Genomic DNA, 57,671 nt, shown 5'->3' with positions numbered 1-57,671 from the left:
CGCCTTGCAAGCGGCATATACTTTGTTGCGCAATCAGGGAAAACTTTTGATTTTAGATTTGAAACAGCATCATTACGAAGCGGCTCGTAAATTGTATTCCGACACCTGGCTTGGCTTTCGAGAAAATGATTTAACTCGCTGGCTCAAACGCTGCGGTTTCACCCAGGTCTTCTGCCGCTTGTTGGAGCGAGAAGAGAAAAAACCTCATTTTCAACCATTACTCGCAAGCGCAATAAAATAAAAGGTTTAAGCTATTAGCAATTGGCTGTTAGCTAACCACTAAAAGCTAATCGCTCAATAAAATTAAGCTCGACAACTTAAAAAAATAAGCCACATTTCAGAGAGTAATTTGAGCGCAAAAAAATCGATTCTTATTATTGAAAATGACAGCCGCCTTTCGCGCGGCTTGCGAGATCACTTGGAAAAAACATTTCACGAAACCCGTGTGGAAATTGCAGGCTCAGCCGCTAAGGCAAAGCATATCTGCCAAATGTTTCCGCCTAATTTCATTCTTTGGGATGGCACGCCTAACGAACACGGATCGCAAGAGGAATATGAACAATGTATTCCTGAAAATCTCTGGTCACGCGTGATTCCGATTTCCGAAAACGAAACTCACTTAACTTTTGCTAAAGACAAAGGCTCCCACACACCTATCCCGAAACAAAATCATGCAATTCACGCTTGGATTGATCAAGTCACGCATTATTTGAATCCTTTGGTCAACCATTCCAAAGGCAAATCTAAATCTTAAAGCCCTAACAACTCGCCACCACCTTTTAAGGCATTCTGGTCGACTCGATCTAAAAAATTGCCAGTCTCTTTCTCTACTTGTTTAAACGCTTTATCCAATTTCCTGCCATCTTCATAAATGGCTTTTGCACTAAGCTCACCCCAGACATTTAATCCTCTATTTACGCGATCACCAACATTCGTGACAACATCAATTTGACCTCCTGTTACTAGCGAGGCCGCGCCTGTGACAACGGTGCCGCCAATATTAAGAGCTGTCGTTTCGACCCAATCGACTGCCTCTAACCCTTTAACAACTCCTTCACCCACCGCTTCGCCAGCCGGTGCAAAGGGATGAGGCGGAAGTTCAGGTCTATAGTCATTGCGAGCCTCGCCTAAAGTTATCAGAAGTAAAGCATCGGGATCTAAAAGTTGTTGCGTCGCATTAACTGCCAATTCTGTATATTGAATCGCTAAGTTACCAGTAGCTTCAGCCACTACTACTTTTTCTTGTGCGCTCTCCAATACATTTCTTATACGTTCAAGATTAGGGCTTCCTGAAGAAACCTCACTCGAAACAATAGCAAGCGCGTCATCAACCGCTTTTTCTGCTTTCTGAGCCGCTTGAAAATGAGCCTCTGCTCGCTCAACGGCCCATTGAACTCTTTCCTTCACTTCAGACGGCACCCGTTTTCCAGCGCTAACCATAGCCTTAAGTTGATCGCGTGCTTTTAATTGAGCGAGTTCCGCATCTACTCGAACACGCCTACTTGCTTGGGACCACTCTCCCATTTTTATCATGAACTCATCACTACTTACACCCACTCTTCTAAATGCAGGCATTACTTCATGATTTACTAATCTCACTGCCTGAGAAGCGGCCTCATGAGAGATATTCAGTTCATAAGCCAAACTTCGAGCACCTCGATAAAGCCCTTGAACAGCATGATCGGTTCCTAAAACTGAACGTAAAACACGGCCCCATTGACGAAATTTACCCATAATAATTTTTCCTTTTAGATTTAACCAACAAAAATATCTTTTAATTACATCGGGAAAAAGCAATTAAACATGAGCAAGGAACTCTGTCAAATTTAAGTTAGCAAGTTAGATTAGATATCTTGTCACACAAACTAGAATCCCAACCACGCTTTTCCGCCACTCAAAGCATCACGATCCATCTGATCCAAAAAGCCTGCAGTTTGTTTTTCGGCTTGTTGAAAAGCAGCATCTAACCTTTTCCCATCTTCACGAACCACTTTAGCAGCAACTGCACCAAATGCTTCTTCTGCCCGATCCAAGCGATCGCCCGAATCAGTAATGATAGGCACATGGCCTCCACTCACTAAAGACAATGCACCCGTAACTACAGTGCCACCAAAATTCAGCGCTTGGGTTTCTACCCAATCAATCGCCTCTAACCCCGAAATAGCCTTCTCACCCGCAGCTTTCCCAACCTCTATCATAGGATGCGGCTGGAGTTCGGGACGATAATCACCATGATCCACCCCGCCAGCAACTGCCAAAATAGTCCCATTGACTAGTTGCGGCGGCAATTCACGATAAAGATTCTTGCCAGCATCAATAGTCGTTTGCCCTGCTTTAGCCATCTGTTCATTAACCGCATAAACTGCGTCGACTTTTCTTTTCGCTACATCCCATGCCTCTTGAATAGCACCTAAATTGGGAGGCGTTTCTTTTAGCAAATCTTCAACTTGCGCAACCGCCTGTGCTGCGTCATCCGTTAATCCCTTTTGTTGCCTGGCTAATTTCCAAACATCTTCTGCACCATTATAGAGCTGATCGGCAAAAGCTGCTTGAGCATCAGAAAATCCCTGTCCATAAACACCTTTAGCAGAATTGGATAGTTCGCGCGCTTCACCGCTCATAGCGCCTAAATTCTTATTAGCTTCAGCTAGCCCGCCCTTTAAATTTTTAACTTTTTCCGCAAATTTAGCTTGTGCTGTTAAAGTAGCTTCTGCTCCTTGTCCTGATTTAGAAATCCAGCTATTTAACCATCTGTCTGACAAATCACTGTTTAACTTGGCCAAATTAATCCCATGGCGCGACCGTTCCACACTGCGAAACAATGCCCCTGCTCGAGAACAACTTTCACCCACCTTTAAAACATTGTTAATAGCTAAAGTTAATTCAGCAGCCAATCGACGCTGCCCAGCTATAATACGCGCACTATTTCCTCCTAATAATCTACGAACGATACGACCGCCAATTCCAAGCTTACCCATACAACTTTTATTTCTAAAACATTAATTTTACAAATTACTTCAGATAAAGAGCAATAAAACACCAGAAGTGAAGTTTGTCAAATTTCAGCAAAAGCTATTGCTAATCTTCTAGATAATTTCAGTTAAAAACCGCTTATTTGCGGACATAGGAACATATGTCTAATTTCACAACCCAAGCCCTGCCTGCAAAGAACCGTTCCGAATCGAGTTATCCATTTCGCCTAATCCTAAAGCTGCTTGTTTTCTCAATACTGCAAAAACATCATCCAGTCTTCCAGCACCAGAAGCCACTCCAGCAACTGCATCTGCTTCTGCTTGATCAATAGCGTCACCCAAGTCTCTTTTGTAACCTAGTGTTCCCACAGTTCCAGCCACATTGAGCGCACCAATCTGCAGATCACCCACAAATTTAGCCACGGTTAGCCCTCCTTTTCCAGCAACTGTTATAACTTCTCCCACAGGGTGCGGAGGAAGTTCTGTGTTAATAGTGCCAGGAATTATCGTCACAGCTAAAACTTCGGATTTTCCTTGTCCCAAAGCAGCTTCTACTGCTAGAATATCAGCTTCGGCTTGTTCTGCTTTTTGTGCTAAAAAATCGGCTTTGCGTTGCGCTTCTTTAGCGCTGGCTGATGCCTGATTTACCTCTATAGCGATGTCATCTGCGATGCTTTGAGCTTCACGAATTTCACGATTTATAGAATTGATCTGCGCATGAATAGCACCTTCATTTCTAGCAGCCTGCCTATTCAGAGGCACTACATTGGACTGATCGGCTGACCAATTCGAAACAGAAACTCTACCCTCTCTAATCTTAATAAGCCCATCTCGTTTTAATTGAAGACTTTTAATATTATTTACTTTAGCAGTAACTCTACTAGCCAATTGATCCGCATGCCTTGTAAGACGACTAGCCGTGTCAGCCGCGGCATCTGCAGCACGTCTGGCAATAGAGGCGATTTCTTTCACTTTCGCAAGGTTTCCACTGCGAGCTACGATTTTGATAACTCTAGCCACGTGCTCTGAAGCTACAAGATCAGCCTTAATCGCTCTTAATTTAATTCTTTCATGTTTTAAGTATGCATCGCTAAAAGCTTCACGAGCCGCATTCACCTCTTCTTGGACGCTATTGACACGTGGCGTCCAATTAGCTGCCTTTCGCAAATGATCCAATTCATCAGTTTTTGTTTTAAGTAGATGCCTAGAAACGTCCAACCCCCTTTCTGCCTCCATCAAAGCACGTTGCAAGCGAAGTGCTGCATCAACCCGATTAACATACCTACCTGTACGATTTCCTGCTCTGAAAAAACTAAGTAAAACTTTTGGATTGGGCATAATACAACTTACTTCATGATTCCGTGGAATCATTTCCCGGCAATAAATCACAGAAATTGAATCTGTCAAATTTCAGCAAGCTATTTTCTTGCTTTTTAGAAACTAATTTACTCCGATTCTATACAAGAGGAAGCAACGATCACCTTTAAAGCCCAAGCCCTGCCTGAAAAGAGCCGTCTTTAATTGAATTTTCCATTCTACCTAAACCTGCTGCGGTTTGCTGTTCAAACTGCTCAAAAATCTTACCCAATTTTTTACCACCAACGGAGGCAGCGCCCTCTATCACATTTTCCTCTAATCGATTAATGGTATCACCCAAATCTCTTTTGTAGCCTAGCGTTCCAACAGCTCCAGCCACATTGATTGCACCAGTCTTCGCATCACTCACAAATTCTACCGCTGTGAGCCCTGCTTCTGCTACACCTTTGATAGCTTCTCCCACAGGATGAGGTGGCAGTTCATGATTTATCGTTCCAGGAATCGCAACTAATGCCAAAGAGCCAACGCCACCTTTACCCAAAGTGGCTTCAGCGATTGCAACTTCGGCTTCAGCATCAGTGGCTTTTTGCGCTAAAAAATCGGCTTTACGTTGAGCCTCAGAAACACGAGCTTCTGCTTGAGCCAAATCTCGAGCGCCATAATCTGCAACACGTTGAGCTTCGCCAAGCTCAATATTTATTGTTCTAATAGCATGATCCTCTTTCGCCCTAGCCATGTCCCAGAAACGTCTTTCTGGAGAACCAGGTGGCAAGTCTGGAGGAGACACTCTGGCATCCCGAAGTGCAATTAAATCATCTCGCTCTGACTTAAGGCTAGCGATGCGTATGCGATCCCTCTGCACTGTATTAGTACAGGCTTCGGCACGCTCGGTCGCATAGCGAAGGCGATTTGATGCTTCATCCGCAGCACGCCTGGCTATGCCAGCGATTTCTTTTACTTTCGCAAGACTCCCTGTCTTAGTCACACGTTTTATCACATTAGCCGCATGCTTCGCGGCAATAACATCTACAACCTCAGCCTGGGAGCGAAGATCGGCGTATCTATTAGAAATCCTGGATAAAGCATGACGAGCATCGTCCATCTCTTCCCGAGCTTTGTCCAATCCCGGCAAAGCATTTTCCTTCCATCGAGGTGGCAATTTATGGTATTCAGCTAATAAACGCTCGTGTGTGGCGGTTTTCTCCTGGAAAAGATCTGAAGCCGACTGATACTCCTTTTGTAATCTGCTTAAGGTACGGCGCAAACGAAGAGCTTCATCAACACGGCCAGCTGGCGTTCGAGCATAACGCGCTCTTCTAGCAAGATTAATCAGTGTTTTGGGAGCGGCCATAAATTATGAAGCTTCTTACAGTTTATCCATTAATTTCTTCAAACTAAATCACAAAAATAAAATCTGTCAAATTAAGTAACAAAAACCGTGAAAATATTGACTTCTCCAAGTTCGCGCGCTATGCCGAGTCGGCTATGAATTCGATTGCGACTTTAGTGATTAACACCATCAAAACTTTAACCATTGATGCCATTCAAAAAGCGGAAAGCGGACATCCTGGGCTTCCGATGGGTTGCGCAGATTTTTCTTATGTGTTGTGGACGAAATTCTTGCAATTCAATCCCGCTAATCCCCATTGGCACAATCGCGACCGTTTTGTGCTATCAGCCGGTCATGGATCGATGCTGCTTTATTCTTTACTGCATCTCACCGGTTTTGAAAAAATGACGATGGAACAACTTAAAAGCTTTCGACAACTTCACAGCTTAACCCCAGGTCATCCTGAACAATTTATCACCGAAGGAGTCGAAGCCACCACTGGGCCTTTGGGACAAGGCACTGGCAATTCAGTAGGCATGGCAATTGGCCAGAAGTTTTTTGCTGCCACGTTTAATACAAATGAATTTACCATTAGCAACCATCGGGTTTATGCAATCGTTTCAGATGGCGATTTGGAAGAAGGCGTGTCACATGAAGCGGCTAGTTATGCTGGCCACCTCGGGCTGGATAATTTGGTTTGGTTTTATGATGACAATGAAATTTCAATCGAAGGCAAAACTGATTTGACTTACAGCGACGATGTTGAGTCGCGTTTTAAGGGTTATCATTGGCATGTGATCCGTGTAGATGGTCACAATCACGAGCAAATTGAAGCGGCTCTCAATGAAGCCCAATCGGTAAAAGGTAAGCCCACGATTATTATCGGCAAAACGATCATTGGCAAAGGATCGCCCAAACTTCAAGGCACACCTAAAGCGCATTCGGACGCCTTTGGCGAAGAAGAAGTCGCTGCGACAAAACGCAATTTAGGTTGGCCCGAAGATCAATTTTTCTACGTGCCGCAAGAGGTCAAAGATTTTTTTGCTCAACTTCGCAAACAATGGGCACAACAAGAAGCGGATTGGAATGAAATGTTTCAAGCTTACGCCCAAAAACATCCGGACAAAGCAAAGTTGTGGCAACAATTTCTTAAGTGTGAATTGCCAAAAAATTTAGAATCGTTAATCACTACTTTTTCGCCTGATAAAGCTCAAGCCACACGCAATGCTTCGGGCGAAATTTTGAAAGTGCTAATGGCTCAAGTCCCTAATTTATTGGGAGGTTCAGCAGATTTAGCGCCTTCGACTAAAACGTGGATTAAAGAAGCTGGCTCGTTTCAAAAAAACACACCACAAGGACGCACTTTGCATTTCGGAATCCGCGAGCATGGGATGGGTTCCGTGTGTAACGGATTAGCTTATTACGGAGGCTTAATTCCTTTCGGTTCTACCTTTTTAACTTTCACCGATTACATGCGTCCTGCGTTACGATTGGCCGCGTTGAGTCGCTTGCAAACGATTTATGTAATGACGCACGATTCCATTTTCTTGGGTGAAGACGGGCCGACGCATCAACCCGTGGAGCATATCGCTTCATTGCGTGCTATTCCGAATCTTTGCGTGATTCGCCCAGGCGACGCGAATGAAACTATTCACGCTTGGTTGGTCGCTTTGGAAAATAAAGAGAAACCGACGGTGCTGGCTTTGACTCGTCAAAATGTTCCGGTTTTTGATCAATCGGTTTGCGCGCCCGCGAGTGGCTTAAGAAAAGGCGCTTATATTTTGTGGGAGTCGCATCCTAAAAATACGCCCGATCTTATTCTGATTGGCACGGGTTCGGAAACCTCACTCTGTTTGGAAGCAGGAAAAATTTTGTCACAAGACAAAGAAGGACGAAAAGTGCGTGTGGTTTCAATGCCGTCCTGGGATTTATTCGAAGCACAATCAGAAAGCTATCGTGAGACAATTTTACCTTCTCAGGTTACTCGACGTTTAGCAGTCGAAGCGGGCGTTTCTTTTGGTTGGGAACGTTATGTGGGCGCTAAAGGTAAAATGATTATGCAAAATGATTTTGGCGCTAGTGCACCTTATCAAGATTTAGCGAAGGAATTTGGGTTCACCGTTGAAAATGTGGTGAAAGTGGCGAGGAGTTTTTAAAAGAGCGACTGTGTTAGCTAACGGCTAAAAGCTTATTGCTTTTTTGTTAAATGAATCCCTGTTTTTCCAATTCCTCCAACCTCTTTTCATCTGAATCGGGAATAATGGTTTTTAAATTGGGAAGTTCCGTTAATAAATTTAGGCAAAGACTCACGTCGTCGCCATGAGGTTGACCGGTAGTTTCAATGATGAATTTGTTTTGGGTAAGATAAACCCAGGAAAATTCATCGCCATTTAATATGCGGAATTGCAGATTTTCATCCCAAATTATGTCTTTTAATGTTTGAATGGAGAAAGTCGCGACATCGTGTGAAGCGACTTGCTCTACTTTTTCAAAACGATTCAGCCATGACGCAAGAATGGCTTCAAGGCGCGGTCGATCGAGCGCTTGTTCAAAAACTGCTACAAAACCCAGTGCAAATTCATTGCTCATTCTCTTATTTGACGATAATTCCTTTAGCGCGTCAATCTTGACTAATATCGAAATCCGAGCCACCGTGTTTGGCCTATGGCAAAATCGAATATCTTAGCAGGAAAAACGGGCGTGGTGTTTGGCGTCGCAAATAAACGTAGTATTGCTTGGGCCATTGCTCAAGCCTGGGCAGAAGCGGGCGCGAAATTAATTTTTAATTATCAGGGAGAGCGCTTAAAAGAAAATGTTCAAGAATTGATTACGGTTTTTGGTCATAACACACCTATGGCGCCTTGTGATGTGACAAAGGATTGGGAAATTGATGAGTTTTTTGATTTTGTAAGAAAACAGACGACACAAGTTGATTTGATGCTTCATTCATTGGCTTTCGCGCCTAAAGAAGCGTTGGAAAACCGTTTTCTTAACACTTCTCGGGAAGCCTTTACGATGGCTCACGACATTAGCTCTTATTCTTTAGTCGCTCTGACGCGTGCGGCGGAACCTTTGATGAGCCAAGGCGGCAGCATTATTGCCATGACTTATTATGGCGCGGAAAAAGTGGTGCCTCATTATAATGTGATGGGGGTTGCGAAAGCTTCTCTGGAAGCGTCGGTGCGTTATTTGGCTTATGACTTGGGCCCACAAGCTATTCGTGTGAATGCTATTAGCGCTGGTCCAATGAATACTTTAGCAGCGCGTGGCATTTCAGGTTTTACCGAAACGTTAAAACATTATGAAGAACACGCCCCTCTTAAACGGAATGTGCTCCCTGCTGAATTAGGACAAACGGGTGTGTTTTTGGCCAGTGATGGGGCGGCTTCCATTACCGGTCAAACGATTTATGTCGATAGTGGTTATTCGGTTATGGGGATGTAGCGCATGGGGTACTCGGTTGAGAGAAAAGTTCACGTATGATGTCTTCAATCGGCACTTCCTGAATGTTGACGTCTTGAATAGAGTATTGGCCTAAAATTTCTCGATTCAGACGTGTTAGGTGCTGACGTTTAACTTTTAATTTTACGGTCAATTCATTCTGCTCTAGAATTTCGCCGTAATTCTCCCATTTTAATTCTATAGGTAAAGTTTCAAAAGTTAACGTAACGATTTTATCGGTGGAGAAACGATCTAAAATATCCCGTAACGCGCCATCGAACTGAATACAGCCATGATCGATAATAATTACGCGCTCGCAAAGCATTTCTATGTCTTGCATGTAATGGCTCGTCAGCAAGGTAGTAATTTTTCGTTGCGCGGTATAATCCTTTAAAAATTCTCTCACCTTTTTTTGCGACACAACATCCAATCCGATGGTGGGTTCGTCGAGAAATAAAATTTTAGGTCGATGCAAAAGCGCTGCGATTAATTCCATTTTCATACGCTCGCCCAAGGATAATTCACGCACCATAACATGAAGTTTTTGTCGAACATCTAACCATTCAGTAAGCTCATCAATGGTGCGCTGGGACTCTGTTTTATCGAGGCCATAAATCACGCGATTGAGCGCTAGCGATTCAGCCGCAGGCAAATCCCACCATAACTGATTTTTTTGTCCCATAACGAGGGCAAATTGTCGTTTAAATTCCGGTTTTCGCTGCCACGGCACGTAACCTAAAACTTGAGCTTTGCCACTACTGGGATAAAGCAATCCGCTCAACATTTTTAAAGTCGTAGTTTTTCCTGCCCCGTTCGGCCCCAGAAAACCCACCAACTCGCCTTCTCGAATTTTAAAGCTAACTTGATTGGCTGCAACGGTTTCGGTGTGAGTACGCACCACAAGGTCACGAACCGCCCCTGTAAAACCCGATCGCTTCAGATAGGTTTTGTAAACTTTAGTTAATTGATCAGCTTCAATGGTAATGGGTGTCACGCGTAATGGATCATGATTATTTATGAAACGATCTCTAAAGATCAAGTGGCGATTTTGCTATTTTTACTTTCCTCAACTTAGATTAACTTAATAATAGGGCTCTCTCATGAAATTTAAATTTGAAAGCATTCCTATTTTTGCCGGTTTGAACGAAAAGTCGCTCGCATTTTTAGAACAAATGGCAAAATGCAAAAAATTTAAAAAGGGAGAATTTTTGATTCGTCAAGATACCGAAGGAAACACTTTCTTTCTTTTAGCTTCAGGTCATGTGGAAATAGTGATTTTGCGCAAGGGACGCAAGAAAACAGTTTTATCCGTGCTGGGTCCTAATAGTTGTTTTGGGGAAATGGCCCTCATCGAATGCATGAAACGTTCCGCTTCAGTGCGCGCTTTGACTTCAGGCAAAGTTTATATTTTAAGCAATGCGGATTTGTATCATCTCTATCAGCAATTCCCCGCACAATATGCCATTGTGATTCTTAATATCGCACGCGATTTATGTCGAAGAATTCGTGAGTTAAACAATACTTTTGCTTCTATAACACGGTAGTGATGCAGAGAGGGTTGTAAGTAAGTGCACATACAATACGCTCTCCCTGAAACAACTCAGCTTTTTATGTTAAGGGAAATTTTTTGAGAAATTTAAAAAAGTTGCTATGTTTTCTTGGAAATGAAACCCGGCTTAGGAGTGGCTTATCCTCTTGGCGCTAATTGGAATGGAAAAGGAACCAATTTTGCACTTTTTTCCAGCACTGCCAAAACGGTTGATCTCTGTTTATTTGATCATATTGACGCAGAACATGAATCCATGACAATGCGCATGACAGAGTACACCGATCAAGTCTGGCATATTTTTTTACCAGGAGTGGGGCCGGGTCAGCTTTATGGCTTTCGTATAGATGGAGATTATAATCCTTCAGCGGGCCTTCGCTTTAATCACAATAAAGTTTTATTGGATCCTTACGCCAAAGCGATTTCAGGCAAAACGGTATGGAGCCGAGAAATGTTTGCCTTCCCTTTAGGCAGCAAAAATACGGATTTGGATTTTGATAACGAAGACAATGCGCGTTATGTGCCGAAAAGCGCAGTGATTGATCCTTCATTTAATTGGGAGGGTGATCATCCTTTAGGCCATCCTTTACACAGTTCTATTATTTATGAAGTACATGTGCAGGGTTTTACGAAATTGTGTCCTCACATTCCCGAGGAAATTCGAGGCACTTATTCAGGCATGAGTCATCCTTTCATCATCGATTATCTTAAAAAATTGGGAGTAACAACTGTGGAATTACTACCCGTCCATGAACATGTGGATGATTGGCATTTGTTAAATAAAAATCTATCGAATTATTGGGGCTATAATACGATCGGATTTTTTTCGCCGGAAGCTTCTTATGCATGTCGATCGGATCGCGCGCAACAGGTCAATGAATTTAAACAAATGATTAAAACTCTGCATCAAGCCGGCATCGAGGTAATTTTGGATGTGGTCTATAATCACACCGCTGAGGGCAATCACTTAGGACCAACACTCTGTTTTAAGGGAATTGATAATCCTGCTTATTACCGCCTAGTGGAAAATGATTTGAGACATTATTTCGACTACACGGGCGCGGGTAACACTTTTAATGTCATGCATCCACGCGTTCTGCAATTAATCATGGATAGTTTGCGTTACTGGGTTTTGGAAATGCACGTTGACGGATTTCGTTTTGATCTGGCTTCAACTTTGGCTCGGGAATTGCATGCTGTGAATAAATTGTCTGCCTTTTTTGATATCATCCATCAAGACCCTGTGCTTTCTATCGTGAAATTGATTGCAGAACCCTGGGATATTGGCGAAGGCGGTTATCAGATCGGCAACTTTCCCGTTTTATGGGCGGAATGGAATGGAAAATATCGCGACTGCGTTCGTAAATATTGGAAGGGCGATGATCATTCAATGGGTGAATTTGCTTATCGTATCACAGGCAGTTCTGATCTTTATCAAACCACAGGCAAACGCCCTTATGCCAGTATCAATTTTGTCACCGCTCACGATGGATTTACGCTTAATGATCTAGTCAGTTACAATGGTAAGCACAATGAAGCCAATTTGGAAAATAATCAAGATGGCGAAAATAATAATAATTCATGGAATTGCGGAGCTGAAGGACCAACTCAAGATGAGGTAGTTTTAAAATTACGCCGTAAGCAACGACGAAATTTTTTAATGACACTTTTTTTGTCGCAGGGCGTTCCCATGCTCTGTAGTGGGGATGAGTTGGCCCGCACGCAACAGGGCAATAATAATTCTTATTGTCAGGATAATGAGTTAAATTGGTTCAATTGGGATTGGTCCGAGGAATCAAAAACGTTACTCGAAATGACTCAGCGCTTGATTCAATTTCGTCGAGATCACCCTGTTTTCCGTCGACCAAAATTTTTCCAAGGTCGCCCTATCCGTGGCACTCAAATCAAAGACATTATGTGGTTTAACGTCGATGGCACCGAAATGACCGAAGAACAATGGCAGGTGGGTTATGCCAAATGTTTTGGATTGTTATTGAGCGGTTCGACTATGGACGTCCGAAATAGCGATGGTGATCCTATTCAAGATGGCACTTTTTTGCTGCTATTTAATTCGCACCATGAATCCATTCCTTTTCAATTACCCGGAGAATCTGTCCATCGATGGAACTTGCTTATTAATACAGAAGAAGAAAAAGCATTTTTAGATCATCCCACTTTGCATCCACCTAATCAACCCATCCAACTGGAAGCTCGCTCTTTAATGGTTTTGCAATTACAAGATCCCCACAAAAAGCCTACAATCGAGGAAACAAAAAAAAATGTTTAGTCACTTCGGCGCTCATTTCGATGAAAAAGAAGTACACTATCAAACTTGGGCTCCCTCTCAACCTCAACTTAATATCGTGATTCAAAATGAGCAAGGAAAAATCCTGCGCTCATTACCTATGCAAAAAGATAGAGAGGGATTTCATTCGATAAAAGACACCAACGGAAAAGCTGGAGATTTTTATCAACTGCAACTCAGCGACGGTCGATTAATTCCCGATCCTTCTTCTCATTACCAGCCATTTGGCATCCATGGCTCTTCCCAAGTTATAGATCATGGGAGTTACATCTGGAAAAACTCCGTCACAAAGCCTATCGACATGCGAGATTTGATCATTTATGAGCTGCATATTGGCACTTTCACACACCAAGGCACTTATCAAGCCGCGATTCCCAAATTGCCACATTTGAAAAATCTTGGAGTCACTGCGATTGAACTCATGCCTCTTTCAGATTTTTCCGGTCGATGGAATTGGGGCTATGACGGCGTCATGCTATTTGCTCCGGCTCGCTGTTATGGAACAACGGAAGATTTAAAACATTTTGTCGATGCCGCCCATGAGCAAGAGCTTCATGTCATTTTGGATGTCGTCTATAATCACTTTGGTCCTATAGGAAATTATTGGCATGTGCTAACGCCCGAACTCTTCGACACTTCGAAACACACAGTCTGGGGCGCAGCCATTTCATACGATATCAAAAAAACAAAAGCTGTGCGCCAACTCTACCTTGAAAATTTGAAATATTGGAAAAATTGTTATCAGATCGATGGCCTGCGTTTGGATGCCACGCATGCTATTTATGACGATAGCGATCCTCACATTTTTGCTGAACTGACTCGCCAAGCGCACCAGCTCGACATGATTCTCATTGCAGAAGATGAAAGAAACGAACGGCTCTTGTTATTGGAACGAGAAAAAAAAGGCTACGGATTTAACGCAGTTTGGGCGGATGACTTTCATCACTCAGTTCGGGTTCATCTCACCAACGAACACATGGGCTGTCTTAAAGATTTTACTGGCAACCCGGAAGAAATTACTAAAATCCTTAATGAAGGGTGGCTCTATAGTGGGCAAGAATCACGCCATCTCAAAGCCTGTCGCGGCACAGCTTGTCGCGATCTAAAAAGCTATCAATTTATCTGGTGCATTTCTAATCATGACCAAGTTGGCAACCGTCCTTTAGGGCAAGCCTTGCATCATTATATTAATTGGGAAAGTTACGCTGCAGCGGTGGGTCTGCTCTGTTTTTCACCCTTCACCCCTCTGCTTTTTATGGGACAGGAATGGGCAAGCGATAGTCCTTTTCTTTATTTTACCGATCATCCCGGAGAACTAGGGAAATTGATTACTGAAGGTAGAAAAAAAGATTTTAAAGAATTTTACGAAGGTTGTCATCCCGAACAATTAAAAAACATTCCCGATCCTCAAGATGAAAAAACCTTTTTTTCTTCTAAATTAGATTGGGAAAACCTATCAAAACCCAATCATCAACACATTTTCAAACTTCATCAAAAATTCATTCATTATCGCCGCCAATGGCTCGAACTTTCCCTCCGTGAACGCAACCAATGGGAGGCGGTTCATTTTTGCGATATCCTGCGCATTTTTTATCAAGGCGATCATTACGATCTGATGGTGATTAGTGCATTGCGAAAAGAAAATCTTCGACCCATCAATATTTATCAACAACTCAAATCATCGGCTTTGAATTGGGAAATTTTACTTTCTTCCAATCCCGAAAATGAAAAAGAAAAAAATCGTATTAATTTAAAAACAGGAGAACTGGACTTTAAAAAGCCCGAAACGTTAGTATTAATTGGAAATAAAAAAGCCAATGAAAACCAGCGTCTTTAATCGCATTCCCGGAGCTACATACCGATTACAACTGAATCACGCTTTCACCTTTAAACAAGCCCAAGCCATTATTCCTTATCTGAAATCTTTGGGAATCACTGATATTTATTGCTCCCCGATTTTCAAAGCCCGCCCCGGAAGCAATCATGGCTACGACGTTTGCGATCATAATGAGCTTAATCCGGAAATTGGAACGCCAGCTGACTTCGAGTCTTTTTCCAAAGAACTACAAAAAAATAAAATGGGCATCATCATCGACATTGTGCCCAATCACATGGGCATTACCCAACCTGAAAACAAATGGTGGATGGATGTTCTGGAGCAGGGTCAGGCCTCTCAATACGCCCATTATTTCGACATCGACTGGTTTCCTATTAAAACCCGTCTTAAAGGAAAAGTTTTATTGCCCATTTTAGGCAATCAATACGGCATTGTTTTAGAACAAGGCCATCTTCAACTTTTTGCCAATCGAAAAGGATTATTCATTCAATATTACGATATGATGCTTCCTATCAATCCAAAAAGTTACCGTCTAATTTTAGAACCCATGACAGACCTGTTGGAAAAAACAAATTTATCAGCATTCAAAATTCTTCCGCACCTTATCAAAATTTCCCAAGCATTAAACGAGTCTACTTCGCTCGACGTAAAAACGCTGGAAAAAAACCGCGCCCTCCACGCAACATTAAAAGAAAAATGGCGCTTGCTTTACACTGAAAATCAAGCTTTCAAAAACGCTTTAAAAACCGTCCTCAAAAAAATTAATGGAAATCCTGACAAACCCAGCTCGTTCAATGCGCTAGATGGCATCTTAGAAAAACAATATTATCGTTTGAGCTATTGGAAAGTTGCCGGCGAAGAAATTAATTATCGTCGCTTTTTTGACGTGAATGAGCTAGCAGCCATCTCAGTTCAAGAAAGAGAAGTTTTTAACCAAATTCATAAGCTGGTTGCAAAAATGATTACTAAAGGCCAAGTCACCGGCCTACGTGTCGACCATGTCGACGGCCTCTGGAATCCGGAAGATTATTTGGAACGTGTGCAACAATTATGGCGTCAGAAAACCGCTGCTTTTGCTAAACGAACTGCGCCCCACATTTATCTGCTCGTAGAAAAAATTCTTTGCGGCAACGAAGTTTTATCTACGTCATGGCCTGTGGCCGGAACTACTGGCTACGAGTATGCCAATCGCATAACGGGAGTGCTTATCGCGCGTTCCACCCAAGCCAGTTTCGACCAACTCTATGAAAAATGGAGTGAAACTTCTGACCCTTATCCTGAAATCGCTTACCAATGCAAAATTAACGTCATGCACTCCAGCCTGGCTAGTGAAACTAATACTCTAGGCTCTTACTTGCAAAAAATTGTTCAAAAAAAACGTCGCACTCGCGATTTTACCTTAAACGATTTAATCGACGTCATCCGCGAAACCATCGCTTGCTTTGAAGTTTATCGCACTTACATCATTCCGGGTAGCCCCATTTTACAACAAGACGAAATGATCATTCGACGAGCTCTGGCTCAGGCTAAAAACAGAAATCGCGGACTCGATCTCGAACTCAGCGCCTTTGAACTTTTAGAAAAATTACTGCTTGGCCAAGGCGAATTTTCTCATGCCAACCCCGATCATGCCAACTTTGTCAGGAAATTTCAACAAGTCACCGGCCCCATCATGGCAAAAGCCATCGAAGACACTGCCTTTTACGTTTACAATCGTCTCGTCGCCTTTAATGAAGTCGGTTCAGAACCCAATAAATTCGGCTGTGCTCTATCAGAATTTCATCGTTTTAATCGCGAAAAACAATATTCTCATCCTCATAACTTAGTCGCCACTTCTACTCATGACACAAAACGAAGTGAGGATGTTCGCGCTCAACTCGCCGCCCTCAGCGAATTTCCTAAAGAATGGCGAACCAAAGTGCTTCGTTGGAATATCATAAATCGGAAATTTAAAAAAATTATCGGCGAAAAATTCGCTCCCTCTCTAAATGAAGAATATCTTCTTTACCAAACTTTAATTGCTACGCTCCCTCTCAATTTATCAGATCGTTTAACATGGAACAGTTGGACAAAACGCATCCAAACTTACCTCGCAAAAGCCCTTAAAGAAGCCAAAGTCAACACCAGTTGGGTGAATCCGAATACCGAATGGGATGCTGCAACAAAAACCTATGTTAAAGCCATTTTAGATCGAGATCACAATCCCCGTTTTTTAAAAAGCTTGCTTAAGTTTACTCACGAAATTCGCGTGCATGGTTATCTCAAAGCCATCACTCAAACTTTGTTAAAACTAACACTTCCTGGCGTTCCCGATTTTTATCAAGGCACTGAAATTTGGAACAATAGCCTAGTCGATCCCGATAACCGACGACCGGTTAACTTTCTCACGCGTCAAAATATGTTAAAATCGTCACGAACTCAATCCTGGTCAAAACTTTTAAACCAATGGAAAAGCGGTCACGTAAAAATCGCTCTCATCGATCGCCTCTTGACCTTGCGTAATCGTTATCCTGCCTTATTTGCTTTCGGCTCCTACGAAGCTCTTCAAATCAAAGGCCATGGAAAAGAATCCGTTATCGCTTACTGTCGACGTTGGGAGTCATTAACCTTAATTGTCATTTGCCTAAGACTTTCGAGAAATCATTGCGATATCAAATGGAATACCGACTGGCACGAACTCACTCTGCCAATTCCCAAACCCTGGCTCAACCAATCTTGGCACAGCGTTTTAAGCAAAAACCCACTTTCCTTTACCACGCCCACCCTATCTTTAGCGCAGCACTTAAGAAAAAAACCATTTGATGTGTGGCTCAACACTGAAAAAATGCCCACCTCGTCCCTCTCTTAAAACTAAGCATTTTAAATCAAAATTTCGCTGAAGATTTTCTCTTTATTTTTTTCGATAAATTTCGGAATCCAGAGGTTTTCCTGTTTCCAGAAACGATTTCAAACTAGAAAGAACACGCGGCCAACCCCAAGAAACTTTACTGGCCATTTTCGAATTGGCTTTAAATTGATCATGTCTAACGGTTAGACAAACACTCGCTTTAATCGATTCAATTTCAAACATAACGCGGGATTGGTCTTACCTAGGCCTTCGCGTAAACCTCTGAACCCTTCTTAACGAACTCCTTCGACTTTTCTTCCATTCCTTTTTGCAGAGCTTCTTGTTCAGAAACACCTTGTTCCGCGGCATATTTACGAACGTCTTCGGTAATTTTCATGGAGCAAAAATGCGGACCACACATGGAACAGAAGTGAGCGGTTTTCGCGCCTTCTTGAGGTAAAGTTTCGTCATGAAATTCGCGAGCGGTGACGGGGTCGAGTGATAGATTAAATTGATCTTCCCAACGGAACTCGAAGCGCGCTTTGCTTAATGCGTTGTCGCGATATTGGGCGCCCGGATGACCTTTTGCCAAATCGGCGGCATGCGCAGCGATTTTGTAAGCGATCACTCCATCCTTTACATCTTTTTTATTGGGCAAACCGAGATGTTCTTTTGGCGTTACATAACAGAGCATCGCGCAGCCATACCAACCTATCATTGCTGCACCGATGCCGCTCGTGATGTGATCGTAACCTGGAGCAATGTCTGTAGTCAGAGGTCCAAGCGTATAAAAAGGCGCTTCGTGACACCATTCGAGTTGTTTGGCCATGTTTTCTTCGATCATATGCATCGGCACGTGACCTGGACCTTCGTTCATCACTTGCACGCCTTTGGCCCAAGCGCGTTCAGTGAGTTCCCCTTGGGTTTTCAATTCACCAAATTGCGCTTCGTCATTCGCATCCGCAATCGAGCCGGGACGCAAACCATCGCCAATCGAAAATGAAACATCGTAAGCCACCATAATATCACAAATGTCGTCCCAATGAGTGTAGAGAAAATTTTCTTTATGATGCGCGAGACACCATTTCGCCATAATGCTACCACCGCGTGAAACAATGCCGGTCATGCGTTTCGCCGTCATTGGAATAAAACGCAATAAAACTCCCGCATGAATGGTAAAATAGTCAACTCCTTGCTCAGCTTGTTCAATGAGTGTGTCTCGGAAAAGTTCCCAAGTCAGTTCTTCCGCTTTTCCACCTACTTTTTCTAAGGCTTGATAGATGGGCACCGTTCCAATTGGAACGGGTGAGTTTCTTAAAATCCATTCTCTTGTAGCATGAATATTTTTCCCAGTGGAAAGGTCCATCACGGTGTCAGCTCCCCATTTGGTTGCCCATCGCATTTTTTCAACTTCTTCTTCGATGCTCGATGCGACGGCGCTATTGCCAATGTTAGCATTAATTTTCACGAGAAAGTTGCGACCAATAATCATTGGTTCACTTTCAGGATGGTTAATGTTGGCAGGAATAATGGCGCGGCCTGCCGCAACTTCATCACGAACAAATTCGGGGGTGATAAATTTTAAGTTTGAAATCTTAGATTTGAATTTTGAAATTGGTTCAGAACCGGAATGTTGATGAAAAAGATCATTAGATAATTTGAGATTGGAAATTTGAGACTTAAAATTTTCTAGCCCTTGATTTTCGCGAATAGCGATAAATTCCATTTCGGGCGTGACGATTCCTTGTCGTGCGTAATGGAGCTGAGTCACCACCTTAACCGATTTGGCGCGAAGAGGTTTACGTTTGAGACCTGGAAATTCGAGTAAACGATTGCGTTCAGCTTGACTGGCATATTCGGCATGTTTTTCGGTTAAGTAACCATTATCGTTAGGCTGCACTTTTCGACCTTTGTGTTCTTCGACATCGTTGCGTGCGCGAATCCATTTTTCGCGTAAGGCCGGTAAACCTTTTTCCACGTTGCCTTGAAATTGTTCATCTCCCCAAGAACCGCTCGTATCGTAAACACGAATCGGTTCATTTACTTCAATTTTATCACCCAATGTTTTGGTCGGCGCGAGTTGAATTTCGCGCATGGGCACTTGGATTTCAGGATAAAGTTTTCCTTTTAAATAAATTTTTTTAGAATTGGGCAGTTTATCTTGGCTTTGCGGTTCAAAAGAATTTTTCGATGCTATCATATCAGTTTCCTACGCTGGCATTATCCAGATCAGGTTAAAGAATCTATCTCATAAATAGACTCAAGGGTCTCCCTTTCGCTGAACGAAAAATCAGGACTCTCAGGCCTTTCGACCTCCCCTTTTCTTTTTTAAAATTGTGATGGAAGATACAAAGTGTCAAGTGCTCAAGCAAAGTTATTCAGTATCCAAGAATTCATTCACAAATTGATTTGCAGGATTCTGGATCACTTCATCTGGAGAGCCTTGCTGTTGAATAACACCATCACTTAAAATGACAACCCGATCGGCCACTTCAAATGCCTCTTCTTGATCGTGAGTCACAAAAAGAGTAGTCAAATGAGTTTCTTCATGAAATTGCCGAAGCCAACGACGCAGTTCTTTACGCACTTTTGCATCCAGAGCACCAAAGGGTTCATCGAGCAAAAGCACTTGTGGCTCGATGGCTAAAGCTCGGGCTAACGCCACGCGCTGGCATTGTCCTCCAGATAGTTGAGCCGGGTAACGATTGGCGTAATCTTCTAATTGAACACGTTGCAGTAACGCTTCTACGCGTTTTTTAATTTCTGCTCGAGAGGGACGTTCCGAACGTTTTCTGACTTTTAATCCAAACGCAATATTTTGAAATACGGTCATGTGATTGAATAAAGCATAATGTTGAAATACAAAACCAGCTTTACGCTGGTAGGCACTTTGTGAACTGACATCCTGATCGCGAAAAGAAATTTGTCCTTCATCAGCAAATTCCAATCCGGCAATAATGCGCAATAAAGTCGTTTTCCCCGAGCCACTCGGCCCTAATAAAGCGACTAATTCTCCGGTTTCAATTTTCAGAGAAATAGATCTTAACACAGGATTGCTCCCGAATTGTTTGGATATGTGATTTATTTCGACACTCATGCAATCAATATTAAGTGGTGGATACTTTCAAGTTCTGCGCTGCGCGCCATTCGGTATAGGATTTTAAGATTAAAGTCAATAAAGCGAGTAAAGAAAGTAGTGAGGCTACAGCAAAAGCGGCTGCAAATTGATATTCATTATAAAGAATTTCGATGTGTAACGGAACGGTATTCGTTTTTCCTCGGATATGTCCTGAGACGACAGAAACCGCACCGAATTCACCCATAGCTCGCGCATTGCAAAGGATCATGCCATACAGCAAACCCCATTTAATTTTCGGCAAAGTGATACGGGAAAAAACCTGCCAACCATTAGCGCCCAACGTCAATGCCGCTTCTTCTTCTGCCTTGCCTTGCGCTTGCATTAAAGGAATCAAACCACGCGCGACAAAAGGAAAGGTGACAAAGGTAGTTGCAATAACAATGCCAGGTACGGCAAAAATAATGTGAATATTATGTTCTTGTAGCCATAATCCCAAACGACTATGCGCGCCAAACATTAACGCATAGATTAACCCTCCGATGACTGGCGAGACCCATAATGGCAAATCAATTAAACTGGCTAACAAACGCTTTCCTTTAAATTCAAATCGAACAATGGCCCAAGCTGCAGCAATGCCAAAAATCGTATTAAGTGGAACCACAATGGCTGCAGTTAATAACGTAAGAAAAATAGCATGTCGCGAAGCGCTGTCTTGAAAAATTGAAAAATAAGTCATCACGCCTTTAGAAAAAGCCTCTTTAAAAACTAAGAGCAAAGGCAACAATAAAAAAAGAATCACAAAAACAGTCACCAATCCAATTAAAATGGCTCGCAACCACGGCGCCTCAGTTGTGACGCAAGGTGGCCTTACTTTTTCTTTTGCTTTAGTCGTGATAGTGTTAACGATGCCTGCCATAAGTTTAATGACGTCCTCGACGCCGTTCCTCCCAACCTTGAAGACCATTCACCGCAAACAAAATAATAAAAGAAGCCACCAACATGACAAAACCTAGCGCTGCCGCACCCTCATAATCGTTTTGCTCCAATTTAGTAACAATCAAAAGAGGAGTGATTTCGGTTTTAAAAGGAAGATTGCCCGAAATAAAAACCACGGATCCATATTCGCTCACAGCACGGCCAAAAGCCAATACAATACCCGTCAACAAAGCTGGCATCAGCGTGGGTAAAATCACGCGCCACAAAATTTGCCATCGATTCGCGCCCAAACAAGCTGCTGCTTCCTCCATATCAGTTTGTAAATCTTGAATCACGGGTTGAACCGTGCGCACTACAAAAGGCAGTCCAATAAAAGTCAGCGCCACCAAAACTCCCCACGGCGTAAAAGAAATCGCAACACCGAAATAAGCAAAAAACTGGCCTAACAACCCATTCGGCACATAAAGCGTGGTTAATGCAATACCCGCCACAGCTGTTGGCAAAGCAAAAGGTAAATCTACTATAGCATCCATTAAGCGACGCCCTGGAAAACGATAACGTGCGAGTACCCACGCCAACAACGTCCCCAAAAAGCCATTTAACAAAGCTGCAAGCAACGAAATACCAAAACTCAATCGATAAGAAGCGATCACACGCGGATCACTGATCGCCTCCCAAAACTTAGGCCAAGACGCAGAAAAAGTTTTGGAAATCAATCCGCTTAAAGGGATCAAAACAATCAAACTTAAATAAAATAGCGTAAAACCGAGAGTCAGTTTGAATCCCGGCAAAATCTGGCGACGCGACTTAACTGTGTTGCTCTGACCCATGATTTTTCCTTTTTTCTCCTTTTTTAAATATTTGGCTGAATCGCAAGGAAAGCTCGATATTTTTCTAAAATAGTCTTTAAAGCTGCAACAGTCGCTTGCACTTGTAAAGCTCTCGCTGCACGTTGTGGCGTTTCAAAAATAATTTCAAAGGGTGTGGGCGTAAGTTGCGAAGGCCCCGTTAATACCCCATCGTAACATTGATAAATAATGCCATCTTTTGCCGGAAATCCATCAATCATTGAAGTTCGCGCACGAGGCAAAAAAATTTCTGCCGCTTCCAGTGCTGGATTGAGCAATTCTTCGGTCAACAAACTTCCCTTCACAAATCCATAAACTCCATCCGTTGTATCATCAGCATGCAAGGATATCAATCCATGCCATTTTCCTTCACGCAATTCTTTTTCCAAATATTGCACTTCAGGCTCTGAAGAGTTTTTCCAAAATTCTCGGTTCAAATCTTTTCCGCTGACCGACAAACGCGTGCCTGCCTCAAAGCCAGTAGGATTACAAATCGGATAAACATAAATTTGAAACCCACGCGCCAATTCAGGATTTTCTTCCAAATGTTGCAAAAATTGCGCGACAGCTTCTACTCCCTCCGATTCATCTCCATGAATGCCAGCAAAAATACCAATCCGAATCGGTTCGCCACCGCCTGTGGGGCCGAGAAAAATAAATCGAGGAATATGATGATGACGCGCTTGCGAGGAAAAAGCGCCTAAGGTTTTTGCAAATAAATAATCCGACACCCGCGCCAAACGATAAAGCGGTGCAAGCAGCTGATTGCAACGCGGTCGTTTGAGTCGAGAAACTGACCGAAAAGAAGAAGGTGAAGAAAATATGACAGACATAAAAGTTAATACTTTAATTGATAGATTTGATCAAAGACACCTTTATCCGCAAAATGCTTTTTCTGCGCCTCTTTCCAACCGCCAAATACTTCATCAATCGTAACCAATTCAACTTTCGGAAATTGCTGGCTATATTTTTGCATCGCTGCTTCTGAGCGAGGGCGATAAAAATGTTTTCCTGCTAAATCTTGGCCTGTGGGAGAATAAAGAAATTCCAAATAAGCTTTTGCAATTTCTTGAGTGCCTTTGCGTTTCACCACTTTATCCACAACTGTAACGGGTGGCTCCGCTAAAATACTGATCGAAGGCATAACGATTTCAAATTGTCCCTTTTCAAATTCTTCCAAAGCTAAATGCGCTTCATTTTCCCACGTCAACAAAACATCGCCAATACCTCGTTGCGCGAAGGTAGTTGTAGCCCCGCGCGCGCCAGAATCCAAAACCGGCACATTATGATAAAGTTTCTGAATGAAATCTTTTACCTTTTCTTCATCCTTACCGAATTTTTTTTCTGCAAACGCCCAAGCCGCTAAATAATTCCAACGCGCTCCTCCCGAAGTTTGGGGATTCGGCGTAATAACCGCGATATTCGGCTTCACCAAATCGTCCCAATCTTTGATTTGTTTGGGATTTCCCTTTCTCACCAAAAAAACAATCGTAGATGTATAAGGAGCGCTATTATTAGACAATCGACTTTGCCAATTAGCTGCTACTAATCCTTTTTCAGCCAACATATCAACATCATATGCCAATGCCAAAGTGGCCACATCCGCTTCTAATCCATCGACAATCGAACGAGATTGTTTACCCGATCCACCATGCGATTGATTGATCTTAACTTTTTGTCCCATTTTAGTCTGCCAATATTTTTGAAAAGCCACATTGAAATCCGAATAAAATTCCCGCGTCGGATCGTAAGAAACATTCAACAACTCAATACTTTTCCCATAAACATTTGCAACCAATCCTAAAATGGTCGCTAATCCCAAAAGTTTTTTTATTACTGTTTTCATATATTTTCCAATTCTTTTTTAAAATTTTACCGTACTATCAATTTGAATCGTTCTGGCCTGATTTTGTGTATTTAAGTTCAATTCCTGATTAATGTCAGGATCCAAAAAATCATAGTTGTGAAAATTAACTGCTACATTCCACCAATCACGAATGGCATATACTGCTTTCACACTAAATCCACGATGATTGGTAAATCCATTGGCATAGGTCGCGTCATTAAACGTGTCAGGCACCGCATCCGAACCAACCTCTTCATACCAACCATTGATTTCCCATTGCCCTTGTTTTTTGGCCTCGCCAATTTTTAGCCCTACGCGCCATGCCAAATCATTAGAAAGATCCACCCATTTTCCTCGAGCATCAGCACTATCTCCTATATCATCAGGATTGAGTTGTGCATCTAAAGTCGAATCATGACCTATCCGACGCACTCCCAAATCAGGAGCAGGCGCCATATTGTAAACCAAATGAGCATAAGGTTGGATAGGAATATTTTTCAAAAAACCATCACTCGGCGTATAAGTTAATTGAAATAGAGCATCTAATAATTGAAATTCATTACCTAAATTATTTCCGCTACCCGGATTGGGATAAATCACTCCGTTAGACAAAGTTTTTTGCGAGTTATCCAAATCCTCCGAATTAGCAAAATAATAAAATCCCACCGCCGCCTGAGCCTCCAAGGTTTTATCAATGATCGGATAATTCACCCCAGCCTGGGTCGCCCAAATCCAACCATCATCGTTACTGACACGGTTATAGCCATCACCTCGCACGGTTTTATCTTCATCGGCTTCATTGACATCGCCAAAAGCCCATTGTCCTAAATTCACAAAAAACTTAGCTTTGCCGAGATCGAATTTAAACTGCTCCGTGGCGCCTTCAATCGTGATATCGTTATCCCAGAGCATATCAGTCGTCCAAAACTGTTGCTCATGTTTTCCTACCCAAATCGTCGACCAATCAAAAGGCGAATATTTCAAATAAGCCAAATCAATATAAATACCATCCTTTGCAAAAGCATCGCCTAACGTTTCATGAGTCGAAGTAATTTCTTCATCATTATTACCGCTGGCCAAACGTAAGCCCAATTCAAAATTATCCGCCAATTGCGTCTTCAAGCCAAATCGCAATCGGTAACGCGTGCGACTCCGATCATCCCGCATGGCACTGCTATCAGGAAATGCTCCCTCGCGATCATCGTCAAAAGCGTTTTGCGAATCGGTATATTCATAACGCAGTTGCAAATCACCAAATAAACTGATCTTTTTCGTGAATTTACTCGCATCATACTTTGAAGCACCCATTCCCTCCCATTCTTCCTGTAACTTCGTTCGAACCTCTTCCCCCTCAGTAGTGGTTAACACACCTTTTTCCACCAATTTATCAATCAAAGCATCCGCCTGTTGAGCCTCGCTCCATACCAATCCTAATCCCAACAAAAATGCTACACTGTAGCTTAAAAAACCTATCCTATTTTTCATTTTTTTAAATTTCTGGCGAAAAAATTCTGGTTTTCCAGTCATAACTTTTCACGTTTTATTCCTTCGCCTCCGCTTTTACGGTCGACTCATTTAAATTCTGCAACTTATTAAAACGAATTTTTTCAGTTCGCTCTACTTGTACTACCTCCCCATCATGAACAACAACTTGCACTATTCCAAATCGAATAGAATTAACATGGTGACTCACCAAATCAGACCATGACAAGGAAGTATTTTTTTTCTGTATCATAAATGATAATTCTATATACTACTATTTTGGTAGATATTGCAAGCAAAAAAATTTTAAATTCCTCCACCCTCTACAAAACCAACCTCCATTACCTCTTCTTTCCCTACAGGTTTACCTCGGAAAACTTCTGCCAAAGTTGCTTTCTCCATCAAAGCCGCCACATAATTTCGCGCATCCAACAAAACCCGACGAAAACGACAAACCGGCTCTTGACTACAACGACGATATTGCCCCACCGATACACAATGAATCGGTGCTAAAATCCCATCAAAATAGCGCACAATTTCTCCCATCGTGATTGCCTCAGGCGATTTTGCTAAATAATATCCCCCTTCTTTTCCCGAAATGCTATCCACCCACTTTTGCTCCTTCATACTTAACAAAATCTGCTCCAAAAATTTTTTAGGAATCTCATTGCGACGCGCTAATTCGCGCGTAGGAATAGGACCACGACCATAATGCTCGACTAAAGTAAAAATCGCGCGCAAGGCATAATCTGTCTTCATCGAAAGACGCATATTAGACTAAACTAGTAGATTTTATTAATTATTCAACCTATTTTACTTCTTAAACTTACCACGCTCAGTTGACTCTCAGCAAAAAAATTTCTATTTTTTTATGTGCGCGTTACTTACTCGAATGCAATCCATTTACCCGATTCAGATTGGTGGTTAGACCCTCTTTTTCCTGTCAATTTTGGATTTGTCTCACACGCCCATTTTGATCACATGCGAATTCATCGCGAAATCTTATGCTCCCTCACTACCGCTCAACTCATTCAAGCTCGATTGCATCAAGTGGAAACTCACTTTATCACTCCTAAATACGGCAACCAACAAAAACGTGACGGGTTAACCTATCAACTTTTACCAGCCGGCCATGTTTTTGGTTCCGCTATGCTGTGGGCAACCGATGAACGAGAAAGTTTACTTTATACGGGTGATTTTAAACTCAGAAAAAGTCAATCATCAGAAACCTGTCAGCCAATTCATGCTGACACTCTCGTCATGGAAACCACGTTTGGCCTCCCTTATTACCAATTTCCCTCGACTCAGGAAACGTTGCAACAAATCATTCAATTCTGTCGAGACACCCTAAGTGATGGCGAAACTCCTATCCTTTTAGGTTATTCCTTAGGCAAAAGTCAGGAAATTTTAGCCTGCCTGCACGAAGCCAAACTACCCATTACTCTACATCCTAGTATTTATGAAATCACTCAAGCCTATGAAAAATTGGGAATTTCCTTTCCTGCTTACGAAAAATATGATCCACAAAAGAAACCATTAAAAGATCGCGTTTTTCTTTGCCCTCCCCATTTGAACCATTCTCGTTTCATAGAAAATATTCCTCATAAACGCACCGCAATGATGAGCGGATGGGCATTAGATCCTAACGCCATCTACCGCTACCAGTGTGACTATGCCTTTCCACTTTCTGACCACGCTGATTACTCTGAATTGCTTACCATGGTGGAAAGGGTAAAACCTAAACGCATCCTCACCGTCCACGGTTACGCCGAACAATTTGCTGCCGATTTACGAGCACGAGGTTGGGAAGCGTGGGCGCTTTCTCAAGAAAATCAACTGGAATGGGATATTTTTCATTCCTCATCTTCCTCTTCTATAGCAGTCACAACTTTCCCAACACCTGAGGGAATTGGAACTTTTTATCAATTTGCGCAATGCGGTGAAAAGGTAAAACAGACGGCTTCCAAAAAAGAAAAAGTGCGATTAATTGCGGAGCTACTTCAACAGCTTCCTCCTGATGAAATGCCGCTCGCCACTCTTTTTTTTACAGGACGCGTTTTTGCTCAAACCTTCTCTAAAAAACTTCAAATCGGCAGTGCTCTCATCAAACAAGCAGTGTTGCACATCACTCACTTAACCCCAGGTGATTATCGCCAAGCTTATAGCCGTTTTAGCGATACCAGCGAAACGGTAAATGCTTTATTGCAAGGTCGCACTCAACCTCAACCTACCACTTTGGTTGAAATTCAGCAGTTTTTACAGCGATTGGAAACCTCGCGTGGATTAGATTTTAAAATTTTTCAACTCAGTGAACGTCTTCATTCTCTAACCAGCTTGGAAGCAAAATACTTAATTAAAATCATCACGGGCGATTTACGCATAGGCTTGAAAGAAGGGCTAGTTGAAGAAGCTATTGCCTCCGCATTTCAAACAGAATTACACACAGTGCGTCAAGGTAATATGCTCACCGGCGATATCGCACACGTCGCTCAATTAACTCAACAAAAACGATTGCATGAAGTGGAAATCACGCCGTTTCGGCCCGTGCAAGTCATGCTCGCCTCACCTGAGCCTACCTCAGAAGCCATTTTCGAAAGACTCGGTGCAAACGGCTTGGTAGAATATAAATTCGATGGCATTCGTTGCCAACTCCACAAAGTTGATACGCGCGTGGAACTTTATTCTCGAGACATGAAACCGCTTAATGCTACATTCCCAGACGTCGTCACAGTCGCTCAAACTTTGACACAGGATTTTATCTTAGATGGAGAAATTTTAGCCTTTGAAAAAGGCCGCCCACTTCCCTTTCAACGATTACAAATGCGTTTGGGTCGTAAAGAGCCTGATCTTTTTATATCCCATGAAGTGCCAGTTATCTACTTCGCTTTTGACATGCTTTGGCATAACAACCGTTCTCTACTTCATCTTCCTTTAAAAGAAAGACGCGCACATCTTGACACACAACTTGACAAAAATAATCCTGGCATTCAAGTAGCAGAAATTTTTCGTGCGAAAAATCCCGAAGCTTTGGAAACTTTATTTCGCGCTGCACGTCGCGCCGGCAATGAGGGTCTCCTTATCAAAGACCCAGAAAGTCCTTACACTCCAGGACGTCGTGGATTGGCCTGGTTAAAATTAAAAAAAGAATTAGCTACCTTGGATGTAGTCGTGGTAGGAGCTGAACAAGGCCACGGTAAACGACGCGACGTTTTAAGTGACGTCACTTTTGCCGTGCAAGATGACAGTGGTAAATTGCGCATACTTGGCAAAGCTTATTCGGGTCTAACCGATCTTGAAATTGAAGAGCTCACGGAACATTTTCTCAAAACAACTCTAGAAATTCGCGGACGCTACCGTGTACTGAAACCCACTATTATTTTAGAAATTGCCTTTGACGCTATCGCTCCCAGTTCACGCCACGATTCCGGTTATGCACTTCGTTTTCCACGAATTAAACGCATTCGCGACGATAAAACGATTCGAGAAATTGATACCTTAGCCCATTGTAAACGCTTAGCTACGAGCTAATTTTTGCCCAGAGATGGCGCGCTAAAAAGTAAATCTCTTTTACCGGTTTATTCGCGCGATCCGCTACTAATTTGCACGATTCATACTCAGGTGCGCACTGCACCAATTTATCCCCTAAATAACCCAACTTAACTTGAATATCGCCCCATTCCGTATTCAAAGCTTGCCATTCACGCCGCAAAATCTTTCGAATCGCCGTTGTTTTACGAACTCCAAAAGCACTAGTCTCTGTTAACATCAAATCCATCAATACTTCACTTTTTTGAGGTTCCGACAACACCGTCAACAACACACCTAACCGCCCTTTTTTCATCAATACTGGCATCGAAAAAACATCCAAAGCGCCATTCACCAACAACCGCTCTTTAACACCCGCTACAATTTCAGGCGAAATATCGTCCAAGTTCGTTTCTAATACATCAATCATTTCCCAATTTTTTTCTGCTTCGGAAACCAGCATGGCACGCAACACATTCGGTCGTGAATCCAAATCGCGCGTACCCGCGCCATAACCCACCTTTTCAATTTTAAAATGGTGAACTCGATCAAAATGAGTAACCAACTCTGCGAGCAAAGCCGCACCCGTTGGAGTCACTAACTCATGTGGTTCATCGGTTTGTTCAAAAGGAATGTTTTTTAAAATCTCCAAAGTTGCCGGCGTCGGAACCGGAAATTGACCATGTTCACACTCCACAAAACCTTTTCCTTCACAAAGTCGAGAAATCGAAACGCGCTCAATCTTCATAAGATCCAATGCAATGCAAGCCCCCACAATATCCACAATCGAATCAATCGCCCCCACTTCATGAAAATGAATTTTTTCTAAACTCACTCCATGAATTTTGGCTTCCGCCTCACCCATTCTTTGAAAAATATGAATCGCACGATGTCGCACCGATTCTTTTAAACCAGAAGTTTCGATCAATTCACAAATTTCAGAAAAATGACGACCGTGATGAGAATGGTGATGATGTTTTTTCTCGACCACCTTCACTTCAAATTTAGCTGCATCTATCCCTTTTCGTTGAACTCGACCTAAACTGACACGAAACTCTTTATTGCAAGGAAGCTTCGCCAACTCTTTTTGAAATAATTCAAAATCAAGCCCCAAATCACAGAGTGCGCCCAAAAACATATCGCCGCTGATCCCCGAAAAACAATCGAGATAAAGATGCATAAGATTAATCTATCTTAACACAATTTACATGAGAAGAAATGGATTTTATAGCGTGGCAACCAATTTCAGATTCGGATCAATTTCTTCCACCATGGAAGATGTTTCACCCCGCTCCAACCTTAGACAGGCAGCAGCTCCGATCATCGCGGCATTGTCTGTACATAAAGTCGGAGGCGCAACCCAAAGAGAAATTTTTCTTCTTGCGCACATTATCTCCATCACCTCTCGCAATCTTTGATTGCAAGCCACGCCACCTGCCAACGTGAGATGTTGGCATTGCGTTTTTTCCAAAGCCGCTTCAGTTTTTATCGCAAGCGCTTCCACAATCGCCTTTTGATAAGAAGCGCAGAGGTGAAATAAATCCTGCTCACAAGGTGATGATGAAAATTTTTTCTCCAACACAATTTTCAACGCAGTTTTTAAGCCGGAAAAACTAAAATTAAGATCTCCGGAGTGCTGCATGCCTCGCGGAAAATCATAAGTGCTTTCATCACCACTTCTTGCCATTTTTTCTAATTCAGGTCCACCCGGATAACCTAACCCTAGCAGCTTTGCACCTTTATCAAAGGCTTCGCCAGCCGCATCATCACGAGTCGCACCCAAAATTTCATACGCTTTTCCTAGTTCCGCCATCACTAAAAGGGTGTGACCGCCACTGACTAAAAGTGTTACCCATCGCTTCATTTTCTCCAGACTTGGCACCTGTTCATTTAAAAATGGTGAAATCAGATGACCTTCTAAATGATTCATTCCTAAAAATGGCAAGCCCGTTGCCAATGCTAAACCCTTAGCAAAACTATGTCCCATCAAAAGCGCACTTGCTAAACCCGGTCCACGCGTCGCTGCAATACCATCCAACTGTTCCCAAGAAAGATGCGCTTGATCGAGCGCCAATTGCGCAACTTTTTCCAAGGCGTTAAGATGTTCTCGAGTCGCCAATTCGGGAACAACCCCTCCAAACAAAGCATGCTTAGCCGCTTGTGATGCCACTACATTGGATAAAACCGTAAAACGATGATCGCGCCATTGCACAAGAGCCACAGCCGTTTCATCACACGACGTTTCAATGGCCAACACTTTCATGAAATAGAATGGTTTAAAAATTAATATTAGTCGTCGAAGCCAACTGTTTCACAGTGTAATCCGAATAAATTAAAATGCCTTTTAATAAATTAACTGCGCGCGACAAAATTTCGGAATCTTCCACCACTGTGATATCGGGAGTCACGCCACGCTCCTGAATCAACTCATGACGCGGTGTATAATAATAAGCCGTCGTCAAACGCAACGCCGAACCATCCGGTAAAGGAAAAAGACTTTGTACACTCCCTTTCCCGAAAGTAGTCTCACCAACTAAAATTGCTTGATGCCAATCGCGTAAAGCCGCTGCAACAATTTCTCCACCACTGGCCGTTCCCGTATTCACTAAAACAGCAATGGGATAACCACGATGTTTTTCTTCTTGTGAACTTCGTAAAATGACCTCGCTTTGATCACTTCGCCCTTCTGTAGAAACAATCACTTGATCGGGAGCAATAAATTTTCCTGCCACTTCAACTGCTGTTTCGAGCAACCCACCGGGATTATTTCTCAAATCCAAAATAAGAGCTTTCATTTTTCGCGATTCCAAATTTTTTAACGCACTTTCAAAATCATCCCCAGTCGATTCACTAAACTGCGCCACACGAATGTAACCAATTGCTTGCCCATCCGCCAATTCATTGGAAAGCAAACGAGCTTCTCGAACACTTTGCACTCTAATAACAGCGCGTCGCAATGTGTAATCTTCAATCTGTTGAGTTTTTTTTCGTAAAACTCGTAACGTTATCAAACTCCCCTCTTTACCACGCAATCGACTTGCCACTTCAGTCAAACTCATGGCTTCTGTAGATTTTCCATCGACTTGCAATAACTTATCCCCAGCCATCAAACCTGCTTTAGCGCCTGGCGAATCATCTGCAGGAGTAATAATCGTGGTCTCACCGTCTTTTAAACCTAACGTTAAACCAATACCAACAAACTGACCTTCCGTTTCGCGCTGTAAAGCGCGATAAAGTTCAGGAGTTAAAAATTGACTGTGAGGATCCAAAGAATCCAACAGCCCCTGGAGAGCGCCATAAGTCAAAGTTCGAGAATCAGTCTTTTGCGGATCAACATAATGTTGTCGCACCATTTCCATCACTCGGGAAAACGTTGCCATATCATTGCGATCCTCTTGAGACCACAACGAGACTGGACTCTTCACAAAAAGAATCCCTACAACAATCCAAGCTAACCCGTAACATTTCACAAAATCACCCTAAAAGAAGGTCTCAAAAAGTAAAGTGAAGCGAAACTTGATTAATCAAAAAGCTTCGGCATCCTCACCCTCGTTAAGCGGGTGTAGTTAAGTGGTATAATATGGGCTTCCCAAGCCTGGGTTGAGGGTTCGATTCCCTCCACCCGCACCATTGATAATCAACAACTTATATCATACTGCAGCAAAAATGCAGCAAATATTTTTAAGTTTTTCAATTTTGGGGCTGATACTGGCCAGCATTTTAAAAAGATAATTTTAAAAAAAATCACACCAGATTCTCGAATAGTACAACAAATTCGAGGCAATGATTGGAGGTCATTATGAGATTCATTAATCCTCATCGTTTGTTTCACGGAACTTGGATTCCTGAATGGTTAGATAATCGACGTGAAATCTCTGATGGCGCTAAACGACTCTATGCCCAACTCTGCCGCTTTGCCGGCAACAAAGGCGAAGCCTTCCCTTCTTACCAAACTTTAGCGGGACGCTTACAAAAGTCTCGTAGACAAATTATCCGCTTAATTGAAGAACTATGTCGCTACGAACTTATCAGCATTACTCACGTCAAAGACGAAGTCCGCGGCAACCGTGCTAATATCTATCGCTTCTTATGGCACCCTTGGATACAACTGAAAGAAGACGAAAACTATTTCTTAGTTAAAACTGATTTTGGTAGACCCCCTAGTGACATAAATGTCACCACCCCTGGTGACACGCGTGTCACTAGCCCTAGTGTCAAAAATGTCACCCAGAAGAGAGTCATATATAAAGAGAGGGGGAAGGAAGAAGCCAATCAAACATTTCCTGTCGATCAGTTGTCCCCACCCCAACAAGTTTTAAAACCAGAAAAGGCAATTCCTAAAAGGCTTTCCAAAGTTTCAAACGATGAAAACAACACTGATCCTTGGAAATCAGCCAAAGATGCCGTAGAAAGCTTTAAACGACGTAAGCTATACCCTCGTGAATGGGACAACATCATTTCAGAAATCCATAAACTGAGTCTTTGTGCTATTGGCGAAGAAGCTTGGGCTTTAAAATGGTATAGCAAAGCGGCTAAAGCCGCTTCCCTTGGCTTACCCTTACCGCCTCAGCAACGACAGCCTCTTAATGCCTTACCGTCTCAAGAAAGGGCAACAGCAGCTTTAGCCGAACAACCCAAGATCAAAAAACCATCTTCCAATTTTCAAGCTGAAGAAAAATGGCTAGATATAGCTAACCTACTTCAATCTCAAATCTCAGAAGAGGCTTACCAAAGATGGTTCAATGACATTGTGCCAATAAAACTTAACGGAGATCGATTATTTTTAGCGACGCCTAACCGAGTTTACCAAAGCTGGATTGAAAATAACTATCGCAAAGAAATCCGTGAAGCTTCTGAAAAATCAAAAATAGCCATCTTTTATCAAACCTATGAAAACATTGAATAAAAGCCTTAAGCGAGGTCAAGGATGGATCAACCGGTTCGCTCAGTCCGCGCTTTGTCTTCGAAGCTGTAAGAGGCTCTTTGCAAAGTGCTCCTTCGCAAGGGTGGTTCCTGTCTTTAACCAACAGTTACAAACCTCTCGCTTGGTTTTTGGAAAAGGATCGCTTTGCATTGGCAAAGCTCTCCTTCGACATGCGGTTAGGAAACCCTTCGACCCACTTCTCATAAAACCATCTTCCACGTGGAATGTGTCATGGTTTGTGAGTACGCAGGATAGCAAAATTATAGACAATTTTGCGCCCTCTCACTTTTTGCTTCAACTTTTTCGCAAGACCGGGCGGCTTTTCCGCTCGTCAAGCGAGCTACAAAGAAAGGAAATATATGCCAATATTTAGAGTCAGAACCACTGAACAAACCATCAAAAGGTTTGAACAACTTCATGAAAAGTTAGGGTTAAAAACCAAAGGTCAAACCTTTGAAACTTTGGTTTTTAGTGAAGGAAAAGAAGACACACCTATATCCCAAAAACTCAAATCTCTTGAAACTAAACTTAACAACTTACTGGAATTAACGGAGGAACATTTATGAAAAATGCCATGATTTTTGCCAAGAAAAGCACTTGGAAAGCTCGTCTGGATATTGATTATTTGGATGAAACTTCTCAGCTAAAACAAAGAAATAGACCCAAAGAATTTATCACCGGTCAAAAGTTAAGACAATTTAGTGATTACGCTTCCAAAGAAACAGTTGGACAGGTTTATCCCGGCGGTTTTTTTCATTTTAAAGTCGGTCAAAACAATGACGGAACTTTTACGTCTCCTTCTTTGCTTTCCAATGAAGAAAGGAAGAAAAGAATAACCCAAAGCTGGCATGAACATCTCAAAAGAACTTCTGGAAAAGGTAAAGTGATTCAACATCGGATGGTCTTTTCTATGTCAAAAGAAATGCACGATGCTTTGGTGAAAGCCAGTCTGAATCCGGACAGTGTTTTGCATCGGAGCATGAAGCAAGTGATGAGACAATTTCAGGAAAAGTTTCATCCCGGAGACTCAATTGGTTATGCTTATGGCATTCATCATGACACCGATAATCTTCATGTTCATGTGGCTTTATGTCCTAGAACTAAGGAAGGCCGCTATGTTGGTTGCAGCACGCCTAAGAACCTAAAACATTCAAAGCATCGGGATCAGATGGGTTATATTAGGAAATGTTTTGAAGTTCAGAATAGAAAATGGGAAGAAATCTTAAAGAATCCGGAAAAGTTAGTTGTCTCAGAGAAGAAAAGCATGTTCTTAAGAACCGATAAGCTTTTCTTTAGTCCTCGACTCGGTTCTCAAGAACTAATCCAACTGCAAAACTCTCAAAACATTCAGGCCTTTCAACTACAGCAGACTTATAAAAGGCTCCAACTGTTAAGAGCCTATATTGAGGAAGACAGACGCCGAAGAACCCAAAGAGCTAACTTAAATTTCATGCAAAGGCTAACTGGCATTAAGAAACCGATCGCACTTAAAGTCATTGAAAAGATGTCAAAAGCAGTGAAAGGGAGACAGTCTAAGAAAATGTATGAACAGCTTCATCAATTGAGAAAATATTATCTTTCCCAATATCGTAATTATCAAAAATTATATGGAGAACACTATGCCTCTAAAAATGCCTACTATTACCCGCGACAAGCTCAATACCAAGCCCGACATCCAAGCAGAAAAATTAGTTGAAGACGGATTTATATGCTGTCAGGAATTTAATTTTAGGCTTTGTGATGTTGACGGCTTCTTATCTCATGAAGCTGACCAATCTAACCAAACTATTGTTTACTTTAAGGGTTACACGGCCTTTGTCCCAGATAGCGAAAAGAAGTTGTATGAATTACTGTCCAACAACTTAACGCGACATAAAGTTGAATGAAAATATTTTGTCTAAACATTGTGGGGATGGTCAATCACTATAAACTATTTTAATCCAATAGGTCTTTTTTATATATGTAGTTTCCTCAACGGTGATTGAATTATCTTTAAGAAAATGACTCCTCTTTTTCTTTTTAAACAACTCTCGCACTATTAAACAAGCGAGCATTACCAAACAAAAACATATTAAGTCATTGTGATCTGAGTTTATTAATACCTGTATTTTATCCCAGACCCCGATCCAAAATTCTTTTGCAGAAAGTAAGCTAAGGAGATTTATTAACTTCTCGGCCTCAATTATTATTAGAATGTTAACAATATTAAGAATTCGACTCCTTTTTATAAACCTATCGCTTCTAGCTAATCGAGTAAGAAGCTTAAAAATTTTCTTATAGTCCTTTGAATGCATAATACCCCTTCTGTTAAATTTTAAATCCTGGCTACCTGCCAGTTAGGAATATTCACAATCAAATCGTTGAAACAGACTCTTGAGAAGATAGGTTAAAAATGGTAAGGTGCAAAGAAAATTTGGTAGCGGTATAGTTTGAAATTGCCCAATCTTGTTAGATAAATTAGTATCTTTGAACATTAATAGGTTAACTCTGAAGCCTCCTTGGATTTACTTAGAATTTCCTCAAAATCTCGCACGGCCTCTTTAACAAAATTTTCAGCGTCTGAAATTAAATTCATATTAAAACTACTTGTGGTACTTGTTCCTGTAATATTAGAACTTCCTAAGACAGCTTTCTTTTTATCAAAAATAACTAATTTTTTGTGCATGATTTTACCACTTTGAGTAAATCGCACTTTAATGCCGCTTTTACTTAATAGATTTGCAGAATCTATATTGGCTCGTCTTACCATTTCCATTGTTCCAGCATCAAAAGGACAAAGGATTACTACTTCGACACCTAGTTTTGCTTTTTGTTTGAGCACTTGAGTAAAAGGAAGATCGTCTATTAAGTAGTAAGTTAATACATAAATAGATCGAGTCGCTGACTCAGCCTCTTTTAAAATGGCATCTCCGAATGCAGTTGAGGTTAGTAATTCGGCATTAGCTTGTCGGGTTGAACAACGATTGCGCCAAACATCTAACCCTAGCTTTTGTCGATTTTCATTTACATCAGCATAAAGAACATAGGCAACTGTTAGCCGAGGTATGTTTTCTGTGGTAGAACTAGTGTCGGACTCAGCGACTTTGGTAAAGCGATAGGCCTCTTCTGTTTCGGAAACAATATAACCTTGTAATTGCTCGCCTGTTCGTAAAACGATGATGTCAAACTTTGGATTAGAATTTACGGTCGCACTTATATTTATGGGTATGATGCACCCGATTGTGGTTAAAATGAAGATGAACCTTTTTAAAAGTATCATAAGGTCGCACTAGGGTTTTAATGGTTCAATTTTAAAAAGGTTTGTGTACATATTTGATAAAGGGTCAGAAGTGTTTGTTGAAATTGATGAAGTCGCAGAAAGCGAGTTCGTTCGCTTACTTAAAAAATCCTTTTGCTGTGTTGGTGTAAGGCTACGAAAATAACGTAAGGTAGCTATTTCATCATCCCAATTTTTGCGACCTCTCATGTCCTGGATTACAGGAATTTTTTCTATATAATTAACCAGTTTAGGTAATTGCTCTTCTAAAACCATCAGAGCGCTGCATTCATGAACGCGTTTTCCTGAAAGGGCACCTTCAGACCAATTATGGGAACCCAGCAAGATTTTTGATAAATCTACTATAAGCATTTTATTATGCAAAAAATGGGCCGGTAAACCCAATCGAACATCAACTCCTTTCGCACGAAGTAATTCCGCCATTTTAGAATGGGCTTCTGCCAATTCGCTATTGCGATTTTCTGGAGTATCTAAAATTAGATAAATGTAAACCCCACGTTTAACAGCTTCTTCTAAAGCAGTAATCACCTTGGGCAATTCAACGGCTTGCACACCCGGCGTAGAAAATTGATATAAAACACCGTAAATAGATTGATGCGCTGTGTTAATTAAATCTAACAAGATCGGCAAATATTCTTCATCATCAAGATATTCTAATGATCCTCTTAATGGCAAAGGTGGCATTTCAGAAAAAGTATTAAATTGAGTAAAATCAGTTCTCACCTTCGAAGGTGGCAGACCTAATGCTGCATCATTTTGGTTTGTCGGACTTCCTTCGAAATTTTTCTCATTGTTAAATGGCGTAATTCGATTTTGGTCGACATATTTGTAGCTTTTAGATGCGGCCTGTATTATATCAAATAATTGTAAATGATGGGCAGCTAATTCAGAAGATTCTAGCAATACCATATCTTCAATATTCTTCTCTTGAGCACTGGTTGTCCAATTAGCGGAACCCGTCCAAACTTGCCGTGAATCAATAATCAACGTCTTCAAATGCTGGCTAGCTTGAGCTTTATCTAAATAATAAATTTCTACTCCTGCATCAGCTAATCGCTGTGTAATACTTAAGTATTTCCCATTCATCATGGTGCTATCGGTTAATAATCGAACTTTTACTCTTCTTTCTCGGGTAATTTTTATGAAAGCTTCGATCATTTCAGGATCAGTTATGGCATACATCGCAATATCAATTCGTGACATAGCGCGTTTTGCTTCAGCTAAAAGAGCGTCAAAACCTTCTCGATTTAAACTAAAATAAGCTTCAATTCTAGAAGGCAATTGAAAACCCTGCGGTAAAGGCACTTCGTTGTCTTTGCGTTGGTCTTTTGCTAATTCATTTAATTCAGGAAATTTTTTTACCTTTTCTATTTCTTGAACTGAGGTACTAAGCTGTTTACTTTTGCCAGTAAGAGCTTCTAACATAGAGGTATATTTTGAAGCTAAAAGTGGTGAGCGTACCACTACAAGATTTTCAAAGTTTTCATTTAATCCATTAGGCGTCCAGTTACAAGATCCAGTAATTACCGTTTCTCTATCAATGACAGCGCATTTTAAATGTAATTTCCCATTATTAGGAAGTGTCTCGGCATAAACTGTAACACCATGAGCCATTAACCGATCCATTAATGGTCGATACGAAGGTTCCCCCATTCGCTCGTCTGCCCAAACTCTAACTCTCACCATTCTTTTAGATGAAATAAAACAAAGAGCATCGAGAAGCTTATCTTCGGTTAAGAAAAAAATACCTACATCAACAGTTTTTTTAGCCGATTCTAATTCTTCTAAGAGTGTTGTTAATATATCATCTCCTGGAGAAAATGCCACATAGCAAGGAAACCGTCGCGACTCCGCCACTAAAGAATCATTTATAAAAAAATAATTCAATAATAAGCAAACTAGCAAAAGTAATTTATGGGAAAATTTCATTTTAATTTCACTAAACGTTAGTGAAGGATCTATTACTGAATTTATTTTCGTATTACCTTTTTTAAATATTATTAGCCAAGATAAAAGTTAATAAAGCTGCCACAATCAAAACAATTATATTAAGGCCTATACCGACTTTATAAATTGATATCTCCTTGAGATTTCGTTTTTTGCTTAAAATTAAAAGCGTTGCTATCAAAATAATAATTTGACCTAGAACTAAAGCTATTCCAAAGATCTGATTCATTTCATACCAAATTGTTTCGTTAGCCAAAGTTGATCGAGTTCTAAAACCGTATATGGAGTTTTGAGGTACCACACTCAATGCAAGAGGGATGCCTGCCAAAATTTGGATAATTGCTACACCATAAAAAATTGCAGGCAAAATTTTTTCTGGAGTTGGGCCTTTTAATTTCACTCGAATTAATCTTAAAATTTTCTCGTATAAATTAAAGTTAAAATGATAGGAATTAGAGGCATAAAAGGCCCTCCATATATAACAGCTTTATTAAATGAAAGATTAGCAGAAAGTTTCCAAACAATTAGAAGAAAAATCAGATGGACTATACTCCAAACTATCATTTGCTTGCCCGCATACTCATTAATAGCATACCAGTTTGTTTCAGATTTTAGACTTTTTGATATCCGAATCCCATATAAAGAATTGGGTGAAATCTTCTTTAAAGCTAATGGAATAGCTATTAACAGGATAAGAACGGCTAGAAAAAAATTGTAAACAAGAAGCGCATTCATGTTGCTCATATTTTAAAATTTAAAGAAACCAATCGCCCATATAGTGATTTGAAAAGTCGATAATTTGAGTTTCCTCAAAATTTTCTTTTTTAGAACATGAAGCAAAAAAGAAATAAAGTTCATTTCTTTTTAAGTTAGCAAAATGATCTAAAAATATTCTTTCAAGTTCTATAACAGGCTTATTTAAAAATAGAGCGGTTGTTTGAACTAAACAATCGAAAAGTAATGAACCTGAAATCAATTTTCTTCGTGCTAGCAAAAAGAATCGGCTCTGTATTTTGTTTAATTTCATTAAGGAAGAAAGCTCTGAAACAAACAAAGGCTGACCTTCATAACCTAAACCGGTTCCAACAAACTCAAACCTACCATTATTATTTAATTTTTTAGAGTAAGTAGTTAAAATATTTTTAGTAATTTTTAATCCATCATTCCCACCATTGCCAACAAAGGGATATTCCAATTCATCAGGAATAGGCAATAAGGGTGGGTTAAAAGTAATTAAATCAAAATTCTGATAATCCGTTTTTAAAAACTCTTCATTGCTGCAATGATGTAATATGATTTTATTTTCTAACGAATTTAATTCTATATTAACTTTAGCAACTTTATGCACTTTTTCATTAATTTCAACACTGTGAGATTCTCGACTGTGAAGAGAAGCCACCATAGCTTGAATGCCAGGGCCACTGCATAAATCCAAAGTCCTCCCATTAATTGAAGGGGTTTGATAAGTGGCTAATGCAATACTGTCAGCTCCAAAATAAGATTGAGGAGCAACACCTATTTGATGGAAAATTAAAAAACCTCTAAAAGAGATTAAAACATAATTTTTAGACTGAATTTGATTTCCATTTCGCTCAAGAATTTCGTTGTTACAAATTCTTTCTACGGCTTCAATTCCTATTAAAGAAGAAAGGGTCGATACATCTTCTGTTTCATTAAGTAAAAATACATTGATAAGCGTACGCAATGAACCTTGTGCAACAGTAGCCGCTTCATGCCACTCTTTTTGTCTTAAATTTCCATCTCCAAAAGCTAAATAAAATTGAAGATAGCCATATTCTTGGATAGCTTTTCGTAAATTTTGCACACTTTAAATCTCTAGTTGCACAACTAACTTAAGTGAGTTGTTCTTCTAGAATGGAATGGAACACGCTATTTGCGACAATGGCTCTGGACATAGCAAAGTCGTCTTGAGATTGTATAAAATTAAATCGATTGTCGTATTGAGACCAAAAATTAGCAAAGTTAATATTGTGATCTACAATTCTCTGCTGAATATCTTGACTTTTTTCATTGATTTTAGGCGAAAAAAGAAGGGCTAACCATATTGACCCTTTGGAGTATTTTCCGTCTAAGTTTTTAGATAACTCTTTATAAGCATCAACAACCTGCTCAGTTTTCAATTTCAATTCTGTTTCAATACTAAAACTTACTATAGGTGAATTAACATATTGTAAAAAAGCATCTTCAGATAAATATTTGGTCAAAATAGATATATGGTTAATAAAAGTGGAAATAACATTTTTTGATAAATTGGGGGGCAGAGAAGATTTTTTTAGGATTTGATCTTTATAATCGATAAATTCAGAACTCGGAGCTAACCGATAATAGCATATGTCTAGCTCACCTTGGATTAAATCTCTAAATCCATGAGACAAATTACTTTTAATCTGAATTAAATTTAGCGATTGATGATTTTTGTTTTGAATATCAATTGCTTTAAGAGGATCCCATAATTTGTGTTTAATTGGATCGTATAGTAATGCTTGATGAGCATAGCTAATATCTTGAACCGTAGAATGGTCTAAAACACGATAAGAAAAGACCTCTGGTGGTAAGTTTTCCAGTGTAAAATAAGTTTCTCCATAGTAAAAATTAATTATGTTAGCTCTACTGTAGACATTAGAGAGAGGAACAACACCCTTCTTAAACAAGAAATTTTTAAGTGAGGAAAAATCATTAATTTTACTCAGGATATAAGTCGATTTAACACCGCTTTTTAATAATTTTCCCAAGATACATCCCCCTTGAAGGTAAAATTCCTCACAAAATTGAGTTACATAGTTGAAAATTGTTTGATCTGTTTTATCAAATTCAATTCCTAAATTTTGAGTTTTGAGGTGGCTTGATGCAAATGGCGCTATTCCTTTTGCCTCAACTGTGGTAAGTGTGGGAAAGATCAATCCTACAGAAGTAACAATACCACCTTTCTTAAGAAAATTTCTTCTACTTAAGCTCATATTTTCCCCTTTATTATTTTATACCAACCAAGTGCCATAATATTCATTTGCTAGATTAACAAGTGTCAATGGCTCTTTGTTTTTTTGTTTTTCACCGTGAAATCTAACAAAATAAGCAGTATCGATTTCGTTATCTAAATAATGTTTAGAATAAATAGCCTCCACCTCTTCTAAAGAAAGTTTGTTCAATGTTGAGGCTTCTTTAATAGTGTAATTGAAAGCGGGTGTTCCAACTGAATATTGTATTTTAGACCAAATAGACAAAACTTGCTTTAGGGGCAATTGTTCTAGAAAGTCTAAGTTACTTTGAGATGAAATAAACTTTGATTCATTACCCATCGTCATAAAAACCATCTCAACTGTCCCCTTTTCATTTAGCAGTTCAGTTGCTTGAGTTAGAGTCCATTTCCAAAATTCACTTCCATCAATATTTCCCCTATTAGTGGAGGACAGTAAAATATTCTCCGGGCAAGGCAAACAAGGTGGTGTAGATGTAATGACATCAAACTTGCCAGCCTCATGTAAGGAATTAATGGGCAAAAGCTCAATATCCAAATAACCATTCAAAGCAAAGTTAATTTCAAAAAGTAATTTCTCTTTCTCGCTACTAAAACAAGCAGCTGTTTTATAACCCATCCTTCTGCAAATAACATTTTCCAATCCACAAAGAGAAAAACAACTTAAATGCCTTCCCAACTTGGTTGTTGGCAATTGGCAAAGAATAGCTTGAGTTAAATCAGTGAAGCCAAATTTTTGTCGAGCTTCATTATCAGTAAAAGCGATTGCTCCATGATAAGTGATTAAGTAATGATCTTTTAATTGAATTTGCTCATTATCTGATTTTGCTAATCCAAGAGTTTCTAATAAATCAACGGCGGCCAAAGATACTTCCTTGCTCAATGCAGTTTTTTCAACTGGCTCGTGACAGAAAAAAAACTTCCATAATAGTTGATCAGAAGATTGCTGCAATTTTTCAGAAATAGTTTTCCAATCCCACGTTCTTAAATTAGCCACTCCCAGACTTTCATAAAAATAAATTAAGCCTCTTTCTTCTAATTTAATTTTAATTTTTTTAAGTGCTTCTAACATAAATCATGCCGTTAACGCTAATTTCCTAATCTCTCTTGCGCTCTTTAAGGAGCAGGATGCTTTATAAAATTCAACATCACACTCAATTGCTGCTTCTGTTTTAATAAACATAAGCGATTGTAAATATTTGTTAATGATACGATCCATATGTTTTGGAGGACTCTTTTTAACAATTTCGATAACCCGTTTATCATGATACATAGCACGACATTTATCACAGACGTGTGCTTTTTCATGTTGTTTGGGTATTGTGGAATCAAATTGGCGCGCATAATCTATAACAGCATCTGGGCCTTCGACATGGATCCAAATTTTAATAAAATCATCGTTTTGAGATTGAATAATCTCTTTAATACTCTTTTTAGTTAAATCTCCTAAGCATAATTCGGGAATCTCTTCTAAAGGCAATCCGCAACAAGCAATCAATTTTTCTGTAGGTGTAATGGCTAATACTTTTAATGCTGTGGTACAAGCTTTTTGATCTTTATGAAAATCCAGATGTTTTTCAGTATAAGTAAGGGAAGTTTCTCCTTTAAAACTCATCCAAGGTGAATTGTTAATAATGATTTGTCCCTTATCCAAAAACTTTTTAAATTCAGCATCATCAACAAATGCTTCGAAGTCAAATTGGCTTTTCTCAAAAAGCTCCACCATTATCACCGTTGTAAGACCAGCAGCGGCGGCCTCTATCGCTCCATTCCTAACATATTCAGGTGGCACGTATCTAGAATGAGCATCGCCCGTAGAAAAATTGGCTTCTAACAAGCCATTATCAACTAATCTAGATAATCTTTTTCGAGCTATTTCTCTCGATGTTGCCCAATACCCATTAGATACAAAACGTGTGCCAAATCCATGGTTACTTGACCTTCTAACTAAAGCATCCAGTTCTTTTCCTAATAAAAAGCATTCTCCACCAGTAAAAACTATAGCTTGTATGCTAGGAATTTCTGTTGCTTGATCAATATAGCCATGAATACGAGCAGCAGTCATCTGATGTGGCACCTGAGGAGAACAATTAAAACAACAATGATCACAAGCAGCTGTACATTTGTGAGTCGTAATAATCGATAAAGTATGAGGGACAATTATCATTATGTTTTAACAGTTTTTTTAAGACGAGCTGGTGAACCTGTAGTAATAGCCCACGCTACAGCTAACGCTACTCCTCCAATAGCAACTGCCAAATAAAATACCAAAGCTGCATGGGTAACAACGCCTAGATTCGCGAGCACCCAAAGATTTGCTCCAATACTCACGTTAGCACTAGTTTCTTTGTCATAATCCAAAGAAACTTTAATAATTTGAGCAGCATACAACTTTCTTTGACTGTATAATTCCGCATTATATCGAGTCATAAAACGCATCGCTTGAGGATATCTTTTAGCTAACCCGTATGAAAAAGAAGCAGCCTCTTCTAAAGCTCTCATTTGAAGTTGTGGATTTTCTCTAGAAGCAATTAGCTTATAACTAATTTGATTTCCGCGATCTTGTAAACTTGTGTCGTCGGTCATGATAGCAAGTTCAATAGCACCAATAGGAAGGGAGTTCTGTTTCTCATAAGCAGCGCGAGCTTCAGGTGAATAGCCTGCGGATTTAATTAATGCTTTTCTTTGCTTAGAATCATGAATTTGCCTAAGGAAATCTTCTACAGCAAAAAGATTAAAATCCTTTGGGTTAATAGGCATGACAAACATATCGCTCTCGGAAGGCATAGAATTTATTCTAAATTAAATTTTTATTACTGATGTCCTTAATGGGTTTTGTTCGTGTTATTACTATCAGAATCTAAACCTTTTAAAGCACTATTGACCGTATTAGTGGTTGTTTTGTTAATAGGCCCATTCTCTTTTTCAGATGTATTACCTTCTGTTGAAGAGTTTTCTTTGTTTTTAAAAAATTCTATTTCCTCTGCAAACGCCTCGCTAAAACTCTTTTTTATTTCAGTATCTGCTACTTCAGGAACAACAGGAGCCAATTCTTTAATTTTATTAATATCGAAAGTAATATATTCCATTGATGATACAATTTTTATACCGTTAACGGTTTGTTCGATTTTTATTATTTCTCCGCTGGGCTTGTAGTCTATACTTACTATCAAATCTGATACATTTTGAGGAAGTAAACCCTTTTTGATCATTTTCTCTGTGTCGAACACTAGATTGAGACGTTCTTGATCATTAATCTTTGCCACTGAACTATCCGTAATTAAGTCTCCAAACACTTTCAAATCAAACACCTCTTTTTTGCTTGGTTCGAAGAATTGAGATTGTGATGAAACATCTTGTGCTAAAGTAACTTGCTTAGTTAGTGGGAAGTAAGCATAAATCTTATTCTCGTGAGGAAAAAGAACATATAATGAAGGAGGCCATGCTGACTTAATTTGTAAGCGCCATACTTCCTCTTTTCCCGTTTCTTTAAATTTATAAATATCACTTTCAGCACCCCCACCTTGTCCTACTGTCTTGGTTTTAATATAAACGTTTGGATGATTGCTGCTGAAACCATTGATTATGTTAATTGCCTTTTCAGCTTCCGGACTGATAGCCGAAAATATTTTAACAGTTGCGAATAAAAAAAGTGTTAAGCAGAGGATATATTTACTAAGAAAAAAGTTTATTTTTCTCATCTTTTTGAAGTTTCGGCTTAAAAAGTTAACAAGTAAACAAAAAAATTGCAAATTAAGCATCAAATCTATTAACCATCTTAGTAAATGGCAAAATTTCTTGACAATTCACATAAAAAGTAAGAGATTGTTGTCTTAAGCTATAAATCACCAATATTCCAAATTGGTTTACTCGCAATCTATTACCCAACCAGCGACTAGCTCGCTGTTTAACCCAATTAGCTAAGATGGTAGATTTGCGCATTTGCCTCTGAGCTAGTTATGAAATTAGCGCAAATTTAGAAGGGTATAGTAACGATGGATAACAAGATGGATAACTCAATTACGCTTCATTCAGACAGCGTTCTTGAAAAATTTAAAGCAGCAGCCGGTCTTGTTGCTCAGTCTGGTTTGTCGATTTCAATAAGTAAGCTTATTGAAATAATGATTTTAACCGAACTTAATAGACTCGATCCTAAGAATATTGCCGAGCGATTTAATCGTCTCGTCATGGAGACGCTTTTAAAAGTCTCAAATCAAACTACCGAAAAGGATAAAAAGGGCTCAGATCAATCAACTTCATTTTTAAAACTTAATGAGGAAATTCAATGAAATCGCTTAAAGAAAAAGTTGATGAGAAAGTTAAATCAGGAAAGGCGTTAACACGTCGAGAACTAGCATTTGCAAGCGGTTATTCTTATGAAGAAATACTAGAATTTTCCAGGGAGCCAGGATTTCCGATTTTTCACAAAAAGACTAGGTACGCCGAATTTTGGCGTTGGAGGCGCGCAAAGATGGGAGCCGAACTGAGTTTGCATAAGGTCGAAGGTCATCAACCGTTAAGCGGACATAAATTCTATGAACCAATTCTGAGCCATGATTTACTAGCTTCATTGCCACCGAAAGCGGCACGCCTTCTTGAGCAAGTCTCGTAACAAAAGTGACTCTTAAACAATGAAAACACAAGTGAGGCAATCCTACTTTCTTGAAAAATTGCTGCCATCTTCGCGATGGTTGAAAAGGGAATTCAACAATAAATTTGTTTTTCAAAATTTCATTTATAGTTGGTCTCAATCCATCAGGTATTGGAATGCTAAAAGCACGTTTTTTACCACCCTTAGGAGAAGGAAAAGTAATCATATCTCTTTTAGAATCAATACAGCTAAGTGGGATTGCTGTTTCCCTAAGTCTGCATCCCGTATTCAAAGAGATTTCAAAAGAAATTCTCATCCAATCAGGTTCCTTAAGCAGCGCCTTTCTACAAATGATTATTTCTTCGTCACTCAGAGCAGGTTTTTCACCTGCAGTATCTCTTGGTATACCAAGTTTTTGAATCTTATTACCTTGAATATAGCCCAACTTGACGCATTCTTGCAGAACAAGACTCAAAATCTTAACTTCCAAAAGAGCCGTATTTTTACTTACTACCCTACCGGTTTTTTTCTTATAGGATGTTCTCCATTCAATGTAATCAAGCGCAGTTTGATAATTTACAAAAGCCGGTCCAAGAATTTTCTTTTCAATAAAATAAAAGTAGCACCATTTCCAACCATCAAGATAGCGTTCCAACGTCAACTTACTTTTACATCTTCTCTTAAAAAATTCTTCAACCCATTTCCCCCACTGAATGGAAGCATCTTTAGATTGTTTAACCAGCGTTCTGGCCTCCATTTCGTGCGCGAGCTTTTTAGCGAGAATGGTTTCCTGTCTATTATCTCTTCTAAAGCCGGTAGATTTATTAGCCCATTTGCCCGCAGGGTTTTTAAAATGAATATGCCAGTAGGGAGAATTTTTCTTTGGATAAAGAGAAGCCATTCAATTAGTGCAGCAAGTGCAGCAAAAAAAGCAACAAATCATTTCGTTTCCCTAGAATTTACCTATGAATAAATCACTTAAAATACAGTATACCCGAGTTGAGGGTTCGATTCCCTCCACCCGCATTTTTTGCGCTTACCCATTTTGAATTCACTACGCGTTTCACTTACGAACCATAATTTCAACCGGTCCTTTGCGAGAAACCATATGAATACTCACATCTTTCCTATGTCGCTGCAAAAGAACGTCAGCTTGCGATTTTCCAACTGTGATGTTTTTCAAAGTAATTTCCTGAATACATTCGGGCAACACGGGATAATGAAAAATAATTTTTTTTTCGAGACTATCAATAGAAAGCCCAAGAATCGCTTGCAAAAAAAAGAAAACAGAAGCCGATGCCCAAGCTTGAGGCAAACAGGCAACCGGATAAAGTGTTGGTCCCTCTGCAGAGCGGCGCGGAAAACCACAAAATAATTCAGGCAAACGATGTAAATCCAAAAAAAGACTCGCATCAAAAAATCCCTTAATTAATTTCATAGCCAAATTCTTAAACCCGTAGCGAGCCAAACCCAAGGCCAAGATAGCATTGTCATGCGGCCAAATAGATCCGTTATGATAAGACATAGGATTATAAAGACGCTCCTGACTTGATAGTGTCCGAATACCCCAACCGGTAAAAAAATCTTGTCCTGAAAAAATAGTTGCCATTTTTCGTGCGTGCTCTACCGGTGCAATGCCCGAAAAAAGACAATGTCCCGCATTGGAAGCGCGCACTTGGCATGGCCGTTTTTTCCCATCCAATGCCAAAACATACATAGAAATTTCATCGGACCAAAATACCTTAATAAATTTATCGCGTAAAATTTTTGCCTTTTTGAAGTAATGCCTAGCACTTTCTTTATGACCGAGCGCTTTTGCCATCTTAGCAGCTTTTTGAAAAGCATCGTAAACATATCCTTGCACCTCACACAAAGCAATGGGGCCTTGGGCTTGTGAGCCATCCTTATGAAAAATAGAATCCTCGGAATCTTTCCATCCCTGGTTAACAAGCCCTTTAGCTTTTTTTCCGCCATACTCCACAAAACCATCCCCATCCACATCGCCGTATTCTTTAATCCAGCAAAGTGCTAATTCTATATGGGGCCAAATCGTTTTAATCGTTTCCAAATCGCCCGTTCTTTCATAATAAGCACCCGCTAAAACCACAAATAACGGCGTGGCATCCACACTGCCATAGTAAAGGCCAAAGGGCACTTCGTTTAGTTTGGCCATTTCCCCTTTCCTTAATTCGTGAAGAATTTTTCCCGGTTCAGCCTCCTTTTCCGCATCACATGCCTTAGCCTGATAAGCGGCTAAACAAGTTAAAACCCCGCGTGCAATTTTAGGATTAATCCAAAGATAAAAAAGCGCCGTAAAAATACCATCGCGACCAAACACTGTATTAAACCAGGGAACCCCCGCATAGGGATAAAAACCTTCAGGTAATTGGGTAATCATCATGTGAATATCGGCATACGAACGATCAATCCAATCATTAAACTGCTCGTTCGAAGTCACAACACCGCAATCACCCTTTCTCACTGTTTCTCGATCTTGAGACGCAAGGCAAAACGCTTCATCGTAAGAAAAAATCGGCACTTTTCTTTTTCCAGGAACAAATACGTACTGCAAAAATACATCAACAAAAGAATGAGGCGCTAATTTTATATCAAAAAAAAGTTCTGATGATGTTGTCTTAGTCAGTTTGGCAGAGGAATTTGAGGAAAACCAATGAATGCGTGTTTCTCTTTCCTCTCCATCCAATCCCTGATAAGACAAATAAACCGTTTCATCATGAACACGAGGTGGCTTCATTTTACCTCGTTTCTCACGCTTCGCTCCACGCACTTCGAAAATATCCGAAAAATCATTTTCAAAACACAAAGAAAAATGAACGATTCGAGGAGTGTTTTCATAATAACCAAAACGAAATCTTTCGTAACAAGCCCCTTGCCACAGAAATTTCGATCGAAAAATATGAAGGGATCCTCGATGCATAAGGACCTCATCGCCCTGTTTCATGTCTGGATTGGTCAAGTCCACTGTCAAAAGAGTATTATCTTCTAAAATCGAAGAGCTCAGAAGAAAAGGGCGCTGCTGATCAATACGAAATTCTAAACGAGATAAATAACGAGTTTCTGAATGATAAATTCCTTCTTCACCACACCATAACGATTGAATATCGCCATAACGATCAAAAACCGCAAAAGTATTGCCATATTTCAACACGCGCGTGCGATCGTCAGCCAAAATCGATTCAGCCAAAATATAAAATTCATCCTGATCTTTTATCGTTTTCTGTATCATGACGCCTTCGCTATAAGAAATTTCGAAATGAGGGAGTGATAAATTTTTAAATAATTAATAGCCATATGATTTGAAGTAAATTTCTCCTCAAAAACTTCCCGACATCGTTTTCTGCTCAACGTTGGAATTTTTTTCACCGCCTCCACGGCTTCAGCTAATGTCTTAACAATAAAGCCAGTTTTCCCTTCCTCCATAATTTCGGGAACCGATCCATTTCGACACGCAATCACTGGCGTGCCGCAAGCCATGGCTTCAATCATCACCAATCCAAAAGGCTCAGGCCAATCAATAGGAAATAAGAGAGCGTAAGCTTTACCCAAAAATTCGCCCTTCTCTTTTTCACCGATTTCACCGATATACTCGATATTGGGATTATCCAACAAAGGTTTAATTTTTGCATGAAAATAATCTTTGTCCACCTTATCAATTTTTGCTGCAATTTTGAGTGGCATACCGACTTGATTGGCAATAACGATAGCACTATCAACCCGTTTCTCTGGACTAATTCTTCCCAAAAAAGCTAAGTAATTTCCCATTTGTTCGTGATAAGCGTAAAGATCGCGAGGAAGCCCATGATAAACCGTTTGTTGCCAATTGATCCATGATAACGGTTTTCGTTGTGAATCAGAAATGGAAACAACAGGAATATCGCTAAATTCCTGATATAAAGGAATGAGGTCAGGAATATCAAGACGTCCATGCAGCGTGGTAAGAGAAGGGGTGACAACTCGTCGGAAAAGAGAAAAAGGCAAATAATCAATATGCGAATGAATGATGTCAAAACGATCAGCTTGCTGACAAAGTTTTTCTATCATACCCACATGATACGCCGCTTGATCGATGCAATGTTTATCAACCCGCAACGCTCGCTGACATTGAGGGTTCAATTTGGCGGAAGTAACCGAATCACCACTCGCAAAAAGGGTAACATCATGCCCTAAACGAACCAACTCTTCAGTTAAATATGAAACCACACGCTCCGTTCCTCCATAACATTGTGGAGGAACACTTTCATAAAGTGGGGCAACTTGAGCGATTTTCATAGTAATCCTCCGAATTCGACCCTGCGTTTAGCTTCACGCTAACTTCGTTTCACTTGATCTGATCTACTTTTTCCACAACAGATAAAATCGACTCAGCAAGTTTACTTTAATTTATGAAACTGCGCCTTTTCGTCAAATAACAGTAAGAAGCTAAAGCTAACTCACATCCCACTTGGATAAGTCTCTGGAGCATCTTCCTCTCCCGCTTCCCATTCTGTTGTGCGTTCCAGCGGTTCCACCGCACGGGTATAGTCAAAATGTAAAATAGCATCGAATTGCTCAGATAAAGACGCTCGAAAATAATGGCTGAGACGTTCAGTTTCCGGTCTATAAATCACACCAATCGCCCGCTCCAAACGCGGCTCCGCAAATGCCACTTCCAATTCACGATTACTCTTTAAATTAAGAAAAAAACGTGAAATTCCCGATTCATGAAAAAGCGCTTCAAAACTTTCTAAAAGCGCAGGCCTCACCTGTTTACGTTCAGCGGGCGCATCCCATTCTGAAGCCGCAGTCACCGTGCCTTGATAAGTCGTCAAACCCACCAGCATCGCTTGATTTCCATAATTTTTCCGAAGCAAATGCCCCACATTAATTTCACCTCTTTGTCCCATTTCCGTGGCGCCGGCATTACCCAAATGCGAATTATGCGCCCATATCACAATTTTGGGATTTAGTTTCAAATCCTTTAAATGAACCCGCAGCGCCTCCAAAGTTTCCACCATATGCGTATCGCGCAAATTCCAAGAAGAAACTTCCGCCTGAAACATAGCGCGATAATAATGCTCCGCATTTTTAATGAGCCGCGCATTTTGTTCAGCGGAAAAATATTCGCTCATCGCCACATAACCATCTCGACTCAGATAGCGAGCCTGATGTTGACTCAAATCAAGCAGAGCTTTGATCACTTCTTCCTCGCACGACTTCGAAATTCCCAATCCTGTCGCCCATCCATAGCCTTGAACATCTGAACCAAAATGATCGAAACACGAATATCGCAATCGAGCGCGTTGAGCAGCCAAAGGATCAACCTTGGCAAGATAATTTAAAACCGCTCCGATCGAAGTGTGTAGACTATAAAGATCCATTCCCAAAAAACTCACCTTCTTAGCAGGTTTCGCGATGGTTTCATTATAGTCACGCAACCATCCAGTAAAATCCAACACCTCTGCATTGCGCCACATCCAAAGCGGAAACCGTTTAAAATCACCTAACGCCTCAATACTTTCTTCATTGGAATTCGTGCCATGCACAAAACGATTCACGCGATAAGCATCCGGCCAATCCGCCTCCACAGCAACCGCTTGAAATCCCTTTTCTTGAATCAAACGTCGCGTAATTTTCGCGCGTTCTCGATAAAATTCATGTGTGCCATGCGATGCCTCCCCCAACAAAACAAAAGAAGCATCGCCCACAAGATCCAACAAAGCATCATAATCTTGAGAGGATCCGGTAAGTGGCTGGGCCTTTTCTTGAATCAAGGCGATAAGTTTTTTCATTCTTTTAATGTAATCAGGATAAATAATGTGCAAACCAATCTGCAGCCCAACGCACCACCTCCTCCAACTTACCAGGCCCTTCAAAAAGATGAGTTGCCCCTGACACAATCGACAACTCTTTTTTGCAAGTAAGCCGCTGAAACGCTTTTCGATTCAACCCTAAAACAACCTCATCATCTCCGCTCCCAATTAGAAATGTTAGAAACGAATTCAGGAAATGAAGCTATTGCAAGATGGGAGCGTAAACTCCGTGAAACTATAGCATAAATTTTATCGCTTAAATAAAAGCAGAGCTTTATAGAAGTAAAAAGATTGGAAAAAGCACACCATAAAAATAAAGCTATTACTTAAAAAGCTTAGAAATTTGGAGAGAAACAGTTGTATATTGAGTTAACCCCGTTTATACGTTTACATTCATAGACCGAATTACCAGCTTACCTCCAACCCATAGTCTGAAAAATTAAATACCTCCCAAGAATAACTGTAGCCACCCCCTACCTGCGGAGTCACAAAGCCAGTTCCCCATGACAAGTTCGCTCCATTAGGACCAGGCAATCCTGAATTAATAGAAATACCCAAACCAGAACCACTGGTAAAATTAAAAGCATGACCTGATAAAAAGTTTCTTAACTCATCTTCGCTTGGTTTACAATCAGAAAGAGCCATCCAGTTAAAAGTACCACTAGCCGCCACCCCTACATCGTGAGTTTTACCTAAACTAATACCAGGTCCTATATATACGTTACCATAACGATCGATACTAACAGTTACAGACCCACCCACCCAATCAGGTATCCATTCCAAATATGGAATATAATGTGGACTAGCACTCACACTTCCTGAAACATAATCCGGCATTCGCCAATCCACCAAACCATAGGGATCGATTTTATCAATCGGCCCATTATCAACATAACCGTAAAGATTAATCCCACCCAACTCTCCGATAGGATCTCGTGAAAGCCATCTTGCATAATTCGCATCATAAGCTCGAAATCGTGTCAAATGAAGACCGGAAGGCGAATCAAAGTAATGGCCAGTAAAACCAAAATCGGATTCTAAATCACCTGAGAGTTTTGTTCTTCTTCCGTAAGGATCGTAATCGTAACGCGCTTGAACCACTCCGTTTTCATCCGTCACTTCGCGAATCGAGCCGAGGTGATCGCGGGTATAATAATATTTTTGTTGATTGGCCAGTTGAACGCCTGAACTGTAAAAATGCTTAATAATTTCGTTATTAGCATTTCTTTCTTCAGCCAGAGTATTTCCTGCCCATAAAAAACGTTTATCGCTGGTTAAAACATTATTTTCTTTTTCCTTTATTCCCACCCATCGACCCAATCCATCATAAGTGAATTGAGTGGTATTAGTGACTAGTGACTGGTGACTTGTGATTTGAATTAAGCGATTGAATGCATCCCATTCATAACTGACGTCTGATAGCTGAGAGCTTACATCTGTTAGATTACCATCGGGATCATAAACAAATGTGGTGTTTGCTTCATTGGTCACTAAAACTTGGTAGACATTCGTTCGAATATTGTTCTGCGCATCTTTTGCAGTAATAGTAATGAGATTCGTGCCCGGTTGAATTTTTACTAATCTTTCAAATTGGTTGCCGACTGTTTTTGCGGGTAGATCATTAACTTTCACCAGAGCTGGTTCATTGACTTCACCTTGAAATAGAATTGAGCCTCCGGCTTGAAGCTGATTGAGTTGGTTGAGTTTGTTAAAACTGCCTTCAACAGGATTATAATTTTCTTGCACACTAACGCGATTACCCACCGCGTCGTAGTTATAAAAAGATTTTTTCAGTGCAGTTTGAGTATTCAGATCTTTCAGAATCGCACTTTTGAGTTGATCCACTTGATCGTAATCAAAATGATAAACTTGAGGCGAATCGCCGAGTTGACGATCCCATTGCACAATATTGCCGTTAAAATCATAATGGTAAGTGAATTGGGAAAGGGTTTCTTGCGCTGGACCTTGATTAACTATTTCTTTTAATCGAGAACTGCCATTGGGATCGTAATAATCAAAAAGTGTTTTTTGAGAATTAGGATAAGTAATCTCTTTAATCTGGCTGCTAACGCCATTGTAATCGTATTGAAAAACTCCCAAACCATCTGTCTTCGAATCAATGCGCCCTAATTCATCGTAAACAACACTGACGCTTGATGAAGCGATCGTGCGTTGGGTGGCACGATTAAGCGCATCATAACTATAAGTGATTGTGTCATTGTCCCAAGGTCCGTCGATCGATTTCAGTCGGCTTACTACGTCATAACCATAAGTTGTCGTGCCCAGGTTATCGACCATTTGAGTCTGACGATTTAATTCATCATAACTCCAAGACACGGGAGCAAGATCGGCCCCACTAAGATTGGTTAAATTGTAGGTTTTATCGTAAGCGTAATGGATCACTTGATTACGCGCGTTAGTAAAGGTGATAAGGTTTCCTATTTTATCGTAGCCATATTTTAGTTCAGAATTGTCAGCATAGATTCTTTTTACTAATCGATCAACAGCATCATATTCCCATTTGGTCTGGCCGCCTTTGGGATCAATGAGTCTAATTAAATTCCCATTCGGATCGTAAAAGAATTGAGTGATACGATTTTGCGCGTCGGTTTGTGTCAAAAGTTTTCCAACAGCATTATAAGAAAAATAGGTCGTATGACCGGCGCGATCGTTCTGACTTTCGAGTCGGCAACAACTCCACTGGTTTTCAATCGTTGTGCCATCGGAAAAAGTGATTTTAGTAATGCGATTCAGATCATTATAATCGTAAGCTTTCGTATTACCCAGAGAATCAGTGACGGTTTGCACCCGGCCAATGGGATCGTAAGTAAAAGTTTGAAGAGTTGCATTGCCTTTTTTAATTGCAGTGATTTGTTGCCACTCGTTTCGCACATAGGTTGTGATTTCACCTAAAGCGTTTGTAATTGCAATTAAGTTACCAAATTCGTTATAGCCATAAAAAGTTTGATGTTGCGCGGCATCCGTGATTGAAGTCACTTGGCCTTCAACTCCATACGCTAACTCTAAAATGGTTTGATCCAAAGCATTCACTATTTTCGTAAGATCTTGCTTGTTATTTTCAGCATAGGAAAACGTGGTGACATTGCCACGCGCGTCGGTGTGAGTGAGAACTTTTTTCTTACTGTTGTAAGTATAAGATTGTGTGTTTCCATTTCGATCTTGAAAAGTCTGCGGTTTTTTATGGCTCGTATAATCGTTAAAAAATTCTTCAGACCCATCGGCATATTCCACACTTGAAAAAGCGCCTTTTCCCTCGACTAACGTGTAAAAAAATCGCGTTTTAGGCGCTTGCAAAGCAGGAAGCTTGGAAAGACATTGTTTTTTGTTGCGATACCAACCGTAACCGCCCGCTCCATCGAAATAATATTCTTCTCTAAAACCTAAAGGATCCGTAATAGTCACGCGATAATTTTCCCACATCGCAGCGCCCGGAGCGGGATAATTTTGTCCGCCCTGATTTGCCTGTTGGCCAGAGGAAGGATAAGAAGCTTGTATCCCAAGCCCCGTTTCTGCTGCCTCAATGTAAAACTTAGTTTTTCCCGAAGGTAAAGTAATGCTAGCGAGGTAAGAATCGTCATCATACGTATAGCTGTAACTGATGCCACCCATATCGGTTTGACCGATGAGATCGTCATTTTGATCATATTGAAAAGTGGCCTGTCGACCAAAAGGGTCGTCTATGTGACCAATGTAGCCTTGAGGGTTGTAATGAACCGAGGTTTCCCGACCTAAAGCATCTTTAATTTTAGTTAAAGCGCCTTGCGCATTATGTTCCAAAACTATTTTCTGCCCAAACGGATCGCGCACTTCTACCAACAAAGAAGTGGTGCTCTCTCCTTCCAACGCTTCAGGCACGGCATAACGATAAACTTTTCTGTTAGGTAATTTTAATTCATAAGCATAATCACCTACTTTGGTTAACTGATAATTAGGTCGATCCTTGGGCGGGTTATAACTATTAGGACCACTTGGCGTGTATGAATCGCGACGACCGTGTGGCATAACAAGAGTTACCGTTCCACCCGGTCCTTCCATGGCGTAAGAAGCGTAATTGAATGACCATTTATTACCAAAAGGGCGTAGTTGATTAATGGAATCCTGGCTATTATAGGTCAAAACGATTCGGACGTTCGGCCCTATATTATTGTCATACCAGAGTGGAATATCTCGAACTTTGACATTCAAGTTAATGCCATTGACTCGCCAAGTTGGAAGCCCTTTTCCACAATCATTTTCCTCATCATCCTCTTCATCGCCCAAGTCATCTTCCGGTCGCGGAATACCACAACAGCCACCCACTTGATGCAAATCCTCTGCACTAGCCAAGCGAATTTCCTTGGCAATTTTCTCATTAAAAACTATCCCCAATCCTGACCACTGCCGCAAAAAATTATCTTTCGGCAACCGAGTCTCATGTTTTAGCCGTGGATCGTAAATTTTAATCTCTTCCGTTTGAGGAAAAATATCTTTTACCACAACATAATGAAGATCCCGGTAATGGGCAATAAAGGGAGTCGCAATTTTATCTAGTGCTGGGCCATCAGCCCGAATCGCCTTGGGCTGAAACCCCGCTTGCTTAGCAACCGTCATCAACTCTTCCAATGTAAAACCATGATCGCCTTTAGCAGGACGTTGTCTTAATTTTTCTGCCTTTTCGGCTTCTCCGCGAATATCACATAAATAGGCAACACTTTCTGAACCACAATTTCGCAAAGCTGCTTGAAAATTTTTCCATAAGCTCAACTGTCGAATCCAAGTTTGAGCATAGGTGCGACGTTCCCAACTTTTTTCTGTCTGTAACATTTCCTTGAAAGA

General features: G+C 40.6%; 47 protein-coding genes, 1 tRNA gene and 1 riboswitch (2 of these 49 only partly in view). Of the genes, 14 read left to right on the top strand and 34 right to left on the bottom strand.

Annotated elements, in window-relative coordinates:
• On the top strand, positions 1-241 hold the final stretch of the coding sequence (locus K1X66_03760; GenBank protein MBX7157484.1) for a metalloregulator ArsR/SmtB family transcription factor. It extends 689 nt beyond the left edge of the window; the window shows 241 of its 930 coding nt (coding positions 690-930); its start codon lies beyond the left edge, outside the window; it ends in the stop codon at positions 239-241.
• A gap of 108 nt (positions 242-349) precedes the next feature.
• Entirely contained in the window at positions 350-754 is a 405-nt protein-coding gene (locus tag K1X66_03755) for a hypothetical protein (GenBank protein ID MBX7157483.1), read from the top strand.
• On the opposite strand, the gene K1X66_03750 is transcribed toward K1X66_03755, so the two are convergent.
• From K1X66_03750 to K1X66_03735, 4 genes are all read right to left on the bottom strand, one after another.
• Entirely contained in the window at positions 751-1,734 is a 984-nt protein-coding gene (locus tag K1X66_03750) for a hypothetical protein (protein MBX7157482.1), read from the bottom strand. The two genes, K1X66_03755 and K1X66_03750, sit on opposite strands and share 4 nt — an antisense overlap.
• Before the next feature lie 131 nt (positions 1,735-1,865).
• Positions 1,866-2,978, bottom strand: a complete 1,113-nt coding sequence (locus tag K1X66_03745) for a hypothetical protein (GenBank protein ID MBX7157481.1) — start codon at positions 2,976-2,978, stop codon at positions 1,866-1,868.
• 165 nt (positions 2,979-3,143) lie between these two features.
• Positions 3,144-4,310, bottom strand: a complete 1,167-nt coding sequence (locus tag K1X66_03740) for a hypothetical protein (GenBank protein MBX7157480.1) — start codon at positions 4,308-4,310, stop codon at positions 3,144-3,146.
• A gap of 145 nt (positions 4,311-4,455) precedes the next feature.
• A complete protein-coding gene (locus K1X66_03735) occupies positions 4,456-5,640 on the bottom strand; it encodes a hypothetical protein (GenBank protein MBX7157479.1) in 1,185 nt (394 codons plus the stop codon).
• A gap of 134 nt (positions 5,641-5,774) precedes the next feature.
• Between K1X66_03735 and tkt the strand changes: the two genes are divergently transcribed.
• Positions 5,775-7,775, top strand: a complete 2,001-nt coding sequence (tkt, locus tag K1X66_03730; GenBank protein MBX7157478.1) for a transketolase — start codon at positions 5,775-5,777, stop codon at positions 7,773-7,775.
• A 46-nt stretch (positions 7,776-7,821) separates the two neighbouring features.
• On the opposite strand, the gene K1X66_03725 is transcribed toward tkt, so the two are convergent.
• Positions 7,822-8,190 (bottom strand): hypothetical protein, encoded by a 369-nt coding sequence (locus K1X66_03725; protein MBX7157477.1) that lies wholly within the window; start codon positions 8,188-8,190, stop codon positions 7,822-7,824.
• A 93-nt stretch (positions 8,191-8,283) separates the two neighbouring features.
• Between K1X66_03725 and K1X66_03720 the strand changes: the two genes are divergently transcribed.
• Positions 8,284-9,063, top strand: coding sequence for an enoyl-ACP reductase (locus K1X66_03720; protein MBX7157476.1), 780 nt, complete (start codon positions 8,284-8,286; stop codon positions 9,061-9,063).
• Here the strand turns inward: K1X66_03720 and K1X66_03715 are convergent.
• Positions 9,050-10,054, bottom strand: a complete 1,005-nt coding sequence (locus tag K1X66_03715; protein MBX7157475.1) for an ATP-binding cassette domain-containing protein — start codon at positions 10,052-10,054, stop codon at positions 9,050-9,052. The genes K1X66_03720 and K1X66_03715 overlap by 14 nt on opposite strands.
• Before the next feature lie 106 nt (positions 10,055-10,160).
• Between K1X66_03715 and K1X66_03710 the strand changes: the two genes are divergently transcribed.
• The 4 genes from K1X66_03710 (at position 10,161) to treY (ending at position 17,596) form a co-directional block, all read left to right on the top strand.
• Positions 10,161-10,604, top strand: coding sequence for a cyclic nucleotide-binding domain-containing protein (locus K1X66_03710; protein ID MBX7157474.1), 444 nt, complete (start codon positions 10,161-10,163; stop codon positions 10,602-10,604).
• A gap of 120 nt (positions 10,605-10,724) precedes the next feature.
• Positions 10,725-12,893: a glycogen debranching protein GlgX gene (gene glgX, locus K1X66_03705; GenBank protein ID MBX7157473.1), complete on the top strand. Its 2,169-nt coding sequence runs from the start codon at positions 10,725-10,727 to the stop codon at positions 12,891-12,893.
• Complete coding sequence (treZ, locus tag K1X66_03700; protein ID MBX7157472.1) at positions 12,886-14,748, top strand: malto-oligosyltrehalose trehalohydrolase; 1,863 nt, start codon at positions 12,886-12,888, stop codon at positions 14,746-14,748. The genes glgX and treZ overlap by 8 nt, the downstream gene beginning before the upstream one ends.
• Positions 14,729-17,596 (top strand): malto-oligosyltrehalose synthase, encoded by a 2,868-nt coding sequence (gene treY, locus K1X66_03695; GenBank protein MBX7157471.1) that lies wholly within the window; start codon positions 14,729-14,731, stop codon positions 17,594-17,596. The genes treZ and treY overlap by 20 nt, the downstream gene beginning before the upstream one ends.
• Before the next feature lie 42 nt (positions 17,597-17,638).
• Here treY and K1X66_03690 read toward each other — a convergent pair whose 3' ends face one another.
• From K1X66_03690 to K1X66_03645, 10 genes are all read right to left on the bottom strand, one after another.
• Positions 17,639-17,818: a hypothetical protein gene (locus K1X66_03690; GenBank protein MBX7157470.1), complete on the bottom strand. Its 180-nt coding sequence runs from the start codon at positions 17,816-17,818 to the stop codon at positions 17,639-17,641.
• Positions 17,819-17,837: 19 nt separating this feature from the next.
• The gene (gene thiC / locus K1X66_03685) at positions 17,838-19,775 is read right to left on the bottom strand and encodes a phosphomethylpyrimidine synthase ThiC (protein MBX7157469.1); all 1,938 of its coding nucleotides are present in this window, start codon (positions 19,773-19,775) and stop codon (positions 17,838-17,840) included.
• Positions 19,765-19,862: riboswitch (TPP riboswitch) on the bottom strand. It overlaps the preceding gene by 11 nt.
• An 87-nt stretch (positions 19,863-19,949) precedes the next feature.
• Positions 19,950-20,672 (bottom strand): sulfate ABC transporter ATP-binding protein, encoded by a 723-nt coding sequence (gene cysA, locus K1X66_03680; protein MBX7157468.1) that lies wholly within the window; start codon positions 20,670-20,672, stop codon positions 19,950-19,952.
• A 10-nt stretch (positions 20,673-20,682) separates the two neighbouring features.
• Positions 20,683-21,570 carry a sulfate ABC transporter permease subunit CysW gene (gene cysW, locus K1X66_03675; protein ID MBX7157467.1) on the bottom strand — a complete coding sequence of 296 codons (888 nt, stop codon included), beginning with the start codon at positions 21,568-21,570 and terminating at the stop codon, positions 20,683-20,685.
• 4 nt (positions 21,571-21,574) lie between these two features.
• Positions 21,575-22,420 carry a sulfate ABC transporter permease subunit CysT gene (gene cysT, locus K1X66_03670; protein ID MBX7157466.1) on the bottom strand — a complete coding sequence of 282 codons (846 nt, stop codon included), beginning with the start codon at positions 22,418-22,420 and terminating at the stop codon, positions 21,575-21,577.
• A gap of 23 nt (positions 22,421-22,443) precedes the next feature.
• A complete protein-coding gene (locus tag K1X66_03665) occupies positions 22,444-23,271 on the bottom strand; it encodes a succinylglutamate desuccinylase/aspartoacylase family protein (GenBank protein ID MBX7157465.1) in 828 nt (275 codons plus the stop codon).
• 5 nt (positions 23,272-23,276) lie between these two features.
• Positions 23,277-24,284: a sulfate ABC transporter substrate-binding protein gene (locus K1X66_03660; protein ID MBX7157464.1), complete on the bottom strand. Its 1,008-nt coding sequence runs from the start codon at positions 24,282-24,284 to the stop codon at positions 23,277-23,279.
• Positions 24,285-24,302: 18 nt separating this feature from the next.
• A complete protein-coding gene (locus tag K1X66_03655) occupies positions 24,303-25,769 on the bottom strand; it encodes a putative porin (GenBank protein MBX7157463.1) in 1,467 nt (488 codons plus the stop codon).
• 55 nt (positions 25,770-25,824) lie between these two features.
• Positions 25,825-26,019, bottom strand: a complete 195-nt coding sequence (locus K1X66_03650) for a YezD family protein (protein MBX7157462.1) — start codon at positions 26,017-26,019, stop codon at positions 25,825-25,827.
• A 53-nt stretch (positions 26,020-26,072) separates the two neighbouring features.
• Positions 26,073-26,537, bottom strand: coding sequence for an Rrf2 family transcriptional regulator (locus tag K1X66_03645; GenBank protein ID MBX7157461.1), 465 nt, complete (start codon positions 26,535-26,537; stop codon positions 26,073-26,075).
• Positions 26,538-26,747: 210 nt separating this feature from the next.
• Between K1X66_03645 and K1X66_03640 the strand changes: the two genes are divergently transcribed.
• Positions 26,748-29,294 (top strand): ATP-dependent DNA ligase, encoded by a 2,547-nt coding sequence (locus K1X66_03640; GenBank protein ID MBX7157460.1) that lies wholly within the window; start codon positions 26,748-26,750, stop codon positions 29,292-29,294.
• Here the strand turns inward: K1X66_03640 and larC are convergent.
• Genes larC through K1X66_03625 form a run of 3 tightly spaced genes read right to left on the bottom strand, consistent with a single transcriptional unit; the run spans position 29,284 to position 32,761 of the window.
• Positions 29,284-30,471, bottom strand: a complete 1,188-nt coding sequence (gene larC, locus K1X66_03635; protein ID MBX7157459.1) for a nickel pincer cofactor biosynthesis protein LarC — start codon at positions 30,469-30,471, stop codon at positions 29,284-29,286. The genes K1X66_03640 and larC overlap by 11 nt on opposite strands.
• Before the next feature lie 45 nt (positions 30,472-30,516).
• On the bottom strand, positions 30,517-31,554 hold the full coding sequence (gene tsaD / locus K1X66_03630; protein MBX7157458.1) for a tRNA (adenosine(37)-N6)-threonylcarbamoyltransferase complex transferase subunit TsaD: 1,038 nt from the start codon (positions 31,552-31,554) through the stop codon (positions 30,517-30,519).
• 13 nt (positions 31,555-31,567) lie between these two features.
• Positions 31,568-32,761 carry a S41 family peptidase gene (locus K1X66_03625; protein ID MBX7157457.1) on the bottom strand — a complete coding sequence of 398 codons (1,194 nt, stop codon included), beginning with the start codon at positions 32,759-32,761 and terminating at the stop codon, positions 31,568-31,570.
• Positions 32,762-32,847: 86 nt separating this feature from the next.
• Between K1X66_03625 and K1X66_03620 the strand changes: the two genes are divergently transcribed.
• From K1X66_03620 to K1X66_03605, 4 genes are all read left to right on the top strand, one after another.
• A tRNA-Gly gene (locus tag K1X66_03620) sits at positions 32,848-32,921 on the top strand.
• Positions 32,922-33,090: 169 nt separating this feature from the next.
• Complete coding sequence (locus K1X66_03615) at positions 33,091-34,197, top strand: helix-turn-helix domain-containing protein (GenBank protein ID MBX7157456.1); 1,107 nt, start codon at positions 33,091-33,093, stop codon at positions 34,195-34,197.
• Positions 34,198-34,574: 377 nt separating this feature from the next.
• On the top strand, positions 34,575-34,781 hold the full coding sequence (locus tag K1X66_03610; GenBank protein MBX7157455.1) for a hypothetical protein: 207 nt from the start codon (positions 34,575-34,577) through the stop codon (positions 34,779-34,781).
• Complete coding sequence (locus K1X66_03605; protein ID MBX7157454.1) at positions 34,778-35,911, top strand: hypothetical protein; 1,134 nt, start codon at positions 34,778-34,780, stop codon at positions 35,909-35,911. Before K1X66_03610 ends, K1X66_03605 begins: the two co-directional genes overlap by 4 nt.
• A gap of 777 nt (positions 35,912-36,688) precedes the next feature.
• On the opposite strand, the gene K1X66_03600 is transcribed toward K1X66_03605, so the two are convergent.
• From K1X66_03600 to K1X66_03555, 10 genes are all read right to left on the bottom strand, one after another.
• Complete coding sequence (locus K1X66_03600; protein ID MBX7157453.1) at positions 36,689-37,474, bottom strand: phospholipase D family protein; 786 nt, start codon at positions 37,472-37,474, stop codon at positions 36,689-36,691.
• Between the two features lie 9 nt (positions 37,475-37,483).
• Entirely contained in the window at positions 37,484-39,421 is a 1,938-nt protein-coding gene (locus K1X66_03595) for a hypothetical protein (GenBank protein ID MBX7157452.1), read from the bottom strand.
• A gap of 61 nt (positions 39,422-39,482) precedes the next feature.
• Positions 39,483-39,839, bottom strand: coding sequence for an SdpI family protein (locus K1X66_03590; protein MBX7157451.1), 357 nt, complete (start codon positions 39,837-39,839; stop codon positions 39,483-39,485).
• Between the two features lie 11 nt (positions 39,840-39,850).
• Positions 39,851-40,174, bottom strand: coding sequence for an SdpI family protein (locus K1X66_03585; protein ID MBX7157450.1), 324 nt, complete (start codon positions 40,172-40,174; stop codon positions 39,851-39,853).
• A 19-nt stretch (positions 40,175-40,193) separates the two neighbouring features.
• Positions 40,194-41,264: a methyltransferase gene (locus tag K1X66_03580; GenBank protein ID MBX7157449.1), complete on the bottom strand. Its 1,071-nt coding sequence runs from the start codon at positions 41,262-41,264 to the stop codon at positions 40,194-40,196.
• 28 nt (positions 41,265-41,292) lie between these two features.
• Positions 41,293-42,417 (bottom strand): hypothetical protein, encoded by a 1,125-nt coding sequence (locus K1X66_03575; GenBank protein MBX7157448.1) that lies wholly within the window; start codon positions 42,415-42,417, stop codon positions 41,293-41,295.
• An 18-nt stretch (positions 42,418-42,435) separates the two neighbouring features.
• On the bottom strand, positions 42,436-43,506 hold the full coding sequence (locus tag K1X66_03570) for a hypothetical protein (GenBank protein MBX7157447.1): 1,071 nt from the start codon (positions 43,504-43,506) through the stop codon (positions 42,436-42,438).
• Between the two features lie 3 nt (positions 43,507-43,509).
• Complete coding sequence (locus tag K1X66_03565) at positions 43,510-44,601, bottom strand: radical SAM protein (protein MBX7157446.1); 1,092 nt, start codon at positions 44,599-44,601, stop codon at positions 43,510-43,512.
• Positions 44,601-45,203: a hypothetical protein gene (locus K1X66_03560; protein MBX7157445.1), complete on the bottom strand. Its 603-nt coding sequence runs from the start codon at positions 45,201-45,203 to the stop codon at positions 44,601-44,603. The genes K1X66_03565 and K1X66_03560 overlap by 1 nt, the downstream gene beginning before the upstream one ends.
• Before the next feature lie 56 nt (positions 45,204-45,259).
• Positions 45,260-46,135 carry a hypothetical protein gene (locus K1X66_03555; GenBank protein MBX7157444.1) on the bottom strand — a complete coding sequence of 292 codons (876 nt, stop codon included), beginning with the start codon at positions 46,133-46,135 and terminating at the stop codon, positions 45,260-45,262.
• A 306-nt stretch (positions 46,136-46,441) separates the two neighbouring features.
• Between K1X66_03555 and K1X66_03550 the strand changes: the two genes are divergently transcribed.
• Complete coding sequence (locus K1X66_03550) at positions 46,442-46,723, top strand: hypothetical protein (protein ID MBX7157443.1); 282 nt, start codon at positions 46,442-46,444, stop codon at positions 46,721-46,723.
• A 144-nt stretch (positions 46,724-46,867) separates the two neighbouring features.
• Here the strand turns inward: K1X66_03550 and K1X66_03545 are convergent, their stop codons facing one another.
• The 5 genes from K1X66_03545 to K1X66_03525 form a co-directional block, all read right to left on the bottom strand.
• Positions 46,868-47,926, bottom strand: a complete 1,059-nt coding sequence (locus K1X66_03545; GenBank protein ID MBX7157442.1) for a tyrosine-type recombinase/integrase — start codon at positions 47,924-47,926, stop codon at positions 46,868-46,870.
• Positions 47,927-48,088: 162 nt separating this feature from the next.
• Complete coding sequence (locus K1X66_03540) at positions 48,089-50,272, bottom strand: amylo-alpha-1,6-glucosidase (protein MBX7157441.1); 2,184 nt, start codon at positions 50,270-50,272, stop codon at positions 48,089-48,091.
• Complete coding sequence (locus tag K1X66_03535) at positions 50,269-51,315, bottom strand: glycosyltransferase family 4 protein (protein MBX7157440.1); 1,047 nt, start codon at positions 51,313-51,315, stop codon at positions 50,269-50,271. The genes K1X66_03540 and K1X66_03535 overlap by 4 nt, the downstream gene beginning before the upstream one ends.
• A gap of 161 nt (positions 51,316-51,476) precedes the next feature.
• Positions 51,477-52,814, bottom strand: coding sequence for an erythromycin esterase family protein (locus K1X66_03530; GenBank protein ID MBX7157439.1), 1,338 nt, complete (start codon positions 52,812-52,814; stop codon positions 51,477-51,479).
• A gap of 426 nt (positions 52,815-53,240) precedes the next feature.
• Positions 53,241-57,671: the 3' portion of a hypothetical protein gene (locus K1X66_03525; protein MBX7157438.1), read on the bottom strand. 633 nt of this gene lie beyond the right edge of the window; 4,431 of the gene's 5,064 nt are visible here — the last part of the coding sequence; its start codon lies beyond the right edge, outside the window — the gene reads right to left on this strand; it ends in the stop codon at positions 53,241-53,243.

This window comes from Verrucomicrobiia bacterium, from assembly GCA_019694135.1.
Classification (GTDB): Bacteria; Verrucomicrobiota; Verrucomicrobiia; order JADLBR01; family JAIBCM01; genus JAIBCM01.
This window is presented reverse-complemented; position numbering and strand designations above follow the sequence as displayed.

What these genes read in the sequence shown, in the direction of transcription:
- cysW (MBX7157467.1), bottom strand. Translation starts at nt 21,570, where the DNA reads ATGGCAGGCATCGTTAACACTATCACGACTAAAGCAAAAGAAAAAGTA.
- treZ (MBX7157472.1), top strand. Translation starts at nt 12,886, where the DNA reads ATGTTTAGTCACTTCGGCGCTCATTTCGATGAAAAAGAAGTACACTAT.
- K1X66_03545 (MBX7157442.1), bottom strand. Translation starts at nt 47,926, where the DNA reads ATGGCTTCTCTTTATCCAAAGAAAAATTCTCCCTACTGGCATATTCAT.
- K1X66_03640 (MBX7157460.1), top strand. Translation starts at nt 26,748, where the DNA reads ATGCGAATTCATCGCGAAATCTTATGCTCCCTCACTACCGCTCAACTC.
- K1X66_03740 (MBX7157480.1), bottom strand. Translation starts at nt 4,310, where the DNA reads ATGCCCAATCCAAAAGTTTTACTTAGTTTTTTCAGAGCAGGAAATCGT.
- K1X66_03575 (MBX7157448.1), bottom strand. Translation starts at nt 42,417, where the DNA reads ATGAGCTTAAGTAGAAGAAATTTTCTTAAGAAAGGTGGTATTGTTACT.
- K1X66_03555 (MBX7157444.1), bottom strand. Translation starts at nt 46,135, where the DNA reads ATGAGAAAAATAAACTTTTTTCTTAGTAAATATATCCTCTGCTTAACA.
- K1X66_03605 (MBX7157454.1), top strand. Translation starts at nt 34,778, where the DNA reads ATGAAAAATGCCATGATTTTTGCCAAGAAAAGCACTTGGAAAGCTCGT.
- K1X66_03560 (MBX7157445.1), bottom strand. Translation starts at nt 45,203, where the DNA reads ATGTTTGTCATGCCTATTAACCCAAAGGATTTTAATCTTTTTGCTGTA.
- K1X66_03735 (MBX7157479.1), bottom strand. Translation starts at nt 5,640, where the DNA reads ATGGCCGCTCCCAAAACACTGATTAATCTTGCTAGAAGAGCGCGTTAT.
- tsaD (MBX7157458.1), bottom strand. Translation starts at nt 31,554, where the DNA reads ATGAAAGTGTTGGCCATTGAAACGTCGTGTGATGAAACGGCTGTGGCT.
- larC (MBX7157459.1), bottom strand. Translation starts at nt 30,471, where the DNA reads ATGCATCTTTATCTCGATTGTTTTTCGGGGATCAGCGGCGATATGTTT.
- K1X66_03660 (MBX7157464.1), bottom strand. Translation starts at nt 24,284, where the DNA reads ATGAAAACAGTAATAAAAAAACTTTTGGGATTAGCGACCATTTTAGGA.
- K1X66_03600 (MBX7157453.1), bottom strand. Translation starts at nt 37,474, where the DNA reads ATGATACTTTTAAAAAGGTTCATCTTCATTTTAACCACAATCGGGTGC.
- tkt (MBX7157478.1), top strand. Translation starts at nt 5,775, where the DNA reads ATGAATTCGATTGCGACTTTAGTGATTAACACCATCAAAACTTTAACC.
- K1X66_03650 (MBX7157462.1), bottom strand. Translation starts at nt 26,019, where the DNA reads ATGATACAGAAAAAAAATACTTCCTTGTCATGGTCTGATTTGGTGAGT.
- K1X66_03750 (MBX7157482.1), bottom strand. Translation starts at nt 1,734, where the DNA reads ATGGGTAAATTTCGTCAATGGGGCCGTGTTTTACGTTCAGTTTTAGGA.
- K1X66_03585 (MBX7157450.1), bottom strand. Translation starts at nt 40,174, where the DNA reads ATGAATGCGCTTCTTGTTTACAATTTTTTTCTAGCCGTTCTTATCCTG.
- thiC (MBX7157469.1), bottom strand. Translation starts at nt 19,775, where the DNA reads ATGATAGCATCGAAAAATTCTTTTGAACCGCAAAGCCAAGATAAACTG.
- K1X66_03655 (MBX7157463.1), bottom strand. Translation starts at nt 25,769, where the DNA reads ATGAAAAATAGGATAGGTTTTTTAAGCTACAGTGTAGCATTTTTGTTG.
- K1X66_03615 (MBX7157456.1), top strand. Translation starts at nt 33,091, where the DNA reads ATGAGATTCATTAATCCTCATCGTTTGTTTCACGGAACTTGGATTCCT.
- K1X66_03565 (MBX7157446.1), bottom strand. Translation starts at nt 44,601, where the DNA reads ATGATAATTGTCCCTCATACTTTATCGATTATTACGACTCACAAATGT.
- K1X66_03720 (MBX7157476.1), top strand. Translation starts at nt 8,284, where the DNA reads ATGGCAAAATCGAATATCTTAGCAGGAAAAACGGGCGTGGTGTTTGGC.
- treY (MBX7157471.1), top strand. Translation starts at nt 14,729, where the DNA reads ATGAAAACCAGCGTCTTTAATCGCATTCCCGGAGCTACATACCGATTA.
- glgX (MBX7157473.1), top strand. Translation starts at nt 10,725, where the DNA reads ATGAAACCCGGCTTAGGAGTGGCTTATCCTCTTGGCGCTAATTGGAAT.
- cysT (MBX7157466.1), bottom strand. Translation starts at nt 22,420, where the DNA reads ATGGGTCAGAGCAACACAGTTAAGTCGCGTCGCCAGATTTTGCCGGGA.
- K1X66_03540 (MBX7157441.1), bottom strand. Translation starts at nt 50,272, where the DNA reads ATGATACAGAAAACGATAAAAGATCAGGATGAATTTTATATTTTGGCT.
- K1X66_03570 (MBX7157447.1), bottom strand. Translation starts at nt 43,506, where the DNA reads ATGTTAGAAGCACTTAAAAAAATTAAAATTAAATTAGAAGAAAGAGGC.
- K1X66_03645 (MBX7157461.1), bottom strand. Translation starts at nt 26,537, where the DNA reads ATGCGTCTTTCGATGAAGACAGATTATGCCTTGCGCGCGATTTTTACT.
- K1X66_03610 (MBX7157455.1), top strand. Translation starts at nt 34,575, where the DNA reads ATGCCAATATTTAGAGTCAGAACCACTGAACAAACCATCAAAAGGTTT.
- K1X66_03710 (MBX7157474.1), top strand. Translation starts at nt 10,161, where the DNA reads ATGAAATTTAAATTTGAAAGCATTCCTATTTTTGCCGGTTTGAACGAA.
- K1X66_03535 (MBX7157440.1), bottom strand. Translation starts at nt 51,315, where the DNA reads ATGAAAATCGCTCAAGTTGCCCCACTTTATGAAAGTGTTCCTCCACAA.
- K1X66_03550 (MBX7157443.1), top strand. Translation starts at nt 46,442, where the DNA reads ATGGATAACTCAATTACGCTTCATTCAGACAGCGTTCTTGAAAAATTT.
- K1X66_03595 (MBX7157452.1), bottom strand. Translation starts at nt 39,421, where the DNA reads ATGAAATTTTCCCATAAATTACTTTTGCTAGTTTGCTTATTATTGAAT.
- cysA (MBX7157468.1), bottom strand. Translation starts at nt 20,672, where the DNA reads ATGAGTGTCGAAATAAATCACATATCCAAACAATTCGGGAGCAATCCT.
- K1X66_03745 (MBX7157481.1), bottom strand. Translation starts at nt 2,978, where the DNA reads ATGGGTAAGCTTGGAATTGGCGGTCGTATCGTTCGTAGATTATTAGGA.
- K1X66_03665 (MBX7157465.1), bottom strand. Translation starts at nt 23,271, where the DNA reads ATGTCTGTCATATTTTCTTCACCTTCTTCTTTTCGGTCAGTTTCTCGA.
- K1X66_03530 (MBX7157439.1), bottom strand. Translation starts at nt 52,814, where the DNA reads ATGAAAAAACTTATCGCCTTGATTCAAGAAAAGGCCCAGCCACTTACC.
- K1X66_03690 (MBX7157470.1), bottom strand. Translation starts at nt 17,818, where the DNA reads ATGTTTGAAATTGAATCGATTAAAGCGAGTGTTTGTCTAACCGTTAGA.